Annotated in this window: 45 protein-coding genes, 2 pseudogenes and 1 riboswitch; of the genes and pseudogenes, 24 read left to right on the forward strand and 23 right to left on the reverse strand. The window is 71.4% G+C overall.

All coding sequences use genetic code 11. The features are described from left to right. Positions 1-405: 405 nt before the first annotated feature. Together ABZS54_RS19355 and ABZS54_RS19360 are read left to right on the forward strand one after the other, a co-directional pair. The gene (locus tag ABZS54_RS19355) at positions 406-813 is read left to right on the forward strand and encodes a hypothetical protein (RefSeq protein WP_355537063.1); all 408 of its coding nucleotides are present in this window, start codon (positions 406-408) and stop codon (positions 811-813) included. After that, entirely contained in the window at positions 810-1,049 is a 240-nt protein-coding gene (locus ABZS54_RS19360) for a hypothetical protein (protein ID WP_355537066.1), read from the forward strand. The genes ABZS54_RS19355 and ABZS54_RS19360 overlap by 4 nt, the downstream gene beginning before the upstream one ends. A 75-nt stretch (positions 1,050-1,124) precedes the next feature. Here the strand turns inward: ABZS54_RS19360 and ABZS54_RS19365 are convergent, their stop codons facing one another. After that, positions 1,125-1,841: a GNAT family N-acetyltransferase gene (locus tag ABZS54_RS19365; RefSeq protein WP_355537069.1), complete on the reverse strand. Its 717-nt coding sequence runs from the start codon at positions 1,839-1,841 to the stop codon at positions 1,125-1,127. Positions 1,842-2,087: 246 nt separating this feature from the next. Continuing rightward, on the reverse strand, positions 2,088-2,183 hold the full coding sequence (locus ABZS54_RS19370) for a putative leader peptide (protein WP_355537072.1): 96 nt from the start codon (positions 2,181-2,183) through the stop codon (positions 2,088-2,090). A 229-nt stretch (positions 2,184-2,412) separates the two neighbouring features. Continuing rightward, a riboswitch (SAM riboswitch) is annotated at positions 2,413-2,524 on the forward strand. A 37-nt stretch (positions 2,525-2,561) separates the two neighbouring features. Between ABZS54_RS19370 and ABZS54_RS19375 the strand changes: the two genes are divergently transcribed. The 3 genes from ABZS54_RS19375 to ABZS54_RS19385 all read left to right on the forward strand — a co-directional run bounded on the left by ABZS54_RS19375 (position 2,562) and on the right by ABZS54_RS19385 (position 5,773). After that, entirely contained in the window at positions 2,562-2,732 is a 171-nt protein-coding gene (locus tag ABZS54_RS19375; RefSeq protein ID WP_355537075.1) for a hypothetical protein, read from the forward strand. Between the two features lie 388 nt (positions 2,733-3,120). Continuing rightward, the gene (locus ABZS54_RS19380) at positions 3,121-4,344 is read left to right on the forward strand and encodes an LLM class flavin-dependent oxidoreductase (RefSeq protein ID WP_355537078.1); all 1,224 of its coding nucleotides are present in this window, start codon (positions 3,121-3,123) and stop codon (positions 4,342-4,344) included. A gap of 61 nt (positions 4,345-4,405) precedes the next feature. Then, on the forward strand, positions 4,406-5,773 hold the full coding sequence (locus ABZS54_RS19385) for an NtaA/DmoA family FMN-dependent monooxygenase (RefSeq protein ID WP_355537081.1): 1,368 nt from the start codon (positions 4,406-4,408) through the stop codon (positions 5,771-5,773). A gap of 48 nt (positions 5,774-5,821) precedes the next feature. Here ABZS54_RS19385 and glpK read toward each other — a convergent pair whose 3' ends face one another. The 3 genes from glpK to ABZS54_RS19400 all read right to left on the reverse strand — a co-directional run bounded on the left by glpK (position 5,822) and on the right by ABZS54_RS19400 (position 9,917). Then, a complete protein-coding gene (glpK, locus tag ABZS54_RS19390) occupies positions 5,822-7,336 on the reverse strand; it encodes a glycerol kinase GlpK (RefSeq protein WP_355537084.1) in 1,515 nt (504 codons plus the stop codon). A 62-nt stretch (positions 7,337-7,398) separates the two neighbouring features. Then, the gene (locus ABZS54_RS19395) at positions 7,399-8,256 is read right to left on the reverse strand and encodes an MIP/aquaporin family protein (protein ID WP_355537087.1); all 858 of its coding nucleotides are present in this window, start codon (positions 8,254-8,256) and stop codon (positions 7,399-7,401) included. After that, positions 8,253-9,917 (reverse strand): glycerol-3-phosphate dehydrogenase/oxidase, encoded by a 1,665-nt coding sequence (locus ABZS54_RS19400; protein ID WP_355537192.1) that lies wholly within the window; start codon positions 9,915-9,917, stop codon positions 8,253-8,255. The genes ABZS54_RS19395 and ABZS54_RS19400 overlap by 4 nt, the downstream gene beginning before the upstream one ends. A gap of 217 nt (positions 9,918-10,134) precedes the next feature. Between ABZS54_RS19400 and ABZS54_RS19405 the strand changes: the two genes are divergently transcribed. Next, entirely contained in the window at positions 10,135-12,231 is a 2,097-nt protein-coding gene (locus tag ABZS54_RS19405) for a transporter substrate-binding domain-containing protein (protein WP_355537090.1), read from the forward strand. A gap of 341 nt (positions 12,232-12,572) precedes the next feature. Here ABZS54_RS19405 and ABZS54_RS19410 read toward each other — a convergent pair whose 3' ends face one another. Further along, the gene (locus tag ABZS54_RS19410; protein ID WP_355537093.1) at positions 12,573-13,214 is read right to left on the reverse strand and encodes an NAD(P)H-dependent oxidoreductase; all 642 of its coding nucleotides are present in this window, start codon (positions 13,212-13,214) and stop codon (positions 12,573-12,575) included. A 387-nt stretch (positions 13,215-13,601) separates the two neighbouring features. Here ABZS54_RS19410 and ABZS54_RS19415 point away from each other — a divergent pair, with 387 nt between their 5' ends. Beyond that, entirely contained in the window at positions 13,602-14,102 is a 501-nt protein-coding gene (locus tag ABZS54_RS19415; protein WP_355537096.1) for an Asp23/Gls24 family envelope stress response protein, read from the forward strand. 196 nt (positions 14,103-14,298) lie between these two features. On the opposite strand, the gene ABZS54_RS19420 is transcribed toward ABZS54_RS19415, so the two are convergent. Together ABZS54_RS19420 and ABZS54_RS19425 are read right to left on the reverse strand one after the other, a co-directional pair. Continuing rightward, a complete protein-coding gene (locus ABZS54_RS19420; protein WP_355537099.1) occupies positions 14,299-15,423 on the reverse strand; it encodes a glycosyltransferase family 4 protein in 1,125 nt (374 codons plus the stop codon). A 683-nt stretch (positions 15,424-16,106) separates the two neighbouring features. After that, entirely contained in the window at positions 16,107-16,883 is a 777-nt protein-coding gene (locus tag ABZS54_RS19425; protein WP_355537102.1) for a tRNA-dependent cyclodipeptide synthase, read from the reverse strand. A 436-nt stretch (positions 16,884-17,319) separates the two neighbouring features. Between ABZS54_RS19425 and ABZS54_RS19430 the strand changes: the two genes are divergently transcribed. Further along, entirely contained in the window at positions 17,320-17,592 is a 273-nt protein-coding gene (locus ABZS54_RS19430) for a hypothetical protein (RefSeq protein WP_355537105.1), read from the forward strand. A 137-nt stretch (positions 17,593-17,729) separates the two neighbouring features. On the opposite strand, the gene ABZS54_RS19435 is transcribed toward ABZS54_RS19430, so the two are convergent. Continuing rightward, a complete protein-coding gene (locus tag ABZS54_RS19435; protein ID WP_355537108.1) occupies positions 17,730-18,707 on the reverse strand; it encodes a universal stress protein in 978 nt (325 codons plus the stop codon). A 333-nt stretch (positions 18,708-19,040) separates the two neighbouring features. Next, positions 19,041-19,526 (reverse strand): Lrp/AsnC family transcriptional regulator, encoded by a 486-nt coding sequence (locus ABZS54_RS19440; protein ID WP_355537111.1) that lies wholly within the window; start codon positions 19,524-19,526, stop codon positions 19,041-19,043. Positions 19,527-19,662: 136 nt separating this feature from the next. Here ABZS54_RS19440 and ABZS54_RS19445 point away from each other — a divergent pair, with 136 nt between their 5' ends. The 3 genes from ABZS54_RS19445 (at position 19,663) to ABZS54_RS19455 (ending at position 21,849) form a co-directional block, all read left to right on the forward strand. Next, positions 19,663-20,628: an EamA family transporter gene (locus ABZS54_RS19445; protein WP_355537114.1), complete on the forward strand. Its 966-nt coding sequence runs from the start codon at positions 19,663-19,665 to the stop codon at positions 20,626-20,628. A gap of 64 nt (positions 20,629-20,692) precedes the next feature. Continuing rightward, positions 20,693-21,508, forward strand: a complete 816-nt coding sequence (locus tag ABZS54_RS19450; RefSeq protein WP_355537117.1) for a class I SAM-dependent methyltransferase — start codon at positions 20,693-20,695, stop codon at positions 21,506-21,508. Between the two features lie 107 nt (positions 21,509-21,615). Continuing rightward, positions 21,616-21,849, forward strand: coding sequence for a hypothetical protein (locus tag ABZS54_RS19455; RefSeq protein ID WP_355537120.1), 234 nt, complete (start codon positions 21,616-21,618; stop codon positions 21,847-21,849). Positions 21,850-21,940: 91 nt separating this feature from the next. Here ABZS54_RS19455 and ABZS54_RS19460 read toward each other — a convergent pair whose 3' ends face one another. Next, positions 21,941-22,525 carry a flavin reductase family protein gene (locus ABZS54_RS19460; protein WP_355537123.1) on the reverse strand — a complete coding sequence of 195 codons (585 nt, stop codon included), beginning with the start codon at positions 22,523-22,525 and terminating at the stop codon, positions 21,941-21,943. Positions 22,526-22,990: 465 nt separating this feature from the next. Then, positions 22,991-23,125 (reverse strand): annotated as a pseudogene (locus tag ABZS54_RS19465) (methyltransferase domain-containing protein); the annotation flags it as partial. On the opposite strand from ABZS54_RS19465, the pseudogene ABZS54_RS19470 reads away from it, so the two are divergent. The 4 genes and pseudogenes from ABZS54_RS19470 to ABZS54_RS19485 form a co-directional block, all read left to right on the forward strand. Next, positions 23,126-23,218, forward strand: a pseudogene (locus ABZS54_RS19470) (TetR/AcrR family transcriptional regulator); the annotation flags it as partial. A 152-nt stretch (positions 23,219-23,370) separates the two neighbouring features. Further along, on the forward strand, positions 23,371-23,904 hold the full coding sequence (locus ABZS54_RS19475; RefSeq protein ID WP_355537125.1) for a hypothetical protein: 534 nt from the start codon (positions 23,371-23,373) through the stop codon (positions 23,902-23,904). 58 nt (positions 23,905-23,962) lie between these two features. Next, on the forward strand, positions 23,963-24,496 hold the full coding sequence (locus tag ABZS54_RS19480; RefSeq protein ID WP_355537128.1) for a DUF1990 domain-containing protein: 534 nt from the start codon (positions 23,963-23,965) through the stop codon (positions 24,494-24,496). Between the two features lie 195 nt (positions 24,497-24,691). Next, complete coding sequence (locus ABZS54_RS19485) at positions 24,692-25,306, forward strand: dihydrofolate reductase family protein (RefSeq protein WP_355537131.1); 615 nt, start codon at positions 24,692-24,694, stop codon at positions 25,304-25,306. A 321-nt stretch (positions 25,307-25,627) separates the two neighbouring features. Here ABZS54_RS19485 and ABZS54_RS19490 read toward each other — a convergent pair whose 3' ends face one another. After that, complete coding sequence (locus ABZS54_RS19490; protein WP_355537134.1) at positions 25,628-26,476, reverse strand: hypothetical protein; 849 nt, start codon at positions 26,474-26,476, stop codon at positions 25,628-25,630. Positions 26,477-26,743: 267 nt separating this feature from the next. Beyond that, positions 26,744-27,343: a TetR/AcrR family transcriptional regulator gene (locus ABZS54_RS19495; protein ID WP_355537137.1), complete on the reverse strand. Its 600-nt coding sequence runs from the start codon at positions 27,341-27,343 to the stop codon at positions 26,744-26,746. A gap of 92 nt (positions 27,344-27,435) precedes the next feature. On the opposite strand from ABZS54_RS19495, the gene ABZS54_RS19500 reads away from it, so the two are divergent. Then, positions 27,436-28,131 (forward strand): SDR family NAD(P)-dependent oxidoreductase, encoded by a 696-nt coding sequence (locus tag ABZS54_RS19500; protein ID WP_355537140.1) that lies wholly within the window; start codon positions 27,436-27,438, stop codon positions 28,129-28,131. Positions 28,132-28,324: 193 nt separating this feature from the next. On the opposite strand, the gene ABZS54_RS19505 is transcribed toward ABZS54_RS19500, so the two are convergent. Next, positions 28,325-29,185, reverse strand: a complete 861-nt coding sequence (locus ABZS54_RS19505; protein ID WP_355537143.1) for a LysR family transcriptional regulator — start codon at positions 29,183-29,185, stop codon at positions 28,325-28,327. Positions 29,186-29,479: 294 nt separating this feature from the next. Between ABZS54_RS19505 and ABZS54_RS19510 the strand changes: the two genes are divergently transcribed. The 3 genes from ABZS54_RS19510 to ABZS54_RS19520 all read left to right on the forward strand — a co-directional run bounded on the left by ABZS54_RS19510 (position 29,480) and on the right by ABZS54_RS19520 (position 34,233). Further along, positions 29,480-30,373 carry an NAD(P)H-binding protein gene (locus ABZS54_RS19510; RefSeq protein ID WP_355537146.1) on the forward strand — a complete coding sequence of 298 codons (894 nt, stop codon included), beginning with the start codon at positions 29,480-29,482 and terminating at the stop codon, positions 30,371-30,373. A gap of 429 nt (positions 30,374-30,802) precedes the next feature. Continuing rightward, positions 30,803-31,690, forward strand: a complete 888-nt coding sequence (locus tag ABZS54_RS19515) for an ABC transporter ATP-binding protein (protein ID WP_355537149.1) — start codon at positions 30,803-30,805, stop codon at positions 31,688-31,690. After that, positions 31,690-34,233, forward strand: coding sequence for an ABC transporter permease (locus ABZS54_RS19520; protein WP_355537152.1), 2,544 nt, complete (start codon positions 31,690-31,692; stop codon positions 34,231-34,233). The genes ABZS54_RS19515 and ABZS54_RS19520 overlap by 1 nt, the downstream gene beginning before the upstream one ends. Before the next feature lie 128 nt (positions 34,234-34,361). On the opposite strand, the gene ABZS54_RS19525 is transcribed toward ABZS54_RS19520, so the two are convergent. Both ABZS54_RS19525 and ABZS54_RS19530 read right to left on the reverse strand, forming a co-directional pair. Continuing rightward, positions 34,362-35,783, reverse strand: coding sequence for a DUF2252 domain-containing protein (locus ABZS54_RS19525; protein ID WP_355537155.1), 1,422 nt, complete (start codon positions 35,781-35,783; stop codon positions 34,362-34,364). A gap of 463 nt (positions 35,784-36,246) precedes the next feature. After that, on the reverse strand, positions 36,247-37,587 hold the full coding sequence (locus ABZS54_RS19530) for a diaminopimelate decarboxylase (protein ID WP_355537158.1): 1,341 nt from the start codon (positions 37,585-37,587) through the stop codon (positions 36,247-36,249). Between the two features lie 251 nt (positions 37,588-37,838). Here ABZS54_RS19530 and ABZS54_RS19535 point away from each other — a divergent pair, with 251 nt between their 5' ends. From ABZS54_RS19535 to ABZS54_RS19555, 5 genes are all read left to right on the forward strand, one after another. Next, entirely contained in the window at positions 37,839-39,488 is a 1,650-nt protein-coding gene (locus tag ABZS54_RS19535) for an alpha/beta hydrolase (protein ID WP_355537161.1), read from the forward strand. A gap of 187 nt (positions 39,489-39,675) precedes the next feature. Next, the gene (locus ABZS54_RS19540) at positions 39,676-40,200 is read left to right on the forward strand and encodes a hypothetical protein (protein WP_355537163.1); all 525 of its coding nucleotides are present in this window, start codon (positions 39,676-39,678) and stop codon (positions 40,198-40,200) included. Between the two features lie 209 nt (positions 40,201-40,409). Further along, the gene (locus ABZS54_RS19545; protein WP_355537166.1) at positions 40,410-41,921 is read left to right on the forward strand and encodes an MFS transporter; all 1,512 of its coding nucleotides are present in this window, start codon (positions 40,410-40,412) and stop codon (positions 41,919-41,921) included. A gap of 89 nt (positions 41,922-42,010) precedes the next feature. Beyond that, positions 42,011-42,601, forward strand: coding sequence for a TetR/AcrR family transcriptional regulator (locus tag ABZS54_RS19550; RefSeq protein ID WP_355537169.1), 591 nt, complete (start codon positions 42,011-42,013; stop codon positions 42,599-42,601). Between the two features lie 271 nt (positions 42,602-42,872). After that, complete coding sequence (locus ABZS54_RS19555) at positions 42,873-44,957, forward strand: FGLLP motif-containing membrane protein (RefSeq protein WP_355537171.1); 2,085 nt, start codon at positions 42,873-42,875, stop codon at positions 44,955-44,957. Between the two features lie 50 nt (positions 44,958-45,007). Here the strand turns inward: ABZS54_RS19555 and ABZS54_RS19560 are convergent, their stop codons facing one another. The 6 genes from ABZS54_RS19560 to ABZS54_RS19585 all read right to left on the reverse strand — a co-directional run bounded on the left by ABZS54_RS19560 (position 45,008) and on the right by ABZS54_RS19585 (position 51,914). Next, a complete protein-coding gene (locus ABZS54_RS19560; RefSeq protein ID WP_355537174.1) occupies positions 45,008-46,456 on the reverse strand; it encodes an amidase family protein in 1,449 nt (482 codons plus the stop codon). Between the two features lie 101 nt (positions 46,457-46,557). After that, on the reverse strand, positions 46,558-47,397 hold the full coding sequence (locus ABZS54_RS19565; protein ID WP_355537177.1) for an ATP-binding cassette domain-containing protein: 840 nt from the start codon (positions 47,395-47,397) through the stop codon (positions 46,558-46,560). Further along, positions 47,394-48,443: an ABC transporter ATP-binding protein gene (locus tag ABZS54_RS19570; RefSeq protein ID WP_355537180.1), complete on the reverse strand. Its 1,050-nt coding sequence runs from the start codon at positions 48,441-48,443 to the stop codon at positions 47,394-47,396. Before ABZS54_RS19570 ends, ABZS54_RS19565 begins: the two co-directional genes overlap by 4 nt. Beyond that, entirely contained in the window at positions 48,440-49,339 is a 900-nt protein-coding gene (locus ABZS54_RS19575; RefSeq protein ID WP_355537183.1) for an ABC transporter permease, read from the reverse strand. Before ABZS54_RS19575 ends, ABZS54_RS19570 begins: the two co-directional genes overlap by 4 nt. Further along, complete coding sequence (locus ABZS54_RS19580) at positions 49,336-50,295, reverse strand: ABC transporter permease (RefSeq protein ID WP_355537186.1); 960 nt, start codon at positions 50,293-50,295, stop codon at positions 49,336-49,338. The genes ABZS54_RS19575 and ABZS54_RS19580 overlap by 4 nt, the downstream gene beginning before the upstream one ends. Beyond that, on the reverse strand, positions 50,295-51,914 hold the full coding sequence (locus ABZS54_RS19585) for an ABC transporter substrate-binding protein (RefSeq protein ID WP_355537189.1): 1,620 nt from the start codon (positions 51,912-51,914) through the stop codon (positions 50,295-50,297). The genes ABZS54_RS19580 and ABZS54_RS19585 overlap by 1 nt, the downstream gene beginning before the upstream one ends. Between the last annotated feature and the right edge of the window lie 819 nt (positions 51,915-52,733).

The raw sequence follows: 52,733 nt of genomic DNA on the forward strand, positions 1-52,733 counted from the left end.
TTTTTTGTTTTGTGGTTTTTGTTGTTTTTAGTTTTCTTTTACGTTTGGGGGGGCGGCGGCGCCGGCTCGGCCGGCCCCGACGCGGCATGTCCGGGCCCGCCGGGGACCGTCCCGGCCCCGCGTCGGGCTCCGCCTCGAACCCCGTCCCGGCCCCGCGTCGGGCTCCGCCTCGAACCCCGTCCCGGCCGCCCCCCGTTGGCTTCGCTCGGTCCTGCCTCGGGCTCCGCCTCGGGCCTTGCCGCCCAGGCCGCGCCTTCGGTACCGGATCGGGCACCTGCTCGGCCGCCGGATCGGCTCACAAGAACCCCACAGACGGCCCACAGGAAGCCCACATGACAGGGTCCTACCGTCGCGGCACGCCACCCCGCAGCGGGGCGGTGAACCGTGAAGCTCGGGAGAACCACCATGTCTCGCCGTAACACGACCGCACCCAAACGATTCGCGACGCTCGGCGCCCTCGCGGCCCTGACGACGATCGCGGCCCTGGCCGCGGCACCCGCCGCGCAGGCCGGTGCCATGCCCGGTGCCGACAAGCACAAGCCGGCCATCTGCAAGCGCGTCCCCGCCATCGACACCCGTCTGGGCAAGGCGATCGACCGGCTGAACGGCGGCGCCGCCGTGAAGGGGTCCATCGCCCACCTCCAGGAGCGGATCGCCACCGCGGACAAGCTGAACCGCCCGGCCGTCAAGACCTACCTCAACGACAAGTTGACCACCCGTCAGCATCTGCTGCCGGAACTCCAGCAGCGCCGGACCGACCTGGCGAACGTGAAGACCTGGTGCGACACGCAGCAGCCCGCCGCGGGCAAGTGACCGGCATACGTCGCCGTCGGGCCGCCGCCGTCCTGGTAGCGGTCCTCGCGCTCGGCCCCGCGCTGAACGCATGCGGCGGATCGCACGACGACAACGGCGGTGGCCCGGCTCCGGCGGGCACCCGGGCGGCTCCCACCGACCTGCCGTCGGACCCGGCGTCGATCGTCGACGAGGCGGAGAAGGCGGCAGACCGAGCGGACCAGGATGCCGAGGCGCCCGAGACCCCGCCGGGCTGACCCGGACCGGCGAGCCGCACCCGCAGTGGGCGGCTCGCCGGCACCGCCGCAACCGACCCGGATCGACCGCGTCGCCTACCCGGCGACCACCGGTCCGACGGGCTCACCGGCCGGGACCCGCACCGCCACGAAGGACGGCGTGCGCCGCACCCGGAAGCCCAGTGACTCGTACAGCCGGATCGCGGTCACGTTCTCGGCCGCCGCATGCAGGAACGGCGTCTCGCCGCGAGCGATGATGCCGGCCACCAACGCCAGGACCAGCCGGCTCGCCAAACCCTGCCCGCGCCACGCCGGATCCGTGCACACCGCGCTTATCTCGGTCCAGCCGGGCGGATGTAGCCGTTCCCCGGCCATCGCTATCAGCGCACCGTCGCGGCGAACCCCCAGGTAGGTGCCCAGTTCGATGGTCCGGGACAGGAACGGGCCCGGTCGGGTACGGGCGACCAGGTCGAGCATCTCGGGCACGTCGGCGGCGGCGAGTCGAACGAGCGAGTCGTCCGGCCGGCCGGCGACCGCATCGCCCAGCATCTGCACCCCGCCGATCCGTATCACCACCTCCCACGGCGGAGGCGGTCGCAACGCGTCGCCGTCGGCGAGTGGCAGGACCGCGCCCGGACCCGCCAGCGCGGCCAGATCCGCCCAGTCCGCCGGGCCCGGATCGTCCGGCAGGGCCGCGAACGGCGCCACGTCGGCGAGATAGCGCACGACCCGGCCCCTGCGTTCGGCCAGCCCGGCGTGCGGGCCGATCAGGGACGCGTAGGCCACGTTGTCCAGCACGCGCACGTCGTTCATGCCGTGCCGGCCGTCACTAGGGATGGGGACATCGTCGATCCACTCCGCTCTCGCGTCGGATGAAGGAGGGCCGCCGGGCAAGTGCCGATACGCCGAACCCGGCGGCGGCGTCACACTGCCCATTCGTGCCCTGCCGGAAAAAGTCGCCCCGGATGCGGCCCGGCGAAGAACCGGTCGGGCCGGTCTCCTCGACCGGCTCCGGACGGCGCGATCATCGGCGCAGCCGAACGGCACCGGTCGGACGGCTCAGGACGAGCCGGGCAGCCCGGATCGACATGTGGCACTGCTCACCCGCAGCAGGTCGATGTGCCTGCGGGTCGCCAACCGGATCCGAGCCTGCATGATCGGCAGATTACGAGCTTGATCGCGCCCCGTCAAAGGGTGTCCACGGCTCGAAGCTTCCCACACCGTCCACTCGCCGGCGGTCGGATCCGCCCCTTCGGGGCGCCGGTCGCGGGGCGGCAAGGCGCCTGCCCCGAGCGGTTGTTGCCGCCCTCCGGGTCGATGGACAAGAGCCCGCGGGCTGCGTTAGCGTCGCGATGTCGGCCGGATCGGTCGTCGCCGTAGTACGTGTCACGAGTGCCAACGTTCAGCCCCGGCTTGTTGGTCGGCAACCCTCCTTCGCGCGACGGGTGCCCCGGGTGAGGACACGGCCGCGCGTCTTTCGCGTGGCAACGCGGGGCCCGCCTCGACGGGCCCAGGGGGCAAGGGGACGATGTCATGAGCAGGTGTGTGAACGCGGTGCGGCACCGCGCCGCCGCGCCCGCCGTGCCGACCCCGGCCGCCCACTGGGCGAACGCCCGTGGACAGCACGCGAGTTCGCCCCGAACCCGATTGACCCGGCGCTTGTTCATCGACCTGCGCCGCTCCGCCGGCTCCCTGTGTCGCTGACCCGGTAGCACCCGCCCCCCGGGCGAACCGCGGCCGCAGCACGGCACCGGCGCGCCCGCGGTCGCGTCGTCGTGCCGGTCCACCGGCGAGCCGGCCCGGTGCGATCCCGCGCCGATTCCGTCGCTCCGGCTGAACCCGCCCCGGATTCCCACGAGTTCGCCACCCACAGGGCAACCCTGCATCGGCACCCGCCTGCTCGCCCACGGCAATCGACACTCGCCCGGCCCGGGCCGACCCGACGCCGTCTCGCGTCCGACGACGGACCGCCGTCCGCCGGCCGTGCCATGCCGTGACGCTCGCCCGCGACCGAGCCTGCCGCACCGACCACACCGCCGCCGACTCACCGAACCCCGAACCCGAGCCACTTTGCGGAAAGCGAGACCCGCCCATGACCACCCCGAACACCCCCGGCCCGCTGCACCTGGCCGTCGCGCTGGACGGCGCCGGTTGGCATCCGGCTGCCTGGCGCGAACCCGACGCCCGCCCGACCGAGCTGTTCACCGCCCGCTACTGGACCGACCTGGTGGCCGAGGCGGAGGCGGGCCTGCTCGACTTCGTCACCATCGAGGACGCACTCGCGTTGCAATCCACTCGATTCGACGGCACCGACACCCGCACCGACCAGGTCCGCGGCCGACTGGACGCGGTGCTGATCGCCTCGCGCGTCGCGCCGCTGACCGAACACGTCGGACTGATCCCGACCGCCACCGTCACGCACACCGAGCCGTTCCACGTCTCCAAGGCGATCGCCACGCTCGACTACGTCAGCCTCGGCCGTGCCGGGTGGCGCGCCCAGGTGTCCCGGCCGGCCGAGAACGCGCACTTCGGCCGGCGCGAGCATGCGCCGTTCACCGTCGAGGACCTCGACCGGCCCGACGTGGTGGCCGCGGTCGCGGAGAGCTTCGCCGAGGCGCAGGACTTCGTCGAGGTGGTGCGCCGACTGTGGGACAGCTGGGAGGACGGCGCGGAGATCCGCGACGCGGCCACCGACCGCTTCATCGACCGCGGCAAGCTGCACTACATCGACTTCGTCGGACCCAGGTTCCGGGTCCGCGGGCCTTCGATCGTGCCGCGTCCGCCGCAGGGCCAGCCGCTGGTAACCGTATTGGCACACGCCACGGTGCCGTACCGGCTCGGCGCCCGCTCCGCCGACGTGGTGTACGTGACACCGCGCGACCACGACGACGCCCGTGCCATCGTCACCGAGATCCGTGCCGAACAACGCACCGCCGAACGGGAGTCGGAGATCGTGCACGTCTTCGCCGACCTGGTCGTCCTCCTCGACGAGAGCGCCGCCGCGGCCCGTGACCGCAAGGCGCGGCTGGACGAGCTCGACGGCGCCGAATACGCCGGTGACGCATTCGTGTTCACCGGCACCGCCGCCGACCTCGCCGACACCCTCCAGGACTGGCAGCGCGCCGGACTGACCGGATTCCGCCTGCGCCCGGCCGCGTTGCCGCACGACCTGCACGCCATCACCCGCGACCTGGTGCCCGAACTGCAACGCCGCGGCGCCTTCCGCACCGCCTACGAAGCCGGCTCGCTGCGCGCCCGACTCGGCCTGCCGCGCCCCGACAGCCGCTATGCCACGCCCACGGCGGCGGCCTCGTGACCCGCTCCGTCATCACCCGCCCCACCGCTGTCCCGGCAACCGTCCGAAGGGACCCATCCCGATGAGCACGTCGCGTAAGCAGATCATCCTCGGCGCCTACGTGGGAGGCGTGAACCACCACACCGTGTGGTCCGATCCCGAGGCCGGCAGTCAGATCGACTTCTCCACCTTCAAACACGTGGCACAGACCGCCGAACGCGGCCGATTCGACTTCTTCTTCCTCGCCGAGGGCCTGGCCCTGCGCGAACGCCTGGGCCTGATCTTCGACCAGGACGTGGTCGGACGCCCCGACACGCTGCCCGTGCTCAGCGCACTGGCCGCCGTCACCGAACACCTGGGCCTGATCGGCACGGTCAACGCGACCTTCAACGAACCCTACGAACTGGCCCGCCAGTTGAGCGCCCTCGACCATCTGTCCGGCGGCCGGGCGGGCTGGAACGTGGTCACCTCCTTCGACGCGTTCACCGGCGCGAACTTCCGCCGTGGCGGCTTCCTGGACCGCAAGGACCGCTACACCCGGGCCGGCGAGTTCCTGGCCGCCGCGCGCGAACTGTGGGACTCCTGGGCGGCGGACGCGGTGGCCGCCGACCAAGACACCGGTGTCTTCCTGCGCGACGCCAACGCCGGCCAATTCGCTTTCAATGGACGGCAGTTCGACATCACGGGGCGATTCGACACGCCGCGCAGCCCGCAGGGCCGGCCGGTGATCCTACAGGCCGGCGTCTCACCGCAGGGCCGCGACTTCGCCGCCGGCGGAGCCGACGCGATCTTCTCGCCCTACCACCGCCTCGACGAGGCGCAGGCGTTCTACCGCGACATCCAGGCCCGGGCCGGCCGGCTGGGCAGGCCCGCCGGCTCGGTCAAGCTGCTGCCGCACGCGTCGTTCGTCCTCGGCGAGAGCGTGGCCGACGCCGCCGAGCGACACCGTGACATCACCCGGCGCCAGATCAGCGGACGCACCGCGCAGATCCTGCTGGAGACGGTCTGGAACCGCGACCTGTCCGGCTACGACCCGGACGGCCCGCTGCCCGACGTGGACCCCGACCCCGACGGTCCGCCGCTGGTGCAGGGCCGGGCCCGGATCGGCGAGGACGCACACCGCAGGGTCGCCGAGTGGCGTGCGCTGGCCGAGGCCGACAAGTACTCGCTGCGCGACCTGGCCATCCACGTGTTCGGCCGCACCGAGTTCGTCGGCACCCCCGCCCAAGTGGCGGAACGCATCGACACGTTCGTGCAACAGGACGGCTCGGACGGCTTCATCGTGGGTTCCCACCTGACCCCCACCGGTCTCGACGAGTTCGTCGACAAGGTCGTCCCGCTGCTCCAGGAACGTGGCTCGCTGCGCGCCGAGTACACCGGCGGCACGCTGCGCGAGAACCTGGGCATCGGGCCGGCCGTGGAGGTGGGCGCCGGCGCACGCGTGGCGTGATGCCCGAGCCGGGGACGGGAGCGATCCTCCCGTCCCCGGCCCGACCGTTCACTCGTTCGGCACCCAGTCCAACGTGCGCTGCACCGCCCGCTTCCAGTCGGCGTAGCCGCTCTCCCGGCGTTCGCGGTCCCACTCCGGTTCCCAGCGGGCGTCCTGATTCCAGTTGGCCCGCAACTCGTCGGTGTCCCGCCAGAAACCGACCGCGAGACCGGCGGCGTACGCCGCACCCAGCGCGGTGGTCTCGGGGACCGTCGGCCGGATCACCGGCACCCCCAACACGTCGGCCTGGATCTGCATGCACAGGCTGTTGTCGGTGACCCCGCCGTCCACCTTCAACACGCTCAGCGCCACACCGGAGTCCTTGGCCATCGCATCCACCACGTCCCGGCTCTGGTAGCAGATCGCCTCCAGCGTGGCCCGGGCGACGTGGCCCACGTCGTGGTATCGGGCGAGCCCGACGATCGCGCCGCGCGCGTCGCTGCGCCAATACGGCGCGAACAGACCGGAGAAGGCCGGTACGAAGTACACCCCGGCGGTGTCCTCGACCTGCCGGGCCAACGTCTCGCTGTCCGCGGCATTCTTGATGATGTGCAACTGGTCCCGCAGCCACTGCACCGCCGACCCGGTCACCGCGATCGACCCTTCCAACGCGTACACCGGATCCTGGCCCGCGAAGTGGTAGGCGACGGTGGTGAGCAGGCCGTGCTCGGAGCGCACGATCCGGTTGCCGGTGTTGAGGAGCATGAAGTTGCCCGTGCCGTAGGTGTTCTTTGCCTCACCCTCGGCGAAGCACACCTGGCCGACCGTGGCCGCGTGCTGGTCGCCCAGCGTGCCGGTCAGCGGAATCCCCACCAGCGGACTCGCGTCGGGCGACGCGCCGTAGCCGTCCGGATAGCTCGACGGGCGGATCGTGGGCAACATGACGCGCGGGATGTCGAAGAACGACAACAACTCGTCGTCCCAGTCCAGCGTGCGCAGATCCATCAACATCGTGCGCGAGGCGTTGGTGACGTCGGTGACGTGCACACCCCCGCGGGACCCGCCGGTCAGGTTCCACAACAACCACGTGTCGATGGTGCCGAAGACCGCGTCGCCGCGCTCGGCGTCACGGCGCGCACCGTCGATGTTCTCCAGGATCCACTGCACCTTTCCCGCCGCGAAGTACGTCGATGGCGGCAGACCCGCCTTGGCCCGGATCACCTCGCCCCGATGGTCCTGATTCAACGCGCGGGCGATCCTGTCGGTGCGGGTGTCCTGCCAGACGATCGCGTTGTAGTACGGCCTGCCGGTGTGCCGATTCCACACCACCGTGGTCTCGCGCTGATTGGTGATGCCCAGGGCGGCGAAATCGGCGGGCGTGAGGTTGTAGTGGTTGAGCCCACTGGAGATCACCGAACGGGTGCGCTCCCAGATCTCCACCGGGCTGTGCTCCACCCAGCCCGCCCGCGGCATGATCTGCCGATGCTCCAACTGCTGGCGCCCGACCACGCTGCCGCCGTGATCGAAGACCATGAACCGGGTACTGCTGGTGCCCTGATCGATTGCCGCGACGAAATCCGCCATCTCGAACCCTTACTGTGGCGACGCCCGGACATGGCGCCGTGTCGGATGTCCCGTACGACGGTTCAGTCGGCTTCGAGCACTCTGCCCGCCGGCTGCTCCGACGTGGGCAGGAACGGCGCGATCAGCCACCGGTACAGCGCTGCCCCGATCACGCCGCCGATCAACGGCCCGACGATCGGTACCCAGAAGTACAGGTTGCCGTACTGATCGCGCCACGCCCCGTGGTAGCCGGTCAGAAAACTGGCCAGCCGCGGCCCGAAGTCGCGGGCCGGGTTGATCGCGTAGCCGGCGTCGGCACCGAAAGCCATCCCGATCGCGACCACCAACAGGCCCGTCAGCAACGCGCCGAGGTTGGCCTTGGGTGCCGTGTTGAGCACGTCCGTCAACGCCATGATCACCAGCAGCAGGATCGCGGTGCCGATGATCTGGTCGCGCAACGCCCCCCATTCGCTGACCGGGAACGTGCCGTTGCCCGGCAGCGTGGAGAAGACCACCTGCGTCTTGATCGTGTGCCCGGGATCGGCCTGGGCCAGAATCTCCGTGTAGTTCCACCGCACCAGCAGGGCCGCGACGAACGCTCCCGCGGTCTGCGCGAGCGCGTACGGCGCCACCTTGTGCCATGGGAAGCCGCGGAAGGCGGCGAGCGCCACCGTCACCGCCGGATTCAAATGCGCGCCGGAGGTGCGCGCGGCGATGTACACCCCGAACGTCACCCCCAGGCCCCAGGCCCACGCGATGCTGTCGTGATCGCCCAGTTTGCCCGCGACGACCTGCGCCACCACCCCGGTGCCGAACAGCAGGAGCACCATCGTGCCGACGAATTCGGCGACCAACTCGCCCCCGATCCGCCACCGTTCGCTCGGTGCCGGGGCCGGGCCCGCCCGGCCCGCCCCGGTCTCCGGCGCTGCGTCCGTGCTCATGGCGCCGGAACGATGTCGGGGGCGCCGAGTCGGGCAGCGTCGGCGGTCAAATCGTCCGGTTGTCGCTGGGCGTCGCGTTCGGCCTCGACTCGCTTCCCGTAGTGCGCGATCTCGTTGCGGATCTGTTGCTCGTCCCAGCCCAGCGGCTCGGCCATCAGCCGCGCGGCGATCTCGGCGGCCTCCACCCCGCGATCCCACGACTCGATCGAGGCCCGGGTGCGCCGGGTGAGCACGTCGTCCAGGTGGTGTGCGCCCTCGTGGGTGACCGCATACACCACCTCGGCCCGCAGATAGTCGTCCGCGCCGGGCAACGGCATGGCCAACTCCGGGTCACGCTCGATGAGTTCGAGCACCTCGCCGATCATCGAGCCGTACCGGGCGAGCAGATGCTCGATGCGCACCACGTGCAGCCCGGACGTCCGGGCCAGGCTGTGCCGGCGATTGCGCAGCGCCTGGTATCCGTCGGCACCGAGCAGCGGCACGTCGTGGGTCACCGACGGGCCCGGATGCGCGCTGTCGAGCGTGCGCACCGCCTCGTCCACGGCGTCCTTGGCCATCACCCGATAGGTGGTGTACTTGCCGCCGGCGATCACCACCAGGCCCGGGACGGGATGGCCGACCAGGTGCTCCCGGGACAGCTTGCTGGTTTCGGCCGCGTCGCCCGCCAGCAGCGGTCGCAGGCCCGCGTACACGCCCTCCACGTCGTCCCGGGACAGCGGCGTGGCCAGCACCCGGTTGACGTGCTCCAGCAGGTAGTCGATGTCGCGTGAACTCGCGGCGGGGTGCTGCTTGTCCAGGTCCCACGGGGTGTCGGTGGTCCCGATCAGCCAGTGCCGGCCCCACGGGATCACGAACAGCACACTGGCCTCGGTGCGCAGGATCAGCCCGGACCGCGAGTTCACCCGATCCCGAGGCACGAGCACGTGTACGCCCTTGGACGCCCGCACATGGAACTGGCCCCGGGTGTCGGCCATCGCCTGGGTGTCGTCGGTCCACACGCCGCTCGCGTTGATCACCTGCTTGGCGTGCACCTCGAACTCGCGGCCCGACTCGACGTCGACGACCGTCGCGCCGGTGACCCGCTCGCCCTGCCGGAGGAAGCCGGTGACCCTGGTCCGGTTGGCCACGTGCGCGCCGTACGCGGCGGCCGTGCGGGTGATGGTCATGGTGTGCCGGGCGTCGTCGACCTGCGCGTCCCAGTACTGCACCGCGCCGATCAGCGCATCCGACTTGAGCGCGGGCACCTCGCTCAGCGCACGGTGCTTGGTGAGATGCCGGTGATGCGGCAGGCCCCGGGAATTGCCGGAGGTCGCGCCCATCATGTCGTACAGGAGCACCCCGGCGCCGACGTACAGCCGCTCCCACCCGCGATGCGTCAGCGGATACAGGAACTTCACCGGGCGCACCAGGTGCGGGGCCAGCCGTTGCACCAGCAGACCGCGTTCACGCAGCGCCTCCTGGACGAGCCGGAAGTCCAGCATCTCCAGGTAGCGCAGTCCGCCGTGGATGAGCTTGCTGGAGCGACTGGAGGTGCCGCTGGCCCAGTCCCGGCCCTCGACCAGGCCCACGCTCAGGCCCCTGGTGACGGCGTCCAGCGCGCACCCGGCACCGACGACGCCTCCGCCGATGACCAGGATGTCCAACTCGTGACCGGATCCCATGGCGGTCAGGGCATCTTCGCGGGCCTTGGGCGACAGGGCGACGGGTTGCACGTCGAATCTCCTCGGCAGGGAAATGCTGGGCCCCTACATTCGATGGCCTGCGCTCCCCACCTGCACGTCGAGCCACGCCCATTGTGGGCCGGGCGGAGTAACGCTGGAGGTCGCGGGTTCGCCCGAACGAGGCGATCGATCGGCCGATCGGTGATCCCGTACGGTGATGCCTGCGACGGATCGACAGGCGGGAGTCGGGGCAGTGGTGGAGGTGGTCGGGGCAGAGGATCCGCGGTGGATCGGTTCGTTCGCGGTGCTGGGCCGGTTGGGGGCGGGCGGCATGGGGCAGGTGTTCCTGGCCCGGTCGCCCGGCGGGCGGCTGGTGGCGGTCAAGACCGTGCATGCCGAACTGGCCGCGGACCCGCACTTCCGGCGGCGGTTCGCGGGGGAAATCGCGGCGATGCGTCGGATCGGCGGCTTTTGGACGGCCGCGTTCGTCGACGCGGACGCCGAGGCCGAGACGCCGTGGCTGGCCACCGAGTACATCATCGGACCCTCGCTGACCCAGGCCGTGACCGCGCACGGGCCGCTGCCCGAGTCGAGCGCGCGGGTGCTGGCCGCCGGGCTGGCCGAGTCGCTGGCGGCGATCCACGCGGTCGGCCTCGTGCATCGCGACCTCAAACCGTCCAATGTGCTGCTGACCGCCGACGGCCCGCGGGTGATCGACTTCGGCATCGCCCGGCTCGTACACGGCACGAGCGAACTGACCCGGACAGGGCACCTGATCGGCTCGCCGGGCTTCCTGTCGCCCGAGCAGGCCAGGGGAGACGAGGTCGGGCCCGCGAGCGACGTGTTCGCGGTCGGTCTGGTGTTGACCTACGCGACGACGGGCGCGTCGGCGTTCGGGGCGGGGGAAGCGGCGCAGCTGCTGTTCCGGGTGGTGTACGAAGAGCCTCGGCTGGATGCCGTGCCCATGGGGTTGCGGCCCCTGGTCGCGGCCTGTCTGCACAAGGATCCGGCGGAGCGGCCGACGCCCGGCCGGATTCTTGGGCTGCTCGGCGCGTCGGCGCGGCCGGCGGCCGACGACTGGCTGCCGGCGGCGCATTCCGCCCTGGTCCGGAACCGACCGGCGGCGCCGGCGGCGGTGGGCGGGTCGCCGACGTACCCGAGGCGGCCGGCGGAGGCCGCGGTCACCGCGCCGGCGCCGCCGGTAGGATCCGTGCCGCCGCCCAGGCCCGTGCACGCACCGGATCCTGTGCAGCCGCCGGCTGCCGTGTGGTCACCGGTTCCGGCGCCGCCGGCGGCACCGCCGTTCGGGCCGCCCGCGAAGGGTTCCGGGATACCGCGCCGCCGGTTGCTGATCGGCGGCTCGGTGGTGGCTGCGGCGCTCGCGGGTGGGACCACGTACCTGCTCACCGGCGACGACGGCGGGAACACTGATCCGGCGGCGAAGAAGTCCTCGCCGAGCGCGAGTTCGTCGGGGAAAGCGCCGACGGGGGCCGCGCCGGGCGCGAACGCCTCCCGGCCGCCGGTGGGTTCGGGCTCGAACGCCTCTGCTCCGCTGTCCGGTGTGCTGCCCGACAGGTACAAGAACGGGCAGCCGCTCGCCGTCGGGGTGGACGCCACCTATCCGCCCAACGAGTTCCTCGATGCCGACGGCAAGGGGGTGATCGGGCTGACCGCCGATCTGGCCAAGGCGATCGGCGAACAACTCGGCGTCGGACTGCAATTGCGTAACTTGGGCTTCGGGGAGCTGTTGCCCGCCCTCAAGTCCGCCCACATCGATCTGATCATGTCCTCGATGCTGGATACGCCGGCGCGCCGGGCCGAGGGGATCGACTTCGTCGACTACTTCCGGGCCGGCTCCGCGATCCTGGTCGCCAAAGGCAACACCCGGCGCATCCGGGGCCTTTTCGACCTGTGTGGGTGCAGGGTGGCGATCATTCGGGGCACGGCCCAGGACGATTTCGCCGACGACACGGGCGCCCGGTGCGGATCCGCGGGCGCGGTCATCAAGGTCTCCTGCTCCACCATGGCCGAAGCGGCCACGCGGATCCGCCAGGGCGAGGCCGACGCGGGCCTGTTCGACTACCCCGCCGCCGTGTACTCCGCGCAGAACTCGGCCGACGGTCTTGAGGTCGTGGACGGACAGATCGGCCCCGAGCCGTGCGGAATCGCCTTCCGCAAGACCGACCCGCAACTGCGCGACGCGATCCGCCAGGCACTGGAGCGGTTGCTGACCAGCGGTGACTACCAGCGGATCGTGGCTCGATGGCACCTGTCGGCGGGCGCCGTCTCGAAGGTGACGGTGAACGGCGGTTGACCTGACCGGACTCGGGACGGGGCGGGTACGCGCCCGGGCTGCGACGATCCCCTCGCGTACCGGTTGCGCCGATCCGCCGGGAACCGATCGGCGGCACGCCCCGTCGCCCCGACCGAGCCCGGTGCCGGATCAGTGCTGCCCGAATCGTCGAACTCCACCACGAACGCCCCGGCCTGCCGGGCCGGTCCTGCCGCCGCCCGACTCTCGCCCACGCCGGAGGCGCCGCCGAGGAGAAGGATGTCCCACTGTGCGTCGATCATCGATCGACGGTATCGCAGCCCGTCGGGGGAACAGGCGGTATGGAATCCGTTGAATCCTGGTGCGTCATCTGCGGAACTCTGTCACCCGGTGCGGGTGGCCAGTGCTTCGAGTGTGTCGTACGCCTGGTTCAGCGACTTCTCGGCCAGCGGCTTGAGTGCGGACATCGCCGGGACGGAAGCGGCCAGGGTGAGTTCGGCATGGACGAACTCCAGGTCGTCCGCGAGGCCGATCGAGCGCAGGACGGCACGCAGGTACGGCTCCTGGTGATCCCAGCCCTCGCGCGGCGTGCCGGGAGCGTAGGACCCGCCCCTCGTGGTGACCACCACAACCGACGTGCCCGCCAACGCCCCCGGGCCGCCGTCGGGTGTGACCATGTTGGCCGGGGTGACGATGCGGTCCAGCCAGGCCTTGACCGTCGACGGGATCGAGTAGTTGTACATGGGCACGCCCAGTACGACGGTGTCCGCAGCGCGCAGTTCGGCGTTCAGCGCTTCGGTCAGGGCTCGTTCCTGCGGCGGCTCGCCGTGTCCGCGGCTGGGGTCGAGCAGCGCTTCGCGGACCTCGTGGGTGATGTGCGGGACGGGTTCGGCGGCCAGGTCGCGGTGGGTGTAGCCGCCGTCGGGGTGGGTGTCGCGCCAGCGCGCGGCGAAGTGGGTGGACAGTTCCCGGGACACCGAGCCGCTGTGGCGGATGCTGGCGTCCAGGTGCAGGAGGGAGGGCATGTACGACCTCGAATCGTGGGCGAGCGGGGTGGCGGATCGGAGCGGGCCGGGCCGGCGACGGTCGGGCTCGGTCTCGGCACCGCGTGTCCACGACCGTAGCCATTGACGCAGGCGTGAGGGCAAGGTCGTGCCCGGTCCGCGTCCGACGCGGGCGACGTGCTGAACACGATCGACCGGCGCACGTTCAAGGGCACCGCGTCAGGCCCGACCGGCGCGTCGACGCGCCGGTCGGGCCTGCGTGATCGGGCGCAAGTCGGCGCTTTGGATGCGGAGTTGGGCGGCTGGGGGAATCCCGTCGGCAGGATTGAGCGTGCCTGTGCCGGGCAGACGGCCGGGCACAGTGCCTGCGACCGGTGGGCGCGAGCCGAAGCCGAAGAAGGGTCGCGTGTGATGTCTGATCCGAAGGACGTGACGGACATGGTGGCGATGCGGTCGAACGCCGCCGGCGGAGCGCAACTCGTGCCGGGTGGGCCGGGTCGATCGCCGCAACCGGTGCCGGCGGCCGCCGGCACGCGCGGTCGCACCGCGATTGCCGACGGCGTGGTCGCGAAGATCACCGGATTGGCCGCCCGGGAGATCGAGGGTGTGTATGCGCTGGGCGGTTCGATGACGCGAGCGTTGGACGCGGTGCGCCAGCGGGTACCGGGCGGTCGACCGAACGTGGCGCACGGGGTGAGCGTGGAGGTCGGGGAGCGGCAGTGCGCTCTCGATCTGAACCTGGTGGTGGAGTACGGCGTGCCGATCGCCGAACTGGGCCAGGCGGTACGCGGGCACGTCATCGACACCGTCGAGCGGATGACCGGGCTGGAGGTGGTCGAGGTGAACGTGGCCGTGGACGACATCCACCTGTCCGACGGCGACCCGCACGCGTCGGCTCGGGTCGAATAGGCGCGCAGGTCGGTCGGTTCGTGCCGCATGGGCACGCGCGTCGGCCCAACGAGCAGGTGGGTTTTCGCGGTTCGAGCGTGGCGGCGTCGTGGGGTCGGATCGGCCGAGGTGCTCGCTTGCCTGGGCTTGGGCACCGGCCCGGCCTCTGCCGGGGTGGCGGCCGGGTGGGGGCGTCTCGTCGTGCGCGTCCGGCCGTTCACTCAGTCGTCGTGGCCGGCGTTGTGGCGTTGCGGTGGTCGCGGTCGCTCGGGCCGGTCGGGTGGCGGAGTGCGTCGTGGTAGGCCGTGCAGACGGCGTCGGTCACCGCGTCCGCGTTCGCGAGGCGGGTCAGGCGGTGCCGGCCGGCTCGACTCAGGCGTCGGCGTTCGTGCGGGTGGGTCAGGAGGCTGTCGAGGGCCCGGGTCAGGGCGGCCACGTCGGCGGGTTCGACCAGGACGCCCGCTTGGCCGTGGCCCAGTTGGTGGGGGATGGCGCCGACGGTGGTGGCGATCACGGGTACGCCCGCGGCCATCGCCTCCAGGACGACCAGCGGGGCACCCTCGGTCACGGACGGGACGCACAGGATGTCCAGGGCGGCCACCGCTGCCGGGCCGTCCGTCCGCATCCCGCCGAAGCGGACCCGGTCGCCGAGCCGCAAATCCGCTGCCAGCGAGCGCAGTTCCCCGCGCAGTCGGCCGTCGCCCACGACGCTGAAGTCCACCTCGGGATGCCGATCCGCGAGTCGGGCGGCGGCACGCAGGAAGAATTCCACACCCTTCTCGGGTTCCAGTCGGCCGACCACGCCGACCGTCAGCGGTGCGTCACGAGGGCTCGGGAGTGTCGCCGGCGTGCCGCCGAACACCGCGGTGCCCACCACCCGGACCCGTGCGGTGGGGACCCGATCGACCCGACGCAGCCGGTCCGCGATCTGCTCGGAGACGGCCAAAACCAGTGCACATCGGCGGTACAACGGGCGGCTGTAGGCGCGCGCGAGGGGTCCACGCCAGGACGCCATGCTGTGCTCGGTCACCACCACCGGGACGCGAGCGATGGGGCCGGCGAGGGCCGCGGCCATGGTGGCGGCATGCACGTGCGCATGGACCACGTCGAATCGCCCCGCCCGGACCAGGCGCGCGATCCGCAGCGCCAGCATCGGGCTGACCAGGCGGGCCACCCGGTGCGTGCCCAGCACGACGACCGACACGCCCGCGGCCGCGAGTTCGGCTCCGGCCGGCCCGTCCTCGGTACAGGCCAGCACCACCGTGTGCCCACACGCCGCCAACGCGCCCGCCAATCCCGCGACTTGCCGCTGCGCGCCGCCGATGCGCAGGTCGTCCACCACGAGCAGCACCCGCAGCGGCCCACGCCCGTCCGCACCCCCCTGCCCGTGCGGCGTCCCCCTGACCCCGATCGTCGCCCCCCTGGTGCACGGTTGCCGCAGTGTCGCGTCCCCGTCATACGAGGATGTCCCTTCTCGGGCGCCGGGGCAGGCGAGAGCCGATATCGGCCCGATGGCCCGAAGGCTCGACCGCATTGTCCGCAGGGGTCGGAATCCATGGTCGACGCGCGTGAAGAACAAGACGCGGAGCATGACGCGGGCCGGTGTTTCGGCGGCCGACCGGGAGGCACGGCGGGGGGTCGGGCGTCGGCTGCCCGCCGCCGGCGGGGCAAGGTCCGCCCCGGACCGCGCCGTTGACGTCATGACATCGGAACGGGCGGGCAGGCGGGAACGGTGCGATTTCGATCCGGACACACAGGCGGCATGACGCTCGCGCAGCGAACGGAACGGCCGGAACGATCAGTGCTGTCGGTACGGCCCGAGGGGCCGCCGGGAACGGCGCGACCGTCGTGGGTGGGAGCGGCAGCCGGTCCCGCCCGCGACGGGGCTCACTTCGCGGCGATGGCGGCGGCCTGGGTGAGATACCAGCCGCCGGTGACGTACTCCGCGTCGATGTACAGAGGCGCACCCGGCGGTTGTGAGGCGGTTGGAACGGTCGGTGTGCCGGGGCGGGCCGGGCCCGGGAGTCAGGGACGAGGCAGCGGATTCGGGGTCGACCCGGTGGGGCCGCCCGCAAGCGGCGTCGCTCGGTCCTCGGGCCACCATGGGGAGAGCGAAGTCGGCGTGGCGTCCTGGTCGGGCGGCCGTACCACGGCGTAGCCCTGCCCCGGCGCAGGACGAAGGTGCGCGGACTCGCCGTTGATGAACGGCGTCAGGAGATCCATCTCGCGGTGGTAGACGAACAGCGACGATGTCGTGCCGAATATCGCCGGCCCGTCCAGGACCAGCGGTAGTTCGGCGAGGGCGTAGCCCACGGCCTGGTCGATCTGCTCCTCGCTCGGCTCCTGCCCGGCGACGCGTCGGACCGCTCCGCGCGCGGTTCGGCGACAGGCGCCGCGCACCGCCTCGTCCGTGTGATAGGCGTCGCGCACGCGCTTCAGCGAGTGCTGGTACGCGGGGCGTTCGGACAACTGCGTCCAGGTGTGCAGGTGGCGGTCCGGGTCGGCCACACCGGCATTGCGCAGGCCGCGCCGCGCGGGACTGCGCAGTCGGCCGACGGCGTATCGGGCGCGGCGGGTGGCCTCCGAGGGCTGCACGCCGGCCGCGGTCAGCGTATGCGCGGCCTCGTCGCCGGGGACGAAGACGTCGACACTCACGAAGTTCGCACAGGCCCACTGCACCAGGGCCTCGACCCTGCGCGGCTTGTAGTAGCTGTTCCAGGGACTGAGCCCGAGCAGCACGTGCTCCGCATGCTCCAGGACGCTTCGGCTACCGAGCGTGCACGGCCACACCATGAATCCCATGCGATCGACTCCTTAGCGTTCCCTCCATGATTCCATCGGCGGAACGCACTTCCGAACCGGGCCGTTTTGGGCCCGTCGGCATCCATGGAACGTATAAGCGGGTCCGGGATCGGACAACCGGGCCGGCGCATTCGTCCCCTTCGTAGGCGACATTCGATCGCGAGCGCGATCCCAGGCCCGGCAAGGGGCGCCATCGCCCGGTCCGGGGGCTCAGCCGGCGAGAGGGCGCCGGCCCGGTCGCCGGCGAAGTGGGCGAAGGAGGCGGGGAAGACGCGTATTCTCGGCCGAGGAGGGGCGTGATTACGGGGCTTGTCCGGGTCCTGGGATCGCCCTACGGTGACGGGCGGACCGGTGTGGGGTCGGTCCGGTTTGGCCGCCCGAACGCGTGGGCGGCACCGCTTTGTTCGTGTCCGTGACCGAAAGAAGCAGGTGAGTCATGCGCATGTCCCGTCGCATCGCCGCAGCAACCGGCACCCTGGCCCTGGCCCTGGGCGCTCTCGCCGCGGCGGCCCCGACCTCCCACGCCACCCCGTCCGCGTGCGTGGCCTACCTCGCCGTGGAGGGGTACAGCTCGATGACCACCGGCACCGCCTGCCAGTACGGCGGCAACGGCCCGGCCGGCGTGTCGGCCTGCCGGACCCTATTGACCGGCGTCGAGGGCGTACCCGTCACGATCGCCCAACGCGCCTGCACGTACGCGGCGGCGTAGAGCCGGCCGGCAGGCCGCCACTACTTCCGCTCCGAACAGGCCGACGTCGCACGTGCCCCGCCGCCCGGAGCGCCGGCCACGGCGCCCCGTCACGCCGCCGCCCCGGCGCGCGCCGGGATGCCCGCGTGTCCGCACCGTCACCGCGGGTTCTCCTGTCGAGGAACGATCACCAGCGGCCCGGGCGCGTGGTGGATCAGACCATGGGTGACCGAGCCGAGGAGCATGCCGCGGAAGTTGCCCACGCCCCGGGAGCCGACCACCAGGCACAGGGCGTCCTGGGCGGCGTCGGCGAGTCCGCGGACACGGTGGCCGAGGATCGTGACGCGCTCCACCGGTACGTCCGGGTACTTCTCACTCCACCCGGCGAGCGATTCACTCAGGCGGATCAGCGCCTCCTCGACCTCGGACTCGCTACCGAAGGCGGCGACCATGTCCGGCGTCGGCGGGCGGACCAGGACGGTTCGCAGGGCGGCGCCGCGCAGCGAGGCGGTCTGGAAGGCGTAGCCGACGGCGGGTTCGGAGCCGGCCGAGCCGTCGACGCCGACCACCACCGTCGGCGCCACACCCGCGGCGGGTTCGGGCCCGCGCACCACCGCCACGGGGCACGGCGCATGCGCACTCACCGGGACCGCGATGCTGCCCGTGGTGAACAGTTCCGTCAGGGCCGACAACCGGCGCGAGCCGAGCACGAGCATGGACGCGTCGGGTGCCTCACCGCGCAACACGTCCACCGGGCGGCCCTCGACCGTCGTCAGGCTCACCTCGAGACCCGCCCGGCCGGTGATCGCCACGGCGGCCGCCTTCTCCAACAGCGCGTCGTCGGCCAGGCGGCGACGCTCGGCCCAACTGGGACGGGGGACGGTGGCCCCGGCCCCGGCCTCGTGATACGTGTCGAACGCCCAGTCGAACGCGTGGGCGGTGTGCAACCGGCCATCGTGCCGGGCGGCCCGGTACGCGGCCTCCGCTCCCGCCGGCTCGGCCGGCCATTCCGACGCGTGCACGAGCCGCAGCGGCAGCCCGTGCCGTACGGCCTCGTCCGCGGCCCAACCGACGGCGAGCAGGCCCGCCGCCGAATTCTCCACTCCGGCCACCACGGGCCGACGTCCGGTTGTCATGACAGCTCCCGATCACCCTGGGGAACCCGCCTCGAATGCGGTGCTGACTTCCACTGTCTCTCCGCGAGCGCCTCCGTGCCGCGCCAGGCGGCTCCGCGACGCCCTTGGGGAACGGCGCCGAGCGCCGCCCGCACAGGACCCGAGGTCACGCTCTTCGGACACCATCGGCACCGTGCGCATCATCGGCACCACGGGCCCCTTCCACGCTCCCGACACCGCAAGCATCATCACGGATACCTTCGGTCACGCCCTCGGATCCCCGGACGGCCGGCTGACGTCGCCGGACCCATGCGCCCGAATGCCCTGACCCCTACCCCACGGGTCATGCGGTGATCACGACGATGCGTCGTGCTCGGCGGAGTCGGCGGACAGCAGCGGCCGTTCGAACACCGTGCGCAGCACGATCGTGGTGCCGGTCGCGCGGATCACCGGCACCGACCGGATGCGGTCGAGCGTGTCGGCCAGGTCGGCCGTGGACGCGACCCGGACCTTGATCCACAAGCAGTCCTCGCCCGCGACCTCGTGTGCCTCCAGGACGGCCGGCTCGCGTCGGATCGCCGCCTCCACCTGGTCGCGGGCCGCCCTTCCGGCGTCGAAGCGCAACGCGATGAACGCGGCGGTGCCGGCCTCGACCGCCGCGGGCGCGAAGGCCGCGTGGTAGCCGGTGATCACCCCGTCGCGCTCCAGCCGCTGGAGGCGATCGCGGACCGCCGGTTCGGACAGGTCCACCGACTTGGCGAGCGCGCGTACGGTCCGCCGCCCGTCGTTGCTCAGCGCGCGCAGCAACGCCCGGTCGATGTCGTCCAACGGCCGTGTCATCGAATCCCCTTGTTTCCGCGAATGAGATGGACCTACCCTAAAAAAGGCTAGCAGCCAGTTCCACTTAACTTACTGAGGTATGGGGATCACCTTGTCTCCTCTAATGAGGGATCGACTGTTGCCCTGGGTCGCGCTCGTGACCGTCTGGATACTGTGGGGTTCGACGTATCTGGGCATCCGGTACACGATCGAGACGATCCCGCCGCTGCTCGCGGCCGGCGCCAGATTCCTGATCGCGGGACTGCTGATGTTCGCGGTCGTCGGGCCCCGGCACGCGCGCGGCACGCAGCGACCGACCTGGCCGCACCTGCGCTCGGCGGCGATCATCGGCGGTCTGCTCCTGGTCGGCGGCAACGGCCTGGTGAGCCTGGGCGAACAACACCTCGATTCGGGCTTCGCCGCGCTGATCGTGGCCACGGTGCCGGTGTGGATGGTGCTGATCAACGCGCTGGTGACCAGGACGCGTGTGTCGGGCCCGGTCCTGCTCGCTCTACTCCTGGGCACCATCGGCATCGGAGTCCTGGTCGGTGGCCCGGGCGGCGACGTGCACGCGGGCGGCACGGTGATGGTCCTGATCGCGTGCGTGCTGTGGGCGGCCGGCTCGGTGTACGCGCGGACCGCGCCGATGCCCAGGCATCCGCTCGTGGTCGCCTCGCTGGAGATGATCACCGCGGGCGTGGCCCTGCTCGTCCTGGCCGCGCTGCGCGGCGAGTTCGGCCGACTGCACGTGGCCGACATCTCGACCGCCTCGTGGCTCGGCCTGACCTGGCTCGTGTTCGCGGGTTCGATCGTCGCGTTCAGCGCGTACATGTACGTCAACAGCGTGCTGCCCAACGACACGGTGGCGACCTACGCGTACGTCAACCCGGTCATCGCGGTGCTGCTCGGCGCCGCGATCGCGGGCGAGTCGGTGGGCCTGAACGTCTACCTCGGTGGAGCGATCATCGTCGCCTCGGTGGCCCTGATCGTCGCCACCCGCTCCCGCGATGCCCGCTCGCCCGCGCCGACCTCCCGGTCCACCGCTGCCGAGGAGGCCGGCACGGCGGCGGCCGAGTTCCCGAAGCCGGCCGAGGAGCCGCCGAGGGTGGAGCCGGCCAGGTAGGCCGCGGCCGGCCCGGCGGTATATCGGTTGAGAGCCGTGGGACGGCCGATTAGCGTGGCCGGTCATGACGAAGATCCCCGCCTCGACAAACTGGCGCGTGGCCAACCGGGCCAACTGGGACGAGCGCGTTCCGATCCACACCGCGAGCGAGTTCTACGACGTCGCCGGTTTCGTCGCCGGCAAGGACGCGCTGCGCGACTTCGAACTCGCCGAGGTGGGTGATGTCGCCGGCCGCACACTGCTCCATCTCCAGTGCCACATCGGCCTGGACACCCTGTCGTGGGCCCGCCGCGGAGCCGTCGTCACCGGCCTCGACTTCTCCGAGCCGGCCGTGGCCGCCGCGGGCGACCTCGCCGCGCGGATCGGGGTCGACACGGCCCGGTTCGTCGCCTCCGACGTCTACGACGCGGTCGACACCCTCGAAGGCCGGACCTTCGACATCGTCTACACCGGACTGGGTGCGCTGTGCTGGCTCCCGGACGTCGACCGCTGGGCCCGTACCGTGGCGGACCTGGTCGCACCGGGCGGCTTCCTCTACCTGGCCGAGTTCCACCCGTTCGCCGACGTCCTGGCCGAAGACGGCCGCACCGTCGAGCTGGACTACTTTCGCCGCGACGCGCTGATGTGGGACGAGCCGGGCACCTATGCCGACATGGCCGCGCCGACCTCCGCGAACGTCACGTTCGAGTGGCAACACGGCATCGGCGACGTGGTCAGCGCCCTGACGGCCGCCGGCCTGCGCCTGGAGTTCCTGCACGAACACGACTTCTCACTCTTCGCCCGCTTCCCGATCCTGGAACGGAACGACGGCATCTACCGCTTCCCAGCGGACCAACCGCGTGTGCCGCTGATCTACTCTCTGCGGGCGACGAAGGCGTAGCCGAAACGGCCGGCATACTCGGCCGCTCGGACCCGGACCTGGTCCGAGCGGCAACGGCGAGCTGTGCGGACGAGGCCCTGAAGTCCCTCGGGATCGAAGCCGTCACGGTGTCCGAGTTCGGCCACGGGCTGCCGTCGCCGCTGCCGTACACCGATCGGCGCGGTCACGGCGTCCAGCCGCCGGATGCCTGCGCCGTCGCATTCGCGCGGTACGAGGCCGCGGCCGAGGAGCAACTCGCCGCCTTGGACGGCGAGGTGCGCGAGGCGGTCGAGGAGATCGGCGGATGGCTCAGCGAAGCCCGCGCGCACCCGGGCCGCGGAGTCGTGGGCTTCCTGCCGTGACGCCCCGGGTCGCCGAACGGCCGGGTAGCACGTCCAGGCCGTCTCTTCGCCCTGTCCGCGGCCGTTGCCGCAGCTCCTTCCGCCGGGCGGGTCAGCGCTCCGGATGGCCCGGGGCGAGGTCTTGGACATCGGCGTAGGTCAGCAGGTCGGTCCGGGTCGGGTCCGAATGCTCCGGGACCTCGATCGGCGCGAGGACGATAGCGGTGTGGTCGCCGAGGTCGACCGCGTCCACGACCCGACCCACGAAGCGCCGGGGGCAGTCGGTCAGCAGCGGGACGCCTGCGGGGCCCTCGGTCCACGCGCAGTGCGCGAACTTGTCCATCCGGTCGCCGGTTTCCTCACCGAACAGGGCCGCGAGCGGGTGTTGACGCGAATCCGGCGCGTGCACCGCGAGTACGGGTGCGGCGGTGGCGACGCCGTGGGTGTGGTTGAGGGTGGAGACGCAGACCAGGAATCGAGGCGGTTCGATGCTGCACTGGGTGGCGAAGCCGACCAGGCAGCCGGAGCGCTCGCCGGTGTCCGGTCGGGCCGCCGTGACGATGAACATCGGGTAGTCGAGCGCCGCCACGAAGGCGTCGAAATCGGCGCGGTCACCGGGATCGAGACCGGAGTCGGAATCGGTACGGGGACCGGGACCCGCCGGCTCCGTGCGACCGCTCCGCGAGTTGTCCACCATGCCCACCCTCCTCGTTCCGCCCGTCGCGACCCGAGGGGTTACTGCCCGCCACCACCGCTCCTACGCTCCCTCACGTATACGCTCCGCCCACCGCACGAACACGGACGCACGGGAAGCGCGTACGTGCCGCTACGGCCCGCGCCGCGACCCGCTACGGATGCACCTCCCCTTGAGGACCTCGTCGACCGCGTTGCGCGGCCCGTGCACGGCCACACCCACGGCCGGCACGGAGACCTCGCCCGAGCCTGCTGCCGCGCGCGACGGATGCGCGTGTATGCCACGCCCGGCGGTGGTTCGGGGCAACCACGCTCCGAGGGCCCGGACTTCGTGTCTGCGATGGTGGATTCGGCCGGTGTCGCGCGCCGATCGGGCGCGGACACGAGGGTCCGCGATGCGGCGCGCCTGTCGACGGGGGTGGACGGAGCCGTTCGAGCTCTGCGAACTCCCGGCTCTGCGCGCCTAGTTGGCCACGTCGGGCGGAAAGCCGAATACGTTCCGGAACAGCGCCAACATGCCTCCCGGGCGCAGCACTCGGGCGGCCTTGGCCGTCCCCGCGACCGGGTCGATCCAGTGCCAGGCCTGGCCGGCGACGACCGCGTCCGCATCACAGCCGACGCCGACGTCGACACCCTCGCACCCACCCTGATCGGCACCGGACACATGCTCTTCGCCGATCGAACGGGCACCCCACCTCCCACCGGGACCCGACAAACCAGCCCAGTCCCGCAACCGCCCGAACCCGCACACCGATCACCGGATCGAGCCGTGTCGGTGGCCCATGCGAAGGTTACGGGGTGCACATCAAGGGATACGAGCCAGGCCCGTTGGTGGCGGGGGAATCGTTCTTGGCTCGCCCTGGCTTCTGGGCGAACCACCTTCTGGGGTTCGGCGGTATCGGATCGGGTGGCGTGTATCCCGCTCCGGAGTGGTTCGGCGACGACGGCGCCGATACCGATGCCCTGTCGGAGCTCCTCCTCGATGCCGACCGTTGGCCGGTGTTTCGGATACCCGCCGCGGCCGGCCCCGGTGCCGTGGTGATCTACCGCAACATGGTCGGCGACTACGGCACCGACTACCTCCTCACCCATCCGGGCCGGAGCCACGCACACCGGATCGCCTGCTGGGACGGAGACTTCACGGGTACCGGGCTCACGTGGCCCGAACTCGTCCGCATCGCCGACAACCCCGCACCCGCGGCCGACGGTGTCCGGGATCCCGCCGCCCGCCTCCTGCTCGTCCTTCCTCTCCTCGCCGACCCGGAGGTGCCGACGCAGGCACCGACACGCCTCAGCGCCGCCCTGACCGCAGTGGGAGCCCCTCGGGCCACCGCCCCACGCACGGCGGAATACCTGCTCACCCACCTGGCGACGAGACGGTGAGCCCCCGGCCAGGGGCGGCGCGTCGGTGTGGGTGGGGCGAGGGAGGACAATGGCACGTATGCCCGGACCCCTGACCTACCCCGAGGTCGGCGCGACGTTGCGTGTCGCCGCGCCGATGCCGCCCGGATACCACCACGTCGAGCGTCGCGTTCGGGTCGGCGAGGGGGCCGAGGTGTTCCGGCGGGTCGCGGACGGTGTGCTGGCATGGGAGGTGTTGCGCGGGGCGGGGCTCGACGTGCGGGCCGATGCGAGCCGTGTCGTGGAGGGGGCCGAGGTGACGTCGACGCTGCGGCTGGGCCCGGTCCGCCTCGGCGCGCCGTGTCGGGTGGTCGGCGTGTTCGACGAATCGGATCGGGCCGGCTTCGCGTACGGCACGCTGCGTGGGCACCCCGAGTCGGGTGAGGAGGCGTTCCTGGTCGACCGCGAACCCGACGACGTCGTGTGGTTCACCGTCCGCGCCTTCAGCCGTCCCGGCGCGTGGTGGTCGTACCTGGGCGGCCCCGCCGCCCGCGCGATCCAGCACCGCGTGACCACCCGCTACCTTGCCGCGGCCTGCCGGCTCGCCGACACGACGCGACCCCGAAACGCATGACGGCCACCGACACGCCTCGGGCGGTGGGCCGCCCAGCGCCTCCGCGGTGGCACGGGTCGCGGGTACGCCCTTGTGCGTGGTTGTGCCTTCGAATCGTCGGGTCAGCGATGAGTTCGGGCCGTCGCCGGCGTCTGATTCGATGACGGGGTTCACACACCACGGGGTACCCACCGCGACATCGACCTGGAGAGCGTCATGAGGAAGATCACCGCCGGCCTGTTCATCTCCCTCGACGGGGTCGTGGAGGCGCCCGACCAGTGGCACTTCCCGTACTTCAACGACGAGATGGGCGCAGCCGTCGGCGCGCTGTTCGACACGGCCGACACCGTGCTGCTCGGCCGTAAGACCTACGACAGCTTCGCCGGGGCATGGCCGGAGCGCGAGGCGGCCGGCGGCGAGGACGCGGGCTTCGCCAAGGCACTCGGCGACGTACGCAAGATCGTCGTGTCGCGGCAGAAGCTCGCGTTCACGTGGCGCAACTCCGAGCAACTCGACGGCGACCTGGTGGAGGCCGTCGCTGCCCTGAAGAGCGGGCCGGGCGCGGACATCACGGTGAGCGGCTCGATCTCGGTCGTCCGCCGGTTGCTGGCCGCCGCCCTCGTGGACGAGCTGCATCTGCTGGTTCACCCGATCGCCATGCGCTCGGGCATGCGGCTGTTCGACGAGGGCGAGACCTCGATCCCGCTGCGGTTGCTCTCGTCCGAGGCGTTCCAGACCGGCGTGCTCCACCTCGTCTACGCCCCGACCGAGTCGCCCGCCGGCGCCACCTACACCGACGCCAAGGCGCACATCGCCCGCCCCGCGCAGTAGCACGCCCGGGCAGTCCGCCCTGCGGGATCCGCACTCCCGGATGCCCGTCGTCGGCGGCGCCCCGATGCCGCGATGTCCGGTTGGCAACTCGGGCCGGGCCGAACCCGGTACATGGTCCGCAGGGTCGACCCGGCGGTCGGCCGGGCGGTGTCCTCACGACGCCATCGAAGCGCGAATCCCGCTGCCACCTACGCCGGTTGGCTCGGAACCACTGCCGCGACGCGTCGATGCAGGCGTCCCGTGCGAGTCGGCCGGCGACGGTGCGGCGAGTGTCGCCGGCCCGCCGCCCGCGCCGGCCGTCGCCGCGACCGGGACGAGTGGTCAGCCCCCGACACGCCGCCGACCCTCGGGAGTGGCACGAGCGGCGCGCCATCGATCCGCGAGGTGTTTCTTCCACCCCTTCGGCGCCGGCCACGGAACCCCCCACTCGGCCAATTGCTTGCGCGTCCAGCCACCGGCAGGAGTGCGTGCCGCTTCGATCTCCTCGGGAGAGGGCAACACTTCGGCGCCTATCGGCCGTGGCGTCGCCGGCTTCGACTGCGTCGAGGAGTCACGCGAAAGATCGTCGGGTTCGCGCGGGCTCGGCCGATCCTGGTCTGTGTCGGGCGCGGGGCCGACCACCACACCGGGACAGAGGATCTCCAAGAGCCACTCCGCAACCAGCAGACGACGCAGCCCGGACCACAGCCGTAAGGCGGCCGCGGCGCGGGACGCGGGATCGACGTGCGCGAGCGCCGTCACCTCGGATCGACGCAGGAACACCGTACGTCGTTCGTCGTCGAGGACGTGGCCGGTCGTGTACTGCCAGTCCCGGACGACCTCGTCCAGTTGCTCCGTGGTGGCCGGCCGCAGCAGGCGCGGGCCGGATGCGTCGCCGCCTTCGCGACGTGCGTCGTTACCCGAAGTACCCCCGACGCCAGGCTCCTTGCCGCCACCGGCCACGCCCGGGGTAGGTAACGCGCCTGCCTTGGCGACCCGGTGGCGAGCGAGAGCGCGATTCATGCGCCGATTGCCTTCGAAGGCCGGGCGCCAGTCGTAGCTTTCATCCTCGGCCAGGCGCGCTGCAAGCCACTCCAGCGCCTCGCCGCGCTCGATGCGGACGCCGGGCGGAGCCAATCGCTGCGCCTGGGCCCGGACGGCCGCCACCGACCTGCCGAGCCGCCCGGCCAATTCTTCGGCGGAGCCTCCCTCGCGGACCCCCTCGACCAGTTGTTCGCAGTCCGCAAGCGACCACGCCGTCCCCCGACGCTCGGCCTGCTCCGGTACGACGGAAAGCGGCTCGTCCACGACGTCCCCCGGTTGTCGAAGCCCGAAATGCTCTATGCAGTATGCCAACCGAAGCGCCCGATCAGGATCCGGACCGCGACGTCGCCGGCGTCCGAGAGCGACCCGCGCCGACGCAGCGCCGACCCGTCTCGGTACGCCCGGAGCGGACACTCAATCCGAGCGGGGCCTGAGGAGGTCCTCGACGAGGGTGTTCACCAGGCCGCGGGGGATGCTCGAACCGGTCAGGGCGCAATAGACGATCGGACCGACGAGAGCGTCGATCGTGGGGTCGGGGCCGAGTCCGGGCGAGATCTCGCCGGCCTCGATTGCCCGCGCGAGCATTTCGCGTTCCTGGTCACGGCGTGGGCCGAGATAGCGCTTGTGAAAGCTCTTGGCCGTTTCGGGATCGTGCTGCGCCTCGGCGATGAGCGCGAGCAGGACCTTGCCGGCGGGGTCGCGGGTGAGGAATCGCGCGAAGCGGCGCAGGTAGACGCGGATGCTCTCCGCCGTGGGCTTCTCCGTCGGGACGGGGAGGCGTTTGTCGCTGTCTTCGATGAGCGTGTCCAGGAGGATCTCGACCTTCGAGGGCCACCAGCGGTAGATCGTCTGCTTGGCGACGCCGGCACGGCGCGCGATCGCCTCGACGGTGAGGGCGCCGAAGCCGTGCTCGACGAGCAGATCGTCCGCGGCATGAAGCACGGCCAGACGTGCGGCCTCGTCGCGCCGACTGCCGGAGTGCGGCCGGCGGGGCTGAGAACTCGTGACGGACATGCGAAACACGATACCCGCCGGCGGCTTTCGTGGTTAGTCTAGACGCAACGACTCGTCTAGATTGATTGTCTTCCCACCACCGAGGAGTGCATGTGTCCGCCACGTCCAACCGCCGAGCCCTGGTCATCGGAGCCTCTCGAGGATTGGGTCTCGTGCTCGCCGACGAACTCGCCCGACGCGGCTGGCAAGTCATCGCCACGACGCGCCGGGAAAGCAGCGAGCTGCAAGCGAATGCCGATGCCTGGAACGGACGGCTGGAGATCGAATCGTTGGAGATGACAAGCCCCGTGGAGTTGTCCGCTCTGCGTGAGCGCCTGGAAGGTCGTCGACTCGATCTGCTCTTCGTCAACGCGGCGATCGACCGCGGCAATCTGCCCATCGACGAGGTCCCGACCGACATGTTCACCGAGGTGATGATCACCAACGTGTTGAGCCCGCTGCGTGCCGTCGAGGCCCTTCGCGGACTCGTCGCGCCCGGCGGAACCGTCGCGGTCATGTCCTCCGACCAGGGCAGCATCTCGCGCAACACCGAGGACGGCTACGAGCTCTACAAGGCCAGCAAGGCCGCGCTCAACCAGCTGATGCGCAGTTACACCACCCGCAATGCCGACGACGGACACACCAAGTTGCTCATCGACCCCGGCCACAATCGCACTCGGCTCGGCGGATTCGACGCGCCACTGGCCCCCCGGGAGAGCATCCCGGCCGTCGTCGACGTCCTCGAAGCGCAGGCCGGCGCCCCCGGCCTGCAGTTCCTGGACCGCCACGGCGAGACCGTCCCGTGGTAGAGCTCCAAGCCTGAGCGCCGGGACCGCTCCTGTACCAAGGGGCCGACGGGCGAGGGTGGTTGCGGGTGACCGATCCAGGAGTACGAAATCTCCGCAGCCGAAGCCGACCAGGTCTTCCGGGGCTTCGGCTCGAACGCGACGATCGAGGATTTCGCAATCATCCGTCTTCCATCCGTCTTCGCAACCACATCGGCTACAAATTCCGACCCTGATCCGCTGGGTGGTCGTGGGTGGCGGCGGCCGTGGCGGTGGCGGTGCGGATGAGGGCGGCCGTGGCCGTGGAGCGCGATTGTTGGGGCCAGGCGATGGCGAGGATTACGGGTGGGGCGTCCAGGACCGGGCGGTAGACGACGCCCGAGCGCGGGTATCGGCTGGCGACGGAGGCGGGGAGCAGGGGAGCGACGCGGCCCAGGCCGACCAGGGCGAGGAGTTGAGCCAGGTCACGCGTCTCCTGGCGGATCTCGTCGAGGAAGCGGTGCAGGTCGCCGGCGTGCAGGCCGAGGTCGGCGAGGGTGAGGTGGTCGCGGTCGGCGAGCGGGTGGCCGGCGGCGAGGGCGACCACGCGCGGTTCGGCGGCCAGCGTCTCGGCGTCCAGGCCGGTGTGGTCGAACGGCTCGTGAACCAGGGCCACATCGGCCTCGCCGCAGCGCAGGAGCCGTGGTTGTTCGTGCCATCCGCACAGTCGGACGGCGACCGGTACGGCGCCGGGCTCGCGGGCGTAGCGGTCCAGGATCGGTTCGAGGAGTCCCGCATCGCCGTCGGCCTTGACGGCCAGGACCAGTTTCGGCTCCGGGCCGGCGGCGCGCTGGGTCCGGCGTCCGGCGGCCCGCAGGGCGTCCAGGGCGATCCGCGCCTCCGCGAGGAGCACCGTTCCGGCCGGGGTCAACGTCACGTTGTGGGTGGTTCGTTCGAAGAGGATGACGCCCAGTTCGGTCTCCAGGCGGCGGATCGCGCGGGACAACGGCGGTGCGGAGATACCCAGTCGCTCGGCGGCGCGCGCGAAGTTGAGTTCCTCGGCGACGGCGACGAAGTAGCGCAGCGGACGGGATTCCATGCTCGGGCCCTTCGTTCGGTGATGTCGTCGGATATCAACGGATGTCGTCGGGTGTCCGGGGCTGCCTGCGTGCCCTCGGGTCTTGCCCTTCGGCAGTGCCTCGGTGTCGCGCTCGGTGACGCGCGCTCCGTACCGACCACGGCATTGCCCTGAGGGTAACAAGCAGGAGCGGGACGATCCTTCAGTTCCGGCGCCGCACGCGGCAGGCTCGACGACATCCCGCGAGGCTTCCACTTCCTTTGAAGCATTCCGCGAGGCATCCCTTCCCCTTCTTTTCCTCCCTCGGAGTTGTTCATGATCGTCGTCACCACCCCGACCGGGCAGATCGGCCGACAGGTCCTCGACCGTCTGCTCGATGCCCCCGACCGCACCACCGCGGGAATCCGAGTGATCGCCCGCGACCCCGCCCGCCTGTCCCCGCGGGTACGCCAACACGTCGAAATCGTCGAGGGATCGCACGCCGACCCCGCCGTGCTGACGAAGGCGTGCGCGGACGCGGACAGCGTGTTCTGGCTGGTGCCTCCGACTCAGGGGGCCGACAGCGTGGAGGGCCACTTCCGCGCCTTCACCGCGCCGCTGTGCGAGCAGATCGCACACGGGCGCGTCCGGCGGGTCGTCGCCGTCTCCACGCTGGGCCGCGGCGTGGCCGAGAACGCCGGGCAGATATCGGCATCGCTCGCCATGGACGAGGCGATCGAGGCCACCGGTGTGCACTACCGGGCGTTGTGCGCACCGTTCCTGATGGAGAACCTGCTCGGTCAGGTCGAATCGATCCGCGACGCGGGCATGTTCTTCCTGGCCCTGACCCGGGACCGCGTCCTGCGCACCTGCACCTCCGGCGACATCGCCGGCACCGCGGCCCGGCTGCTGCTCGACGACACCTGGACCGGCCAGGAGGACGTCCCGGTGGTCGGACCCGACGATCTCTCCCCGGAGGGCATGGCGCAGGTGGCCTCCGAGGTGCTGGAGCGGACGATCCGCGTCCGGCAGACCGGTACCGCGGACTACAAGGCGACGGCAATGCGGCACGGCGCGAGCGAGGCGTGGGCCCAGGGACTCGCCGACATGGTCCAGGCCCTCGACGACCAGGGCTGCTACGGCATCGACGCGCCCAGTACGCCCGAATCCGCACCCACCGACTTCCGCCGCTGGTGCCACGACGTCCTCAAGCCGGCCGTCCGGGCATAGCCGCCCCGGCCCGCCACGCCCGTCGGCGGCATGGGAGTCACCCCCCGCTTCCGGCCGCGGGACGCATCCCGGCCCGGTCCCGTGGCCGGGATGCGTCCCCGCGTGATGTCGGCTCGGGTACCGGTACCTCCGTACCGGCCCCGCGTGGAATTCTCGTCCCGCCGCACGACGGACGGCCCCGAATGCCCTGGCAGAGTTGTGATCACAAGGCACGGGGGCGGTTCGCAGTACCGATCGAGTCCCCCGAATTCGGCCTCTCGGCCGCGCCACTTCGGCGCGGCCGACCCACGACGAGCCACCGGCGCCCCGCGCGCCGCCGGAGTGCGGGATCGCCCCACGCCCGGGTCGGCACGGACATCCGTCGCCGCAGATTCCAAGGCGTCGTGGTCGCCGAATTTCTCGACGGTCGAAATCTCTACGGGAGGCACCATGTTCGGGCGAGGCAAACGAGGCGACCGACGGGCCGAGACGGAGCCCGCCGCGTTCCCGCGCCCGGACCAGCCCGGACCGCACCACCTCTCACCGCACCCCGCGCACCCGACCCACTCGGCGCCCGCGGCCGCCGGCGCGCCCGCCGTGCGGCTCGAAGGGGTCGTCAAGACCTACGGGAGCGGCGCGGAGACGGTCCACGCCCTGCGCGGCATCGACCTGCAGATCCCCAAGGGCACCTTCACCGCCGTCATGGGCCCCTCCGGCTCCGGCAAGAGCACCTTCCTGCACTGCGCCGCCGGACTCGACAAGCCCGGCTCGGGCCGCGTGCTGCTCGGCAACGACGACCTCACCGCGATGAACGAGAATCAACTCACCCGGCTGCGCCGAACCCGCCTGGGCTTCGTCTTCCAGGCGTTCAACCTGCTGCCCTCGCTCACCGTCGAGAAGAACGTCCTGCTCCCGCTGCGCCTGGCCGGCGAACGCGCCGACCGCCGCCGCGCCGCCGAGGTATTGGCCATGGTCGGCCTGCACGAGCACGCCAACCGCCGCCCCTCCCAACTCTCCGGCGGCCAGCAACAACGTGTCGCGATCGCCCGCGCCCTGGTCACCCGACCCGACGTGCTGTTCGCCGACGAGCCCACCGGGGCACTGGACACCACCACCGCCGGCGATGTGCTCTCGCTGCTGCGCCGGGCCGTCGACGACAGCGGCGCCACCATCGTCATGGTCACCCACGACCCGGTCGCCGCCGCCTATGCCGACCGCGTCGTCTTCCTCGCCGCCGGCCACCTCGCCGGCCACTTGCACGCGCCCACCCCCGAAGCGGTCGCGGCCCGCATGGTCGCCCTGTCGCAGCCGGCCCGAGCGCAGGGACGGGCCGCCTGATGGTGCGTACCAACGGACTCGCCCGTACCTCCGTGCGGTTTCGGCCCGCCTCCTTCGCCGGCTCCTTCATCGCCCTGCTGTTCGCCGCGACGCTGGTGACGATGTGCGGGATCTTCCTGGAAAGCGGCCTGCGCGCGCACGTGCCGCCCGGCCGCTACACGGACACCCCGATCGTCGTCGCCGGCCAGAACAGCGTGCACAAGACCTTCGGCAGCGGCGAGGACAAGGAGGAGGTCTCCGTCGCCCTGCCCGAGCGCTCCCGCATCGACGCCGGGCTCGCCTCGCGCATCGCCGCCGTACCCGGCGTCGCCACCGTCCTGCCCGACCTCACCTTCCCCGCGCAGACCTTCACCGCCGTCCTCGACGCCCATCCCTGGTCCGCCGCCCGCCTGGCCGGCACCGCCCAGGGCGGCACGACCCCGCGGGTCGGCGAGGCGGTCCTGACCACCGATGCCGCCGCCCGCGCCGGCAACGGCATCGCCCCCGGCGGCACGCTGCGCGTGACCACCCCCTCGGGGGAGACAACCCTCAAGGTCGCGGCGGTGGTCCCGGGCCGGGGCGCTCATGTGTACGTCGCCGACGCCGAGGCAACCAAACTCGCCGGCAATCCCGGCAAGGTGACCGCATTCGGCGTACTCCTCGCCGACGGCACCTCCACCGGCAAGGTCGCCGGCGACCTGCGCAAGGTTCTCGCGGACGCCGACGTCAGGGTTCGCACCGGCGACGGGCGCGGCGAGGTCGACCACCCCGGCCTGGGCGACACCAAGGTCATGCTCACCGGGCTCGGCGGATCCTTCGGCGGCGTCGTCGCGATGGTCTCCATCTTCGTCGTCGCCGGCGCCACCTCGCTGTCCGTGGCGCAGCGCCGACGCGACTTCGCCCTCCTGCGCGCCGTGGGCGCCACGCCCTGGCAGATCCGCCGGATGATCGCCACCGAGGCCGGATGTGTGGCCCTGGTCGCCGGTCTGATCGGGCTGCTGCCCGGGACACTGCTCGCCCGGGTGTGGTTCGACGAGATGATCGACCGCGGCATGGTCGAGAACGGCGTGACCCTCTCGATCGGCCCGATCCCGATGCTCGCCGCAATCGGCGCCGGCATCCTCTCCGCAGTCCTTGCCGGACTCCTGGCCGCCCGAGCCAGTGCTCGCACCAAGCCCACCGAGGCACTGGGCGAAGCCGGCATCGAGCGGGCCCGTGTGGGCTGGTTCCGCCTCGTCCTGGGCATCGTCGCCGTCGCCGGCGCAGGCGTTGTCTCCGGCCTCGCCATGAAGGTCAGCGGTGACCAGGCCATCGCGGCGGCCAGCGGCGTGATCATGCTCTTCATGCTGGGCATCGGACTGCTCGGCCCACTCGTCGCGCACCTGTTCGTCCGACTCACCGGGGTCGTCCTGCGGCTGTTCGGCGCCCCCGGACGACTCGCGTTCGACAACGCCCGCACCAACTCGCGCCGACTCGCCTCCGCGATCACCCCGATCACCCTCACCGTCGCCTTCGCCACCACGCTGATGTTCATGTTCGCCGCCCAGGACCACTACGGCGAAAAGCAGTCCAAGGCCGCCCTGACCGCCGACCGCGTGGTCACCGGCCCCGGATTCCCCGCCCGCGCCGCCGGCGACGTCGCCCGCATACCCGGGGTCGACGCGGTCACCTCGATCCTGACCACCAGCGTGGTCATGTCCACCTCCGACGCGCTCGAGAAGTACCCCACCCAGGCCGTCGGCGGCACCGACAGCGACCTCGCCAAGGTCCTCGATCTCGGCATCCGCAAGGGCGGCATCGAAGCCCTGCGCCCCGGCGCGGCGCAGCCCCCCGGCGGCGCGGTCGCCATGGATCGGCTCACCGCCGACGCGGTCAAGGCACGCGTCGGCAAGCCCATCGAGATGCGCCTCGGCGACGGCACCAGGATCAAGCCGATGCTCGTGGCCACCTACGATCGCGGCCTGGGCACCGCCGTGGTCACCCTCCCGCGCGCCACCGTGGAACACCACGTCGACGCCGCCATGGACGGCCGCCTGCTCGTACGCTTCGCCGACGGGGCCGACCCCGCCGCCGTGGACGCCGCACTCACCAAGGTCACCGGGCAACACCCCGCCGTCACGGTCTCCGATCGCGCCGGATACGCCGCCGAACGCGACCAGGCCCGGGAAACCAACAAGTGGGTCAACCAGGTGATGCTCATCATCCTGGCCGGCTTCGCCACCATCGCCGCGGTCAACACCATGATCGTGTCCACCGTCGCCCGACGCCGCGAACTCGGCCTCATGCGCATGATCGGCAGCACCCACGCCCAGGTGCGCGGCGTGATGCGCGGCGAGGCCGTCCTGGTCGGCGTCATCGGCCTCGTCCTCGGCCTGACCATCGCGATGATCACCCTCGTCCCGTTCGGCAAGGGCGCCTTCGGCGAGAGCACCCCGTACATCCCGATCCCGCTGCTCCTCGAAATCAGCGCCGCCGCACTGCTCCTGGCTCCCCTCTCGGTCGCCCCGGTCACCCGACGCCTCCTGCGCATCGAACCGATCGACGCGGTCGGGGCGAAGGAATAGCCGCCGCCACCCACCGAGCCCGGCCGCCGCCCTCTGCACCCCCACGGGGCGCCGGAGGGCAGCGGCACCTCGACTCCCGAACCGACCGCCGACCTGCTGCCAGGCCGCGCTCGGGTCGGGCATGGCCGTTACGCGTCCTCGGCGGTTACCCGTCCCGACTTCACCGCCGCCAGCAGGGCCGCGTGGTCGCGCTCGTTCTGGTCGGCGTATGCCTCCGCGAAGCTCGTCAGCGCCCGGTCGAACGCATCACCGCTACCCAGATAGGCGGCGATCGCGATTCGATCCCCGGACCTGGCGTGCGCGCGGGCCAGCGTCGCGCCGCACAGCTCGCCGAACGCGCGCATGCCCCGCGGAACCATCAGCGAAGGCTCTGCGATGCCCTTCCAATCACGCAACTGGCGCACGTAGAAGTCTCGTTCCCGGCCATCGATGCCATCCAGGCGCTCCCAGCCCAAAAGCATGTCGCCCGCGGCCTGCATCAGACGCTGACCGGCGACCACCCGCTCCCCCTGCGTCGGGTACTCGCTCGCGCCCGCATGCGCCGCCAACACCGACGTGTCGGCCTCCTTGGCTTGGAGGAACAACGGATCCCGGCCGTCCCGCCCCAGCAACAGAATGATCCAGCAGCGGGTACCGACACTGCCGACCCCAACCACCTTGCGGGCCATGTCCACCGCGGTGTAGCGACCGAGCAGATGACGAAGGTCCGACCGCAGCGTGCCCCGATACCGGTCGAACAGGGTGTCGAGCCGCTCCTGCAACGCATTGTGCTCTCCGTCGGGGAGGAGCTCGGACACCGGAGTGATCAGCGGCGGCGAGGAGACGATCCGAGGCCGGCCGTCGACTTCGTGGGTGAGCTTGCCGAACGCCTGGAGGCTGTCCCGGGTACGCGCCTTGGCCAGCGCCCGGGACATCTGCTTGCGCCCACGCTTGTGCAACCGCCCCGACGCCAACGCCTGGAGCAGGTCCGCATCGGCCTTGGCGTACCACACGTCGAGATTGCGCATCCCGGCGAACCGGCGCATCCGCTCCCGATAGGACCGCACCGTCGTGCCGACCACGTCCGCGCGCTCCCGGTCCGAGTAGCCGTTCTCCCTCCCCGCGATGACCAGGCTCGCGGCCAACCGCTTCACATCCCACTCCCACGGACCGGGCAGCGTCTCGTCGAAGTCGTTGAGATCGAAAAGCAGAAGCCGCTCGGGCGAGGCCAACAGCCGGAAATTCAACATGTGCGCGTCACCGCACAACTGCGCCCGAAGCCCCGAAGCCGGCGTACCCGCGAGATCACCGGCCATGATCGCGGCGGCACCCCGGTAGAACCGAAACGGCGACTCCGACATGCGCCCATAGCGAATCGGCACCAACTCCGGCACCCGCGACGCCGACTGCGCCTCGATCACATCCACCGGATCAGGCCGCCCCCGAGCCGGCGCGTACTCGCCATGACTGGACCGCGCCGCCTTCGCCCGCGCCGCCCTTCCGCGATCGGCCCGCTCCCGCGGCGACAGCCACGACGTATCGCGCGCGTTGGTACCCGCCTTCGGCGTCATCACATGCCCTCCGGACCCGCATCGACAAACCCACCGGCCGGCCGGACCGCCGCTGCGCCCCGGCCCGTCACCACGGCGGCAGCACGGCTTCCGGCCGCACCGACCCGGGCACGGAATCCGGCACCGGGATCGAGGACGACATACCGTCCACCCCTCAGGAGACCCGAGCCCGCCGCTTCCGGCGAGTCGGGTACCTCCAACGAGTGACGACCGCCGGCCCCGCCGCACGCACGTGCGCACGCGGCTTTCGTCGGCTCCACGCTCAGTGCCGAAAACCTCTCCACCTCACCGGGGCGGTCGGCGAAGGACGTCGCACGGGGGTTCGCCGTTTCCGAGACCGGTCGGTTTTCGAGAGCGACCATGGTGCTGCGTCGGCCCGGCCTCGGCTCCGGCGGGCGCGGAAACGGGTTTCGAGCCTGGGAGAGCCGTGGGTTGCATCGCGCTTCGAAACGGGTCGGCGGTGCTACGGGTGTACGAGGGTGGTCAGGGCGTCGGTGTGGGCGCCGCCGCTGTCGGTGATGACCTCGTCGATCGTCTGCGCCGTGCGGACGAGGGCGAAGGTGACGGCGCCGGCGGGTGTGGTGCGGTAGCCGTAGACGGCCGGGCGCGGGAGGGAGTTGTAGGAGAAGTGGGTGGACAGCGAGTAGGCGCCGGTGTCGTACATGGCCAGGATGTCGCCCGGTTCCAGGGCGGGTAGTTCGCGGTCGACCGCGGTCGTGTCGCCGGAGAAGCAGAGCGGGCCCGCGACGTCGTGGGGTTCGGTCGGTCCGGTCCTGGGTCGGCCCTCGGCATCGAAGGCGCCGATGCGGATCGGCCATGCCTGGGGCATCGACATCGCGCGATTGAGGATCTGTCCGCCCGCGTGCGTGACGGCGATGCGGCGGCCGCCCATGGTCTTGGTGTACTCGACGACCGTCGCGATGGTGCCGCTCTTGGCGAAGATCGAGCGGCCGAACTCGGTGACCAGGCCGTAGCGGCCGTCGAAGAGGTTCGGTACGGCTCGGCGCAGCTCGGTGACGTAGTCGGTGAAGGCCGGGGTGTCGTTGTCGTCGGCGAAGTCGACCGGGAGGCCGCCACCGATGTCCAGGCTGGTGACCCGGCGCCGGCCCAGGGCGGCGTTGATGTGCTCCGCGAGGGCGTGGGCCGCCGCGATCCCGTCGGCCAGCAGCGGCAACGGACAGCCCAGTGAGCCGACATGCGCGTGTACGCGGGTGAGCCACGGGTGGCGGGCGAACGCCGCAACGACCGCGTCGGTCGCTCCTTCGTCGCGTAGCGGCACGCCGAACTTCGAGGTCGCGGTGGCGGTGCTCGTGGCGTCGACGCGACCGGCGCCGACCTGTGGGTTCACCCGGATCCCGATCGGGGCGGTGGGCGGTCGCCCGCCGAGCAGCGCGTCGACGCGCGCGAGTTCCTGAAAGTTGTCCACGTTGAGGGCGACGCCGTGATCGAGGGCCGACTCGAGATCCGCGACGGTCTTGACGGGCCCGTCGTACACGATCCGGTCCGGCGTGAAGCCGGTCGCCAGCGCCAGCCTCAGCTCACCGGGCGAGGCGACCTCACAGCCCATTCCGGCCTGCGCCATGAGCCGCATGACCGGGGCGAGGGAGCATGCCTTGGCGGCGAACGCGTGCTGCACCGGGGCGTGTTCGAAGGCCGCGTGCAGCTCGGCGACGGAGGCGAGCACCCCGTCCACATCCAGGAGCCCGACCAGCGGGGTCGTCGGACCGAGCAGCCCTTCGCGTACGGCTGCCGCCACCGCCGCGTCCCGAGCCGCCCGCCGTCGGCGAGCCGTATGGGAAGTCACGTGCACCAGATCCCCTCGTCGTTCGGTCGCCACCACGCTTGCACCACAGGGACAGCTTTGCCCTGCTCGGCGCGCGGGTCTTTGTCGCGACGGACGAAGGGAGCACCTGTTCTCGGTGCCGGCGACGATGGACCCGGATCCCGCGCCGATCAGACGGTGCGGCGAGTGGATCGCCCGTGCGGGGCATCGGTTTTCCCGCTGATGGGATATCGGAGTGCGACGCCGGATCGGCGAGTGATATTCCTTGGCGCGTGATCACTCCTTTCCAGGCGGCGTCCTTCCGCCGTTCCATACCCGCAGCCATGGCCTTGTTGTTGGCCGCCGGGTGTACCGGGGGCTCCGGCGGTGCCGCGTCCAACGCCGCCGGTGCCAAGCCGGTCCCCACCCAGGTGACGGCCGTGGTCACCCCACCGCCGGCACCGCCGAAGCCCAAGGGGGCGGCGGACCCCGCGCTGCGTTCCTTCTACGAACAGAAAATTTCGTGGAAGGCGTGCAAAGACGACCCGAAGACGAAAAAGAAGGATGAAAGCGAATTCCGGTGTGCGACCTTCAAGGTGCCCCTGGATTACACCGCCCCGGACGGCAAGTCGCTGGACATCGCCGTCATGCAACACCCGGCTGCCAAGCCGGATCAGAGGATCGGTTCGCTCGTGCTGAACCCGGGCGGACCCGGTGGCTCCGGCCAGGATTTCGTCAAGTACGCGTTCGGCGAGTTCGACGGCCCCCTGCACGACCGCTACGACATCCTCGGCTTCGACCCGCGTGGGGTGGCCGACAGCGCTCCCGTGCGCTGCTTCGACGACAAGGCGCGCGACGAGCGCAACGCGCGGGACTCGCCGCGCGATCCGGTCGAGCGCAAGGCGGACGGCGAGCGGAGCAGCAAGGAGTTCTCCGCCGCGTGCCAGGACAGGTCCGGCGACCTGTTGCCGTTCGTGGGCACCCGCAACGCGGCTCGGGACATGGACGTCCTGCGCGGCGCGGTCGGTGACGACAAGCTCAACTACCTCGGCGTCTCCTACGGAACCTTCCTCGGGTCGCTGTACGCGGAGGAGTTCCCCGACCGCGCGGGCCGGCTCGTCCTGGACGCGGTGGTGAACCCGGCGGCCGACAAGCTCGACGCGAGCATCGACCAGACCATCGGCTTCGAGCGTTCGTTCCGGGCGTTCGCGGCCGACTGCGTGGCCCGGGCGGGCTGTCCGCTGGGCGGCGATCCGAACAAGGCCGCCGAGATCGGCGCGAACTTCCTCGACAAGTTGCAGGACCAGCCGCTACGCACCGCCTACGACGGCCGCAAGCTGACCTCCCGCCTCGGTTGGTCGGGCACCAACAGCCTGCTGTACGGCGACAAGGAAACCGCGTGGAAGTATCTGCGCGAGGCACTCACCCTGGCCATGAACAACAAGGACGGCAGCGCCCTGTTGTTCTACGCCGACAACTACATGGGCCGGGACGAGAAGGGGCACTACGACAACAGCGCGGACTCGCGCTCGGCGATCCGCTGTGCCGACGGGGCCGCTCCCGCGCCCTCTCCGGAGCGGATCGAGCAGGTCCTGGCGAAGCTCAAGGCGGACGCTCCGCTGTTCTCGAAGGACACCGTCGCATCGGACATCGAGGGCCCCGGCTGCGAGTTCTGGCCGTACAAGACTCCCGAGAAGCCGCACGTGATCCGGGCCGAGGGGGCCGCGCCCATCCTGGTGGTGGGCACGACCGGTGACCCGGCCACGCCGTACGCCGCGTCCGAGAAGCTGGCCAAGGACCTCGCGCACGCGAGCCTGCTGACCCTCAAGGGCGAAGGCCACGGCGCGTTCGGCCGCAGCAAGTGCGTCGACGCGGCGGTGGCCGCCTACATCGTCGAGGGCAAACTGCCGGCCGCCGGCACGCAGTGCACCGACGGCAAGTAGCCGCCGGAGTCACCCACTCCCACTCCCACCGAACCGGCCGTGACCGAAGCGCCTTTGGTCACGGCCGGTTCGGCGTCCCCCGGCCCCCGGGAACAGTCGACGGAGCGACTCGGCGCCCGGCCCGCCCCGTACCCGAACTCCCCGGCGTGACGCCTGCGCCGATGCGGCGGGCTCTACGCTGATCGGCATGGAAGCGGCGCCCACCCTCGTCCACCTGGACAGTCCCTTCATCAACTTCCGCGATTTCGACTTCGGCGACGGCTCCCACGGATACCGCTGGGTCCACACCAAGCGCTTCCGACTGCCGGCCGATGCGCCCGACGACGACACAAGCGTGTTGGCGGCCTTGATCGCGCACCCTTGCTTCCGGGATACGTACGACGGAGCGGGTGTTCAGGACTGGCCTCGGCACGGCCAATGGTGGCTCGATCGCATCGGCCCCGACACCTACCGGCCCGTCGACGAGGCGACCGCGGTCGAGATCATCCGCTCGTGGGCGGGCGCGCGCGGCGACGTCCCCGAACTGCTCGAAGCACGCCTGCGGCAGGAGATCCACACCCCGATCCGCACGGCGACCGCCCGATACGTGTTGGGACCGCTCCCCGAGGACGCGCTCCACGACTACGGCCCCATCCACATCGATTACCACGAACTGGTTCTGATCGACCGCCCGGCAGCCGTACTCATTCTGCTCGTCGCAGCCGACGACTGAGGTGGCGGTCGGTCCGGCGCGTTGGGGGTTCGGGCGACGGGAGGAGTCTGGGGACGAGGCTCGGTGAACTAACTCGAACACGGTTGTACGGCTTGAATGCGTGCGATTTGCTTACTCGAACACAGCTGTACGAGATGTCGAGCGGTCGTCGGCGACCGGACCCGGTCGTCGGCCCGCCCGCTCGGGCCGGCACTTCGAGGAGCGAAACGATGTCCCACGACGGTCGATCCACACCCGGCGCACATGACGTGCACGACCCGCACGACCCGCGTGCCGCCGCCGGCGGGCACGGGCATGCGCACGCCGGGGCGCAGGACCCGCCGGCGCCCCGGCGGTGGTTCGTCCTGACGCTGGTGTGCCTCGCGCAGTTCATGCTGATCCTGGACGTCACGGTGGTGAACGTCGCGCTGCCGAGCATCGGCGCGGACCTGGACCTGGGCCGAGAATCCCTGACCTGGGTGGTCACCGCCTACGCGCTCGCGTTCGGCGGCCTGATGATCCTGGGCGGGCGGATCGCGGACATGCTGGGCCGGCGGACCGGATTCCTGCTCGGGCTGGCCGTCTTCACCGCCGCGTCGCTGGCCGCGGGGTTCGCCCCGAACGGCGCGGTATTGCTGGCCGCCCGCGTTGCGCAGGGCGCCGCGGCGGCGCTGTTGTCGCCGGCCGCGCTCGCGCTCGTGACGGTCACCTTCCCCGGCCCCGAGCGCAACCGCGCACTCGGCGTGTGGGCGGCGATCGGCGGCACCGGGGCGGCGGCCGGCGTCCTGGTCGGCGGGCTGTTGACCGCCGGCCCGGGATGGGAGTGGATCTTCTTCGCCAACGTGCCCATCGGCGTGGCCGTACTGGTGCCGGCCGTGTCGGTGATCCCGGGCGGGCCGCGCACCGCCTCGCCCGCCCGCCCGGACCTGCCGGGAGCACTCGCGGCCACGGCGGCCACCGCGGCGTTGATCCTGGGCGTGACCCGTGCGGGCGACGTCGGCTGGGCGTCGCCGTGGACGTTGTCGTCGGCGGCCGTCGCCGTGGTCGGCTACGCGCTTTTCGTACTCGTCGAGCGCAGGATCGTCGATCCTCTGGTTCCCCTGGCCCTGTTGACCCGCAGGCCGGTGATCTCCGGCGCGTTCGTGATGCTGGTGGCGAGCGGACTGCTGATCCCGTTGTTCTTCCTCGGCTCGCTCTATATGCAACACACCCTGGGCTTCGGCTCGTTGCGGACCGGATGGGCCTTCCTGCCGGTCGCCGTCGCGGTGACCGCCGGGGCGCATGTCGGGGGCCTGCTGGTCGGCCGCATCGGTGCCCGGGCGGTGGGCGCGGCCGGCCTGGTGATCGCCGCGGCGGGCGCGTTGTGGCTGAGCCGGCTGCCCGAGCACGGCGGCGGCATGTCCGACGTGGTCCCCGGATTGGCCCTCGCCGCAGCGGGCCTGGGCCCCGCCTTCGTCGCGGCGACCACCACGGCCATGTCCCATGTGCGCCACCACGAGGCGGGCGTCACCTCGGGTGTGGTGAACACCTTCCACGAACTCGGCGGCGCGCTCGGCGTGGCCCTGGTGTCGGCGATCGCGGCATCCAGCCTGGCGGGTGGGGTCGACGGCGGTGGGGTCGACGGGTACACCGACGCGTTCCTCGCCTGCGCGGGCGCGGCCGTGGTCGCGGCGCTCGTGGCGTCCGTACTCGTGCCGGCGGGCAGGCCACCGGCGTCCGACGGCCCACGGCACGTGCACTGACCACCGCGACCGGGACGGCCGGCGCGGCTGCCGAGGCCGCCGCGCCGCCACGGTCGGCGCGGCCATTTCCGACAGTAGGGTTGACCACCATGGGTGCGACATCACCACCGGGCGTACGGCGACGGGCCGACGCCGAACGCAACATCGCCGCCATCCTTGCCGCCGCGCTCGGCGCCTTCGCGCGTGATCCCGAGGCCACGATGACCGACATCGCGCGGGTCGCCGGGGTCGGACGGGTGACCCTGTACGGGCACTTCGGCTCCCGGGACGTGCTCCTGGAGGCGGTGATCGGGCAGGTCCTGGGCGAAGTCGAGGTGCTCCTCGACGACGCCGAGGTCACCGTCGGACCGGCCGACGAGGCGCTGGTCCGGCTCGCCCGTGAGGGCTGGCAGGTGCTGGACCGCACCCGCGGCCTGCGCAGGGCAGCCCTGAAGGCGCTGGGCGAGGCGAGCCTGCGCCGACACCACGCCCGGGTCCTGACCAGGGTCGACGAACTCGTCGCGCGTGGCCGGAGCGAAGGCGCGATCCGGACCGACCTGCCGGCCGCGTGGCTGACCGCGACCTACTACGGCGTGATCCACACCGCGGCGGACGAGGTCGACGCGGGCCGCCTCGACCGCGCCACGGCCGGCGACACCATCGCCACGACCCTGCGCTCGGCCCTGTCCGCACCCCGGTGAGGATGCGCACCCGCTCGGCGACGCCCACCCGGCCACAGGACGCGCCCGGCCCGCCGCGGCGATCCGGGCCGGACGGCGCGCCGTTCGGGCCTTGACGGAGGAAGTCCCGGTCGGTCCGCAGCGCTCGGGTGTGGCGGCGGGCGGGGGCACGTGCAGGGCGAAGGCGATGTCGGGTTTTCGGGCCCACGTGCCGGTGTCCGATGCGATCCTGGCGCGTGGTGCGCGGGAGCGCGCGAAGTGGGTCGGGGGAACCGGTTGTGGGGGTGTGTTCGTGCGGGCGTGGGTGTCGCGGGTGATATTGGTCGTGGTGTTGAGCATGGTTGCCGGCGTGTGGCCGGCGGCCGGTGACAGTGCCCGGGCCGCGCCGGGGCCCGACAAACCGTCCGTGGTGGTGTCTCCGCACACGGTGCGGGTCGGTGACGTGATGACGATTCGGGGCAGCGCACACAGCGGGTGTCCGCGCGATCTGATCAACGTCCGAGTCGACTTCGCGGTCGGCGCCACCAACCTGCTGGCCGAGTTGATCGTGGCCGATCTTTGGGTACGCGCCGACGACGGCTACGCGTTCACGTTGCGGTACCGGCTGGCCCGGGAGGGCACGGGCGGACCGGAGTCGATCCATACCGAATGCGCGGATCCGGGAGCCGACGGTCTGCACAAGTCGATGGCGCTGGGGCTGTTCAAGATCGACTATGTGTCGCACACGTTCGTCGAGCCGCCGAACCCGGACGCGGCGAGCCCGCCGGCGGATCTGGCGAGCAAGCGGGTGGTGCTGCGCCCCGAATCGGGGCCGCCGGGGTCCCGGTTGACGGTGTGGACCGACATCCGGTGCGGCGGCGCGAATCCGACCAACAACGTCGTGGTCCTGTGGGGCGATGATCCGATGGCGTTCTTCGAGGCGGGGCCTGATTCCGGGAGTCAGGCGATCGTCACGACGGTGCCCCAGGGACCGCAGCGTGGCCCGCGCCCGGTGTCGGTCAGATGCGCCGCGACCGATGTGGTCGTTCCCGGCGATCGGGTGCCCGATGCCGGAGCGGTCCTGAGCGCGGTGTTCGACACGCCCTCTCCCGTGCTGACGGCGACGCCCGCCCGCGCGGGCCCCGGCGAGCGCGTGCGGGTTCGCGGCACGGGCTTCACCGCGTGCGGCTCGGCGTTGGCGAGCGAGCGACCCGAGTTGGTCGTCACGGCGGCCGGGCGGATTTTGGGACGCCTGCCGGTGGCCGCCGACGGGCGCGTCGACGCCGACCTGACCCTGCCCGCGGACGCCGGGGACATGCGAACGCCGACCGTCACCTGCGCGGGCGACGCCATCGACGGCGTGGTGCCGCTTGCGCTGACCCTCGCCGCGGTGAGCGGTGACGCGCTCGCGCCCCGGACCTCGGCTCGCTACCGCGCCGCGTCCACGGCCGCGGTCCCGGCCGTCACCGATCTGTTGCGCGAACCGGCCCCGGTGATCGCGGCCGGTGCCGTGACGGCGGCGTCGCTGCCGCTGGTGGGTTTCGCCGGCGAGTTGTTCAACCGCACGTTGGAGGAGAACCGGGCGCGGATCCGCCGACGGTTGCGTCCGGGTGCGGCGCGGCCACGCTCGATGCCGCGTGCCCCACGCCTGCAGGTCGTGGTGTTCGTCGTGCTGTCGGCGCTGTTCGCCGCGGCCGTCGAACCGGGGGTCGCGCTCGACGTGCCCACGGGCCTGCTCGCGCTGGCGCTGGTGGTCGCGGTGCCCGCGACGGTGCTCGCGTACACGGGGACGGCCGAGGCGTACCGGCGGCGGATCTCCCGGGTCCGGGCCTTTCCGCAGCTGATTCCCGGCGGCCTCGCGGTCGCGGTCGCGCTCGGGGTCGCCTCGCGCGCTGCGGAACTGACGCCGGGTTACGTGTACGGCCTGTGCCTGGCCTTCACCCACGCCGGACTGCGTACGCTCCCGGACCGCGAGGAGGGCCGGGCCACGCTGCTCGGCGCGACCGCGCTGGCCGGGCTCGGCATGCTGGCCTGGATCTGGCGCATCCCGGTTCACCACTCCGCGGGCCAGGACCCGTCCGCCGGCTGGGCGTTCGCGGAGAACGTGCTGACCCAGACGTATATCGCGGCGGTGATGACGCTCTTCTTCGGGTTGCTCCCGATCCGCTACCTCGACGGTCACCGGGTGTGGGTGTGGAACCGGGCCGGCTGGGCGGTGCTGTACGCGTTCACGACCTTCCTGTTCGTGCTGACGCTGCTGGACCCAACCGGAGCCACCGCCGGGGGAACCGGCGACATGTGGCTGCGCTCGGTCTGGATATTCGGCGGATTCGCGGCTGCGTCGCTGACCTTCTGGGCGGTGTTCCGATTCCGCCCGGCACTTCCGCCGACGTCGTGAGTGGCGGGTCTCGCCCCGGAGTTCCGGGGCGAGACCCGCCGGGCGGCCGTTCAGCAGGACGGGCGGCGGTCCGGTGTGTAGGACCAGGGGCGGACCGCTTCGAGGGCTGCGCCGATGCGGAAGACCATCTCGTCGTCGTAGGTCTTGCCGACGATCTGCACACCGGTCGGCACGCCGTTGGAGGCGAAGCCCGACGGTACCGCCAGGACCGGTACTCGGCTGCAGATGTTGAACGGCGGGGTGAGGGCGGCGTCCAGATAGAAGTCCAGTTCCTTGCCGTCCACGACGACCTTGGTCTCGGTGTAGTCGTCGTCGGCGACGAAGGCGGGGATCGCCGTGGTGGGGCAGATCAACGCGTCGAACCGGTCCAGCAGTTCGCCCAGTTCGGCGTAGATGGCGCCTTCCAGGGCGAGTCCCTCGGCGAACGAGGTCCGGGTGGCCGCCGCCTTCTCGTGGAAGGCCCGCAGGTACGGGTTGACCAGGTCCGGCGCGGCATTGATCGCCTCGCCCGCCTCGGCTCCCATGATCGCGGCGAAATGGGCCATCAGGGCCCGGTTGACCGTTTCCCGGGTCCAGCCGAGCTCGACCTCCTCGACCACTGCTCCCGCGGCGCGCAGAGCCTCGGCGGCGGCCCGTGTGTTGGCCGCCACCTCGGGGTCGATCGAGTGGTCGCCGAGCGTGACGCTGAGCGCGATGCGCAGGCCCTCCGCGCCGCGGGCGCCGGCGTACTGTTCCGGCAGTACCAGCTTCGGGCGCAGCGAGACGACGTCGCCCTTCCACGGCCCCGCGATGACGTTCTCCAGGAGCGCGCAGTCGGCGACCGTGCGTGCCATCGGGCCGTCGTGGCAGTACTGGTCGAGGCTGTACGGCGGCATTGCCGGGACCCGGCCGAACGGCGGCTTGAATCCCACGACGCCGTTGAACGAGGCGGGGATGCGGATCGAGCCGCCGATGTCGGATCCGGTGGCCAGTGGCGCGTATCCGGCGGCCAGCGCGGCACCCGAGCCGCCGGACGAACCCCCGCACGAGTACTCGGGGTTCCACGGGTTGCGGGTCACGCCCCACAGCTTCGACCGGGTGAACCCGGCGGCGCAGAACTCCGGTGTGCTGGTGCGGATGTGAATGATGCCGCCCGCGTCGGCGATTCGCTGGAGCACCGGGTGCGTTTCCGTGGCGATCTCGTCCACGAGCAACAGCGATCCCTGCTGGAGCGGATGTCCCTCGATGGGGTGCTCCTCCTTGGCCGCGACCGGGAGGCCCTCCAGTGGCCGGATGTCGCCGCGGCCTTTGCCGAGGTAGCGCTGTTCGGCCTCGCGGGCCGCCGCGAACGCCTGGTCGTGGAGCGATTCCACGACCGCGTTGACAACGGGTTCGGCGGCGGTTGCCCGGTCCAGGACGGCGGTGAGCAGTTCGACGGGCGACAGTTCACGGGTGCGGAAGGCGGCGAGTGCCTCGGTCGCCGTGAGGTAGGCGAGGTTGGTGGATGTCTCGGCGGACACGGTGACTCCCAAGCAGGATTGAATGGTTCGCGATGGGGCGGCGGCCCGGGTCGATCGGGCGGGCCCGGCAGGTCCGTGGGAACTGCCGGCTCCGCTGCCTGTCACGCATCCGGTGCGGCGAGTGCCCTTCTGCTTTCGGCGATGCGCTCGGGGTCCCAGCCCGCGCTCGGCACCGAGTCGATCAACAGTCGGGTGTAGGGGTGTTGCGGCGCGGACAGCACGTCGGCGGTGCGGCCCGACTCGACGATCCGGCCGTTGCGCAGCACGACGATGTCGTCGGTGATGTGCCGCACGACCGCCAGGTCGTGGCTGACAAAGAGGTAGCCGATGCCCCCCTCGCGACGGATGCGGGCCAGCAGGTCCAGGATCTGCGCCTGGATGGACACGTCGAGTGCGGCGACCGCCTCGTCCAGGATCAGCACCCGGGGCGAGGCCGCCAACGCGCGTGCGATGGCCACGCGTTGGCGCTGGCCACCGGAGAGTCGGCGCGGCAGGGCGCCGGCCTCGCGGGTGCCCAGACCCACCTGGTCGAGCAGTTCGGCCAAGCGCGCGGCGCGCCCGGGCCGGTCGGTCTCGGGTGCGTGCAGGCGCAGGACCTCGTCGATGCTGTCGTGCACGGTGATGCGCGGGTCGAGGGAGAGGTAGGGGTCTTGGAAGACCATCTGGATCTCCCGCGCCCGGGCCAGGCGTTCCGCGCGGGTGCGTGGTCGGTGGGCGCGTTCTTTGCCGTCCACCGTGATGCTGCCGGCGTCCGGGGTCTCCAGGCCGACGAGCATGCGGGCGGTGGTGGTCTTACCCGATCCGGATTCGCCGACGATGCCCAGCGAGCCGCCCGGCGGCAGCGTGAAGCCGACGTCGTCGACCGCTTTGTGGTCGCCGAACGTGCGGCACAGGCCGCGGACTTCCAGGGCGGCCGGGGCCGGTTCGGTGGACGTGCTCACTGCAGGATCCCTTCGTCCGCGCGCAGGCACGCCACGGCCGCCGGGCCGTCGTGGACCAGTGCGGGGGCCTCGGTTCGGCACCGCTCGATCGCGAACGCGCAACGGGCCGCGAAGGCGCAGCCGGGGGGCGCCTCCGCGAGTGATACGGGCCGTCCCGGAATCGGTTGCGGCGCCGCGGCGTCCGCCTCCAGGCGCGGTGTCGAGGCCAGCAGCGCGGCCGTGTAGGGGTGCCTGGGTCGGGCGAACAGGTCGGCGACGGGCTGGGATTCGACGATGCGTCCCGCGTACATGACGTAGATGCGGTCGCAGATCGCCGCCGCGAGTTCCAGGTCGTGGGTCACGAACAGCATGCCGGTGCCGTGCCGGTGTTGCAGGCGTCGCAGGATGCCGACGACTTCCGCCTGTGTGGTGACGTCGAGTGCGGTGGTGGGCTCGTCGGCGAGCAGCAGTGCGGGGTCGCCGGACAGGGCGGCGGCGATCACCACGCGCTGGAGCATGCCGCCGGAGAACTGGTGCGGAAAGCGGCGCAACGCGCCCTGCGGGTCGCGGATGCCGACCTCGGTCAGCAATTCCTGTGCTCGGGCCAGCGCTTGGTCCTTGGGCATGCCGCGCACCCGCAGTCCCTCGGTGAGGAAGTCCCCGACCCGGCGCATCGGGTTGACCGACGCGCGCGGGTCCTGGAACACCATCGCCACCTTGTTCCTGCGCACTTCGCGCAGGCCGGCCGCGCCCATGGCGAGTACGTCGGTGCCCTCGACGCGGACGGTGCCCTCGGCGCGTGCTCCCTTGGGCAGCAGGCCCAGGACGGTGCGGCAGGCCACCGATTTGCCCGAGCCGGACTCGCCGACCAGACCCACGGTCTCGCCGCGTTCGACCCGCAGGTCGACCCCGTTCAGGATCGGCCGCGCGGCGGCGTGATCCGGCAGGCGCAGCGTCAGGCCGACCATGTCGAGCAGCGGCACGTCGTGCCCATCGGCCTCGGTGCCGGATGTGGCGGGCCGGGTGGCTGTGTCGCCGGCCGTCGTCTTGTCGAACACGGCGGTCACCTCTCCCGCTTGGAGACACGGTCGGCGAGGCCCTCGCCGACGATTCCGAATGCGACGACCGCGATGACGATGGCGGTCGCGGGGGCGAGGGCGGGCAGCATGACGTCCTTGAGGAGCGGGTTCTGGCCTTCGCTGACCATGACGCCCCAGTCGGCGGTGGGTGCCTGGACGCCGAAGCCGAGGTAGGACAGGCCGGCGAGTTCCATCAGGGCGTAGCCGAAGTTGATCGCGGACTGGGCCAGTACGGTCGGGGTGATGTTGGGGATCAGGTGCCGCGTGCAGATCGACCAGCCGGACCAGCCCTGGACCCGGTAGGACTCGATGTAGGGCCGGGTCTGTTCCTGGCGGGCGATGGAGCGCACCAGGCGCCCGACGTAGGGCGTGTAGGCGATCATCATGGCGATGACGGGTGCGGTCAGTCCCGCCCCGAACACCGCGACGCACAGGATCGCCAGCAGCATTGCGGGGAATGCGAACAGCAGGTCCATCGAGCGGGACAGCAGGGAGTCGACCCAGCCGCCGCGCCATGCGGCCATGACGCCCATGGCGATGCCGAGCACGGTGGACACGCCGACCACGGCGAGTGGCCCCAGCAGCCCGGTGCGGGCTCCGTACAGCAGTCGGCTGAGGATGTCACGGCCCGACTGGTCGGTGCCCAGCCAGTGTTCGGGGCCGGTGCCGGCCAGCGAGTTCTTCAGGTCGATGGCGTCGGGTTCGTAGGGTGCGAGCAGCGGTGCGCACACCGCGAGCAGCACGAGCAGAACCAGGACCAACACGGCCGCGGTGAACAGCGGTCCCTGTGCGGCGAGTTTGCGGATCCGAGCCGGTGCGCCGCGCCGGAGGGGCGGCGTCTGTGCGGTCGCGTCCTTGACCGACGCGGGGGCGGAGGCACTCACTTCGGGTCACCTCCCAGCGCGACGCGCGGGTCGATCAGCGGTTGGAGCAGGTCGACGATCAGGTTCGCGATCAGGAACGCCGCGACCACCAGCAGGGTCAGCGCCTGGACCACGGGGAAGTCCTTGACCGTGACCGAGTTGATGAGCAGGGAGCCGACTCCCTTGACGCTGAACGCGGTCTCCACGATCGAGGTGGCCACCAGCATGCTCGCGACCATGGTGCCGACGACGGTGACGATCGGGCCGAGGGCGTTGCGCAGCACGTGTTTGCGGATGACCTGGCTCTCGGGCACGCCGCGGGAGCGGGCCACCTCGACGTGCTCGCGGGAGAGTTCGTCGAGCATCGCGGAGCGGGTGACCCGGGCCAGCAGGCCCGCGAAAGTCAGCGCCAGAGCGATGGCCGGCAGCGTCAGGTGCCACAACTGATCGGTGAAGCCCTCACCCGCTCCGTAGAGCGGGAACCAGCCCAATTTGACGGCGAAGACCGAGGTGAGCACGGTCGCGGCGATGTAGGACGGGATGGCGATCGAGGTGCCGGTCCAGGCCAGCACGAGCTTGTCGACCAGGCCGGGCCGCAGCGCGGAGACGATGCCCAGGATCAGCCCGACGACCGTGACCAGCACCATCGCGTACACGACCAGGAAGACCGTGGTCGGCAGCTTCTGGGAGATCAACTCGCCGACGTCCTGGCGGAATTGCACCGAGCGGCCGAAGTCTCCGCCGAGCACGTCGCCGAGCCACAGCAGGTACTGCTTGGCGAACGGCTCGTCCAGGTGGTACTGGGCGGTCAGCGCGGCGCGGGCCTGTGGGGTGACCGGGCGGCCGCGCATCAGGAAGGACACCGGGTCGCCCGGGGCCAGGTGCACGGCGCTGAAGACCACGAACGAGGTCGCCAGCAGCACGAGCACCAGGCCCACGAGGCGGCCCAGGAGGAAGCGGAGCAGAGTACGGTTCATCAGTTCGCGGCACCCAGGGTCGCGGCCCAGGGGAAGGACAGCTGGGTGATGTTCGGGGTGGCGCCGGTGACGCGCTTGCCCTGGTAGAGCGACAGCGGCGAGTCCCACAGCGGGATGCCGGGCAGCTCGCGCAGCGCGATCTCCTGGAGCTTGATGGTCAGTTGGGCGCGAGCGGCCGGGTCCGTGGTACCCAGTGCCTGCTGCGTGATCGCGTCGTACTCGGGGTCGGACCAGTTGCCGTAGTTGGCGAACTCCCCGGTCTGCAGGGTCTGGTAGAACTCCAGCGGATCGGGCGTGACGTCGTAGCCGCTGGTGACCAGCAGGTCGATGCCTGCGCGGGAGGACGGGTCGGTGAACAGCGCGGTGTAGGCGTCCGGTGCGATGGTCTTGAGCTCGACGTCGAGGCCGATCGCCTTGCCGGCGGCCTGGATGGCGTTGGTGGCGACGCTGATCTCCGGGGCCAGGTTGCTGGTCGCGACGACGACCTTCTTGCCGGTGGCGCCGGCTTCCGCGATGAGCTTCTTGGCGGCGGCCACGTCGGTGGTGACGGCGGGCAGCGCGTTGTACATGCTCTGGGCCTGCTCCGCCGGGATGGTGGCCCAGCCGGAGACGGGCACGGGTGCCTTGGAGACGGTGCCGTAGCCGTTCAGTCCCGCCCGGATGATGCCCTCGCGGTCGATCGCCATGGACAGCGCGCGTCGCACGCGCACGTCGCCGAGGGCGCCCTTGAGGCTGGTGACGGCAGCCGAGTAACTGCCGGTGATGTCACCGAAGTACAGCTTGCCGTCGCCGGACTTGAGCTTGTCGTACGAGTTGGTGGGCAGCAGGTAGCCGCCGTCGACCTCGCCGGTCAGCAGCGCGTTGGCGCGGGCGGCGGGATCCTGGATGAAGACGAACTCGACCTCGCTCGTCTTGGGCATGAGCTTGCTGTCCCAGTAGGCGTCGTTGCGCTTGAGCGTGATGGACGTGCCGGGCTTCCACTCCTTGACGGAGAAGGGACCGGTGCAGTTCACGCCGCCCTGGGGGTTGCCGTAGTCCTTGCCGGCCTTGGCGAGGAAGGCGGCGCTCTCGATGGTGCCCGCCGACGCGCCCAGCTGCTGGTTGAGCAGCACGTTGGGGCGGGTGAGCTTGATGGTGACTTCCAGCGGGCCGGAGTCGGTGATGGACTCGACGTCCTTGAAGGCGGTGCTGTAGACGGCGCCGACCTCGGGATCCATCTGGCGCTTGAGGCTCGCCACCACGTCCTTGGCGGTCATGGGGGTGCCGTCGTGGAACTTGACGCCCTCACGCAGGGTGTAGACCCAGGTCAGCGGATCCGGGTTGGTGTACTTGGCGGCCAGCCCGGGGGTGATCGTCAGGTCCGGGTTGATGCGCAGGAGTTGGTCGCACACGTTCGCGAGCACCGTGTTGATCGGGTAGTCGAAGCCGTACGCGTAGTCCAGCGTCTGCGGTTCGGCGTACAGCGACCACTTCACCTTGTCGAGCGGCCCCTTCGCGGCGGGACTGTCCTTGGTGATCCGGTAGCCGGGGTCCGAGGCCGACGAGTTGTCGCTGCCTCCGCCCGAACACCCGACGGCGGTCAGGGCCACGACGGCGGCGAGGGCGGCGGTTTTGGGCATGCGCAAGTAACCCACCTCTTTCGGAGGGACGGCGAAGGCACGGAGACGGATGCGGCGTGGCACGCGTCAGGACAGGTGCCGGTGAGTATTGACGCGGGAACGTTCCCGCGCAAGGGTTTGCGGGCAGGTATCTCACGCATGGCGCAGAGGTTTCCAACACGTCACGGGAAGGTGTGGCAGCGCTTTTTGACGACCCGTCACGAGACCGGGACGGGGGGTGGCGGGTGGCGGGGAGCGGCTGGTGGGACGGCGTGTGAGGCGCCGGGCGCCGGGCCCTGGGAGTCGGGGTTGGGAGTTGTGCGAACTGTGAGGTTGGTGGGGGTGGGCTGCGGCGGGTCGAGTGCGTCGCCGGGCGTGGCGTCGGCCGCGACGTCGGAGGGAGGGCGGTGTGCCGGATGGGCTCCTTGCGCCGCTGGAGCGGGCGTTGGCGGACCGGGCCCGAGCCCTCGGAATGTACGCACTCTGCGTGTCTGATTGATTACCCTGTCGGCATGAGCGGCTTCGGTTCGTCCTGGGAACTGCGGGCTGTGTCGGAACTGTTCGGTGCGTGGCTCATCGATCCGCGATGCCGTCGTCCGTATCCGTGACGGCGGGGCCGACGCCCGCAGCCCGACGCCGGGTCATCCATGTCGGGACGCCTTCGTTCCGTGAGTGCTCCATCGGCCGGATGCCGCTCGGGGGTCGCGTTCCGTCGACTCCGCGGTGCGGGGCGGATGCGTGCGGATACGCCCCCCCCCAGGGTTAACCACGCGCGAGATCGGGAGAGCGGGGGGTGGGGGAAAAGTGTGGGTGAAACCGGGTTGTAATAGGGGGTGGCGC

This window comes from Embleya sp. NPDC005575 (genome assembly GCF_040605455.1).
Classification (GTDB): Bacteria; Actinomycetota; Actinomycetes; order Streptomycetales; family Streptomycetaceae; genus Embleya.

What these genes read in the sequence shown, in the direction of transcription:
- ABZS54_RS19355 (WP_355537063.1), top strand. Translation starts at nt 406, where the DNA reads ATGTCTCGCCGTAACACGACCGCACCCAAACGATTCGCGACGCTCGGC.
- ABZS54_RS19365 (WP_355537069.1), bottom strand. Translation starts at nt 1,841, where the DNA reads ATGAACGACGTGCGCGTGCTGGACAACGTGGCCTACGCGTCCCTGATC.
- ABZS54_RS19370 (WP_355537072.1), bottom strand. Translation starts at nt 2,183, where the DNA reads ATGCAGGCTCGGATCCGGTTGGCGACCCGCAGGCACATCGACCTGCTG.
- ABZS54_RS19375 (WP_355537075.1), top strand. Translation starts at nt 2,562, where the DNA reads ATGAGCAGGTGTGTGAACGCGGTGCGGCACCGCGCCGCCGCGCCCGCC.
- ABZS54_RS19380 (WP_355537078.1), top strand. Translation starts at nt 3,121, where the DNA reads ATGACCACCCCGAACACCCCCGGCCCGCTGCACCTGGCCGTCGCGCTG.
- ABZS54_RS19385 (WP_355537081.1), top strand. Translation starts at nt 4,406, where the DNA reads ATGAGCACGTCGCGTAAGCAGATCATCCTCGGCGCCTACGTGGGAGGC.
- glpK (WP_355537084.1), bottom strand. Translation starts at nt 7,336, where the DNA reads ATGGCGGATTTCGTCGCGGCAATCGATCAGGGCACCAGCAGTACCCGG.
- ABZS54_RS19395 (WP_355537087.1), bottom strand. Translation starts at nt 8,256, where the DNA reads ATGAGCACGGACGCAGCGCCGGAGACCGGGGCGGGCCGGGCGGGCCCG.
- ABZS54_RS19400 (WP_355537192.1), bottom strand. Translation starts at nt 9,917, where the DNA reads ATGGGATCCGGTCACGAGTTGGACATCCTGGTCATCGGCGGAGGCGTC.
- ABZS54_RS19405 (WP_355537090.1), top strand. Translation starts at nt 10,135, where the DNA reads ATGCCTGCGACGGATCGACAGGCGGGAGTCGGGGCAGTGGTGGAGGTG.
- ABZS54_RS19410 (WP_355537093.1), bottom strand. Translation starts at nt 13,214, where the DNA reads ATGCCCTCCCTCCTGCACCTGGACGCCAGCATCCGCCACAGCGGCTCG.
- ABZS54_RS19425 (WP_355537102.1), bottom strand. Translation starts at nt 16,883, where the DNA reads ATGGGATTCATGGTGTGGCCGTGCACGCTCGGTAGCCGAAGCGTCCTG.
- ABZS54_RS19430 (WP_355537105.1), top strand. Translation starts at nt 17,320, where the DNA reads ATGCGCATGTCCCGTCGCATCGCCGCAGCAACCGGCACCCTGGCCCTG.
- ABZS54_RS19435 (WP_355537108.1), bottom strand. Translation starts at nt 18,707, where the DNA reads ATGACAACCGGACGTCGGCCCGTGGTGGCCGGAGTGGAGAATTCGGCG.
- ABZS54_RS19440 (WP_355537111.1), bottom strand. Translation starts at nt 19,526, where the DNA reads ATGACACGGCCGTTGGACGACATCGACCGGGCGTTGCTGCGCGCGCTG.
- ABZS54_RS19450 (WP_355537117.1), top strand. Translation starts at nt 20,693, where the DNA reads ATGACGAAGATCCCCGCCTCGACAAACTGGCGCGTGGCCAACCGGGCC.
- ABZS54_RS19460 (WP_355537123.1), bottom strand. Translation starts at nt 22,525, where the DNA reads ATGGTGGACAACTCGCGGAGCGGTCGCACGGAGCCGGCGGGTCCCGGT.
- ABZS54_RS19480 (WP_355537128.1), top strand. Translation starts at nt 23,963, where the DNA reads ATGCCCGGACCCCTGACCTACCCCGAGGTCGGCGCGACGTTGCGTGTC.
- ABZS54_RS19485 (WP_355537131.1), top strand. Translation starts at nt 24,692, where the DNA reads ATGAGGAAGATCACCGCCGGCCTGTTCATCTCCCTCGACGGGGTCGTG.
- ABZS54_RS19495 (WP_355537137.1), bottom strand. Translation starts at nt 27,343, where the DNA reads ATGTCCGTCACGAGTTCTCAGCCCCGCCGGCCGCACTCCGGCAGTCGG.
- ABZS54_RS19505 (WP_355537143.1), bottom strand. Translation starts at nt 29,185, where the DNA reads ATGGAATCCCGTCCGCTGCGCTACTTCGTCGCCGTCGCCGAGGAACTC.
- ABZS54_RS19510 (WP_355537146.1), top strand. Translation starts at nt 29,480, where the DNA reads ATGATCGTCGTCACCACCCCGACCGGGCAGATCGGCCGACAGGTCCTC.
- ABZS54_RS19515 (WP_355537149.1), top strand. Translation starts at nt 30,803, where the DNA reads ATGTTCGGGCGAGGCAAACGAGGCGACCGACGGGCCGAGACGGAGCCC.
- ABZS54_RS19520 (WP_355537152.1), top strand. Translation starts at nt 31,690, where the DNA reads ATGGTGCGTACCAACGGACTCGCCCGTACCTCCGTGCGGTTTCGGCCC.
- ABZS54_RS19525 (WP_355537155.1), bottom strand. Translation starts at nt 35,783, where the DNA reads ATGACGCCGAAGGCGGGTACCAACGCGCGCGATACGTCGTGGCTGTCG.
- ABZS54_RS19540 (WP_355537163.1), top strand. Translation starts at nt 39,676, where the DNA reads ATGGAAGCGGCGCCCACCCTCGTCCACCTGGACAGTCCCTTCATCAAC.
- ABZS54_RS19545 (WP_355537166.1), top strand. Translation starts at nt 40,410, where the DNA reads ATGTCCCACGACGGTCGATCCACACCCGGCGCACATGACGTGCACGAC.
- ABZS54_RS19550 (WP_355537169.1), top strand. Translation starts at nt 42,011, where the DNA reads ATGGGTGCGACATCACCACCGGGCGTACGGCGACGGGCCGACGCCGAA.
- ABZS54_RS19580 (WP_355537186.1), bottom strand. Translation starts at nt 50,295, where the DNA reads ATGAACCGTACTCTGCTCCGCTTCCTCCTGGGCCGCCTCGTGGGCCTG.
- ABZS54_RS19585 (WP_355537189.1), bottom strand. Translation starts at nt 51,914, where the DNA reads ATGCCCAAAACCGCCGCCCTCGCCGCCGTCGTGGCCCTGACCGCCGTC.